The organism is Paraburkholderia sediminicola (assembly GCF_046026675.1).
In the GTDB taxonomy this organism is placed as follows: Bacteria; Pseudomonadota; Gammaproteobacteria; order Burkholderiales; family Burkholderiaceae; genus Paraburkholderia; species Paraburkholderia sediminicola_F.
In genome coordinates this window covers 115,343-173,013 of the sequence record NZ_JAQQEY010000003.1, presented here as the reverse complement: position 1 = coordinate 173,013, position 57,671 = coordinate 115,343, and the positions used below count along the sequence as shown (strand labels likewise).

General features: G+C 60.4%; 49 protein-coding genes and 7 pseudogenes (1 of these 56 cut by a window edge). 12 read left to right on the top strand and 44 right to left on the bottom strand.

Features of this window, described 5'->3' with window-relative positions:
- Positions 1–378 precede the first annotated feature (378 nt).
- Entirely contained in the window at positions 379–696 is a 318-nt protein-coding gene (locus PQQ86_RS38950; protein WP_408279586.1) for a hypothetical protein, read from the bottom strand.
- Positions 697–900: 204 nt separating this feature from the next.
- On the opposite strand from PQQ86_RS38950, the pseudogene PQQ86_RS38945 reads away from it, so the two are divergent.
- Positions 901–1,176: pseudogene (locus PQQ86_RS38945) on the top strand (IS6 family transposase); the annotation flags it as partial.
- A 53-nt stretch (positions 1,177–1,229) separates the two neighbouring features.
- Here the strand turns inward: PQQ86_RS38945 and PQQ86_RS38940 are convergent.
- The 6 genes from PQQ86_RS38940 to PQQ86_RS38915 form a co-directional block, all read right to left on the bottom strand.
- A complete protein-coding gene (locus PQQ86_RS38940) occupies positions 1,230–2,366 on the bottom strand; it encodes a porin (protein ID WP_408279585.1) in 1,137 nt (378 codons plus the stop codon).
- Between the two features lie 151 nt (positions 2,367–2,517).
- Positions 2,518–3,870: an MFS transporter gene (locus PQQ86_RS38935; RefSeq protein WP_408279584.1), complete on the bottom strand. Its 1,353-nt coding sequence runs from the start codon at positions 3,868–3,870 to the stop codon at positions 2,518–2,520.
- Between the two features lie 44 nt (positions 3,871–3,914).
- Positions 3,915–4,910, bottom strand: a complete 996-nt coding sequence (locus tag PQQ86_RS38930) for a 2Fe-2S iron-sulfur cluster-binding protein (RefSeq protein WP_408279583.1) — start codon at positions 4,908–4,910, stop codon at positions 3,915–3,917.
- A 30-nt stretch (positions 4,911–4,940) separates the two neighbouring features.
- Entirely contained in the window at positions 4,941–5,972 is a 1,032-nt protein-coding gene (locus PQQ86_RS38925) for a PdxA family dehydrogenase (protein WP_408279582.1), read from the bottom strand.
- The gene (locus PQQ86_RS38920; protein WP_408279581.1) at positions 5,969–6,439 is read right to left on the bottom strand and encodes an aromatic-ring-hydroxylating dioxygenase subunit beta; all 471 of its coding nucleotides are present in this window, start codon (positions 6,437–6,439) and stop codon (positions 5,969–5,971) included. The genes PQQ86_RS38925 and PQQ86_RS38920 overlap by 4 nt, the downstream gene beginning before the upstream one ends.
- A 3-nt stretch (positions 6,440–6,442) precedes the next feature.
- Positions 6,443–7,717, bottom strand: a complete 1,275-nt coding sequence (locus PQQ86_RS38915; protein WP_408279580.1) for an aromatic ring-hydroxylating dioxygenase subunit alpha — start codon at positions 7,715–7,717, stop codon at positions 6,443–6,445.
- Positions 7,718–7,847: 130 nt separating this feature from the next.
- Here PQQ86_RS38915 and PQQ86_RS38910 point away from each other — a divergent pair, with 130 nt between their 5' ends.
- Positions 7,848–8,678, top strand: a complete 831-nt coding sequence (locus PQQ86_RS38910; RefSeq protein WP_408279579.1) for an IclR family transcriptional regulator domain-containing protein — start codon at positions 7,848–7,850, stop codon at positions 8,676–8,678.
- A 419-nt stretch (positions 8,679–9,097) separates the two neighbouring features.
- Here PQQ86_RS38910 and PQQ86_RS38905 read toward each other — a convergent pair whose 3' ends face one another.
- The 5 genes from PQQ86_RS38905 to PQQ86_RS38885 all read right to left on the bottom strand — a co-directional run bounded on the left by PQQ86_RS38905 (position 9,098) and on the right by PQQ86_RS38885 (position 11,687).
- Positions 9,098–9,577, bottom strand: a complete 480-nt coding sequence (locus tag PQQ86_RS38905) for a phosphate-starvation-inducible PsiE family protein (RefSeq protein ID WP_459252437.1) — start codon at positions 9,575–9,577, stop codon at positions 9,098–9,100.
- 239 nt (positions 9,578–9,816) lie between these two features.
- Positions 9,817–10,383 (bottom strand): Hsp20/alpha crystallin family protein, encoded by a 567-nt coding sequence (locus tag PQQ86_RS38900; protein WP_408279578.1) that lies wholly within the window; start codon positions 10,381–10,383, stop codon positions 9,817–9,819.
- 72 nt (positions 10,384–10,455) lie between these two features.
- A complete protein-coding gene (locus tag PQQ86_RS38895; protein WP_408279577.1) occupies positions 10,456–10,737 on the bottom strand; it encodes a hypothetical protein in 282 nt (93 codons plus the stop codon).
- Positions 10,738–10,817: 80 nt separating this feature from the next.
- Positions 10,818–11,231 (bottom strand): Hsp20/alpha crystallin family protein, encoded by a 414-nt coding sequence (locus tag PQQ86_RS38890; RefSeq protein WP_408279576.1) that lies wholly within the window; start codon positions 11,229–11,231, stop codon positions 10,818–10,820.
- 15 nt (positions 11,232–11,246) lie between these two features.
- Positions 11,247–11,687, bottom strand: a complete 441-nt coding sequence (locus PQQ86_RS38885; RefSeq protein ID WP_408279575.1) for an Hsp20/alpha crystallin family protein — start codon at positions 11,685–11,687, stop codon at positions 11,247–11,249.
- Positions 11,688–11,945: 258 nt separating this feature from the next.
- On the opposite strand from PQQ86_RS38885, the gene PQQ86_RS38880 reads away from it, so the two are divergent.
- On the top strand, positions 11,946–12,329 hold the full coding sequence (locus PQQ86_RS38880; RefSeq protein WP_408279737.1) for a hypothetical protein: 384 nt from the start codon (positions 11,946–11,948) through the stop codon (positions 12,327–12,329).
- A 534-nt stretch (positions 12,330–12,863) separates the two neighbouring features.
- Here PQQ86_RS38880 and PQQ86_RS38875 read toward each other — a convergent pair.
- From PQQ86_RS38875 to PQQ86_RS38865, 3 genes and pseudogenes are all read right to left on the bottom strand, one after another.
- Positions 12,864–12,988 (bottom strand): annotated as a pseudogene (locus PQQ86_RS38875) (IS6 family transposase); the annotation flags it as partial.
- 169 nt (positions 12,989–13,157) lie between these two features.
- Positions 13,158–13,859, bottom strand: a complete 702-nt coding sequence (locus tag PQQ86_RS38870) for a sterol desaturase family protein (RefSeq protein WP_408267042.1) — start codon at positions 13,857–13,859, stop codon at positions 13,158–13,160.
- Between the two features lie 55 nt (positions 13,860–13,914).
- A pseudogene (locus PQQ86_RS38865) lies at positions 13,915–14,640 on the bottom strand (MFS transporter); the annotation flags it as partial.
- A 44-nt stretch (positions 14,641–14,684) separates the two neighbouring features.
- Here PQQ86_RS38865 and PQQ86_RS38860 point away from each other — a divergent pair.
- Positions 14,685–15,416 (top strand): IS6 family transposase, encoded by a 732-nt coding sequence (locus PQQ86_RS38860; RefSeq protein WP_408279574.1) that lies wholly within the window; start codon positions 14,685–14,687, stop codon positions 15,414–15,416.
- 163 nt (positions 15,417–15,579) lie between these two features.
- Here PQQ86_RS38860 and PQQ86_RS38855 read toward each other — a convergent pair whose 3' ends face one another.
- The 5 genes from PQQ86_RS38855 to PQQ86_RS38835 form a co-directional block, all read right to left on the bottom strand.
- A complete protein-coding gene (locus PQQ86_RS38855) occupies positions 15,580–17,121 on the bottom strand; it encodes a methyl-accepting chemotaxis protein (RefSeq protein WP_408279573.1) in 1,542 nt (513 codons plus the stop codon).
- 105 nt (positions 17,122–17,226) lie between these two features.
- On the bottom strand, positions 17,227–18,303 hold the full coding sequence (locus PQQ86_RS38850; RefSeq protein ID WP_408279572.1) for a porin: 1,077 nt from the start codon (positions 18,301–18,303) through the stop codon (positions 17,227–17,229).
- A 209-nt stretch (positions 18,304–18,512) separates the two neighbouring features.
- Positions 18,513–19,127: an SRPBCC family protein gene (locus tag PQQ86_RS38845; RefSeq protein ID WP_408279571.1), complete on the bottom strand. Its 615-nt coding sequence runs from the start codon at positions 19,125–19,127 to the stop codon at positions 18,513–18,515.
- Positions 19,128–19,418: 291 nt separating this feature from the next.
- Positions 19,419–19,817: a PaaI family thioesterase gene (locus PQQ86_RS38840; RefSeq protein WP_408279570.1), complete on the bottom strand. Its 399-nt coding sequence runs from the start codon at positions 19,815–19,817 to the stop codon at positions 19,419–19,421.
- A gap of 66 nt (positions 19,818–19,883) precedes the next feature.
- On the bottom strand, positions 19,884–21,095 hold the full coding sequence (locus PQQ86_RS38835; protein ID WP_408279569.1) for an NADP-dependent isocitrate dehydrogenase: 1,212 nt from the start codon (positions 21,093–21,095) through the stop codon (positions 19,884–19,886).
- 257 nt (positions 21,096–21,352) lie between these two features.
- Here PQQ86_RS38835 and PQQ86_RS38830 point away from each other — a divergent pair, with 257 nt between their 5' ends.
- Positions 21,353–22,348 (top strand): LysR substrate-binding domain-containing protein, encoded by a 996-nt coding sequence (locus PQQ86_RS38830; protein ID WP_408279568.1) that lies wholly within the window; start codon positions 21,353–21,355, stop codon positions 22,346–22,348.
- Positions 22,324–23,901 carry a class I adenylate-forming enzyme family protein gene (locus PQQ86_RS38825; RefSeq protein ID WP_408279567.1) on the top strand — a complete coding sequence of 526 codons (1,578 nt, stop codon included), beginning with the start codon at positions 22,324–22,326 and terminating at the stop codon, positions 23,899–23,901. Before PQQ86_RS38830 ends, PQQ86_RS38825 begins: the two co-directional genes overlap by 25 nt.
- A gap of 58 nt (positions 23,902–23,959) precedes the next feature.
- Here the strand turns inward: PQQ86_RS38825 and PQQ86_RS38820 are convergent, their stop codons facing one another.
- The 12 genes and pseudogenes from PQQ86_RS38820 to PQQ86_RS38765 form a co-directional block, all read right to left on the bottom strand.
- Positions 23,960–24,985, bottom strand: coding sequence for an XdhC family protein (locus PQQ86_RS38820; RefSeq protein WP_408279566.1), 1,026 nt, complete (start codon positions 24,983–24,985; stop codon positions 23,960–23,962).
- A 48-nt stretch (positions 24,986–25,033) separates the two neighbouring features.
- Positions 25,034–25,411 carry a RidA family protein gene (locus PQQ86_RS38815; protein ID WP_408279565.1) on the bottom strand — a complete coding sequence of 126 codons (378 nt, stop codon included), beginning with the start codon at positions 25,409–25,411 and terminating at the stop codon, positions 25,034–25,036.
- Between the two features lie 3 nt (positions 25,412–25,414).
- Entirely contained in the window at positions 25,415–26,815 is a 1,401-nt protein-coding gene (locus PQQ86_RS38810; RefSeq protein WP_408279564.1) for an MFS transporter, read from the bottom strand.
- A 64-nt stretch (positions 26,816–26,879) separates the two neighbouring features.
- On the bottom strand, positions 26,880–27,368 hold the full coding sequence (locus PQQ86_RS38805; protein ID WP_408279563.1) for a (2Fe-2S)-binding protein: 489 nt from the start codon (positions 27,366–27,368) through the stop codon (positions 26,880–26,882).
- Positions 27,369–27,371: 3 nt separating this feature from the next.
- A complete protein-coding gene (locus PQQ86_RS38800) occupies positions 27,372–29,675 on the bottom strand; it encodes a xanthine dehydrogenase family protein molybdopterin-binding subunit (protein ID WP_408279562.1) in 2,304 nt (767 codons plus the stop codon).
- Positions 29,672–30,550 carry an FAD binding domain-containing protein gene (locus tag PQQ86_RS38795; RefSeq protein WP_408279561.1) on the bottom strand — a complete coding sequence of 293 codons (879 nt, stop codon included), beginning with the start codon at positions 30,548–30,550 and terminating at the stop codon, positions 29,672–29,674. Before PQQ86_RS38795 ends, PQQ86_RS38800 begins: the two co-directional genes overlap by 4 nt.
- Positions 30,551–30,667: 117 nt before the next feature.
- Positions 30,668–31,504: an alpha/beta fold hydrolase gene (locus tag PQQ86_RS38790; protein WP_408279560.1), complete on the bottom strand. Its 837-nt coding sequence runs from the start codon at positions 31,502–31,504 to the stop codon at positions 30,668–30,670.
- A 1,103-nt stretch (positions 31,505–32,607) separates the two neighbouring features.
- Positions 32,608–35,541 (bottom strand): annotated as a pseudogene (locus tag PQQ86_RS38785) (Tn3 family transposase).
- 328 nt (positions 35,542–35,869) lie between these two features.
- Positions 35,870–38,614 carry a caspase family protein gene (locus tag PQQ86_RS38780; protein WP_408279736.1) on the bottom strand — a complete coding sequence of 915 codons (2,745 nt, stop codon included), beginning with the start codon at positions 38,612–38,614 and terminating at the stop codon, positions 35,870–35,872.
- A gap of 30 nt (positions 38,615–38,644) precedes the next feature.
- A pseudogene (locus PQQ86_RS38775) lies at positions 38,645–38,845 on the bottom strand (hypothetical protein); the annotation flags it as partial.
- Positions 38,846–38,954: 109 nt separating this feature from the next.
- Positions 38,955–39,863: a hypothetical protein gene (locus tag PQQ86_RS38770; protein WP_408279559.1), complete on the bottom strand. Its 909-nt coding sequence runs from the start codon at positions 39,861–39,863 to the stop codon at positions 38,955–38,957.
- A gap of 47 nt (positions 39,864–39,910) precedes the next feature.
- A complete protein-coding gene (locus PQQ86_RS38765) occupies positions 39,911–41,602 on the bottom strand; it encodes a CHASE2 domain-containing protein (protein ID WP_408279558.1) in 1,692 nt (563 codons plus the stop codon).
- Between the two features lie 963 nt (positions 41,603–42,565).
- Here PQQ86_RS38765 and PQQ86_RS38760 point away from each other — a divergent pair.
- Positions 42,566–42,967, top strand: a complete 402-nt coding sequence (locus PQQ86_RS38760; protein ID WP_408279557.1) for a hypothetical protein — start codon at positions 42,566–42,568, stop codon at positions 42,965–42,967.
- A gap of 167 nt (positions 42,968–43,134) precedes the next feature.
- Here the strand turns inward: PQQ86_RS38760 and PQQ86_RS38755 are convergent, their stop codons facing one another.
- The gene (locus PQQ86_RS38755) at positions 43,135–44,013 is read right to left on the bottom strand and encodes an IclR family transcriptional regulator (RefSeq protein WP_408279556.1); all 879 of its coding nucleotides are present in this window, start codon (positions 44,011–44,013) and stop codon (positions 43,135–43,137) included.
- 146 nt (positions 44,014–44,159) lie between these two features.
- Here PQQ86_RS38755 and PQQ86_RS38750 point away from each other — a divergent pair, with 146 nt between their 5' ends.
- The 3 genes from PQQ86_RS38750 to PQQ86_RS38740 all read left to right on the top strand — a co-directional run bounded on the left by PQQ86_RS38750 (position 44,160) and on the right by PQQ86_RS38740 (position 47,485).
- Positions 44,160–45,257, top strand: coding sequence for a cupin domain-containing protein (locus tag PQQ86_RS38750; RefSeq protein WP_408279555.1), 1,098 nt, complete (start codon positions 44,160–44,162; stop codon positions 45,255–45,257).
- A complete protein-coding gene (locus PQQ86_RS38745; protein WP_408279554.1) occupies positions 45,254–45,976 on the top strand; it encodes a dienelactone hydrolase family protein in 723 nt (240 codons plus the stop codon). The genes PQQ86_RS38750 and PQQ86_RS38745 overlap by 4 nt, the downstream gene beginning before the upstream one ends.
- 591 nt (positions 45,977–46,567) lie before the next feature.
- The gene (locus tag PQQ86_RS38740; protein WP_408279553.1) at positions 46,568–47,485 is read left to right on the top strand and encodes a LysR family transcriptional regulator; all 918 of its coding nucleotides are present in this window, start codon (positions 46,568–46,570) and stop codon (positions 47,483–47,485) included.
- Positions 47,486–47,543: 58 nt separating this feature from the next.
- Here the strand turns inward: PQQ86_RS38740 and PQQ86_RS38735 are convergent.
- A pseudogene (locus PQQ86_RS38735) lies at positions 47,544–48,289 on the bottom strand (methyl-accepting chemotaxis protein); the annotation flags it as partial.
- 279 nt (positions 48,290–48,568) lie between these two features.
- Between PQQ86_RS38735 and PQQ86_RS38730 the strand changes: the two are divergent.
- A complete protein-coding gene (locus PQQ86_RS38730; protein ID WP_408279552.1) occupies positions 48,569–49,303 on the top strand; it encodes an IS6 family transposase in 735 nt (244 codons plus the stop codon).
- A gap of 381 nt (positions 49,304–49,684) precedes the next feature.
- On the opposite strand, the gene PQQ86_RS38725 is transcribed toward PQQ86_RS38730, so the two are convergent.
- The gene (locus PQQ86_RS38725) at positions 49,685–49,834 is read right to left on the bottom strand and encodes a hypothetical protein (protein ID WP_408279551.1); all 150 of its coding nucleotides are present in this window, start codon (positions 49,832–49,834) and stop codon (positions 49,685–49,687) included.
- A gap of 107 nt (positions 49,835–49,941) precedes the next feature.
- Here PQQ86_RS38725 and PQQ86_RS38720 point away from each other — a divergent pair, with 107 nt between their 5' ends.
- Positions 49,942–50,307, top strand: a complete 366-nt coding sequence (locus PQQ86_RS38720; protein ID WP_408279550.1) for a 2Fe-2S iron-sulfur cluster-binding protein — start codon at positions 49,942–49,944, stop codon at positions 50,305–50,307.
- Positions 50,308–50,580: 273 nt separating this feature from the next.
- Here PQQ86_RS38720 and PQQ86_RS38715 read toward each other — a convergent pair whose 3' ends face one another.
- The 9 genes and pseudogenes from PQQ86_RS38715 to PQQ86_RS38675 all read right to left on the bottom strand — a co-directional run.
- Entirely contained in the window at positions 50,581–51,450 is an 870-nt protein-coding gene (locus PQQ86_RS38715; protein WP_408279549.1) for a TniB family NTP-binding protein, read from the bottom strand.
- A 9-nt stretch (positions 51,451–51,459) separates the two neighbouring features.
- Positions 51,460–53,079 carry a TnsB C-terminal domain-containing protein gene (locus PQQ86_RS38710; protein WP_408279548.1) on the bottom strand — a complete coding sequence of 540 codons (1,620 nt, stop codon included), beginning with the start codon at positions 53,077–53,079 and terminating at the stop codon, positions 51,460–51,462.
- Between the two features lie 196 nt (positions 53,080–53,275).
- The gene (locus tag PQQ86_RS38705) at positions 53,276–53,701 is read right to left on the bottom strand and encodes an SET domain-containing protein (protein WP_408279547.1); all 426 of its coding nucleotides are present in this window, start codon (positions 53,699–53,701) and stop codon (positions 53,276–53,278) included.
- Between the two features lie 174 nt (positions 53,702–53,875).
- Complete coding sequence (locus PQQ86_RS38700) at positions 53,876–54,082, bottom strand: hypothetical protein (RefSeq protein ID WP_408279546.1); 207 nt, start codon at positions 54,080–54,082, stop codon at positions 53,876–53,878.
- Between the two features lie 199 nt (positions 54,083–54,281).
- Positions 54,282–54,569: pseudogene (locus PQQ86_RS38695) on the bottom strand (HU family DNA-binding protein); the annotation flags it as partial.
- An 831-nt stretch (positions 54,570–55,400) separates the two neighbouring features.
- Positions 55,401–56,435, bottom strand: a complete 1,035-nt coding sequence (locus PQQ86_RS38690; RefSeq protein WP_408279545.1) for a PDDEXK nuclease domain-containing protein — start codon at positions 56,433–56,435, stop codon at positions 55,401–55,403.
- A 42-nt stretch (positions 56,436–56,477) separates the two neighbouring features.
- A complete protein-coding gene (locus PQQ86_RS38685; protein WP_121112959.1) occupies positions 56,478–56,756 on the bottom strand; it encodes an HU family DNA-binding protein in 279 nt (92 codons plus the stop codon).
- Positions 56,757–56,942: 186 nt separating this feature from the next.
- Complete coding sequence (locus tag PQQ86_RS38680) at positions 56,943–57,146, bottom strand: hypothetical protein (RefSeq protein WP_408279544.1); 204 nt, start codon at positions 57,144–57,146, stop codon at positions 56,943–56,945.
- Positions 57,143–57,671, bottom strand: the 3' portion of a protein-coding gene (locus PQQ86_RS38675) for a DNA-binding protein (RefSeq protein WP_408279543.1). It continues 506 nt past the right edge of the window; only the last 529 of its 1,035 coding nucleotides appear in the window; its start codon lies off the right edge, out of view; the stop codon is at positions 57,143–57,145. Before PQQ86_RS38675 ends, PQQ86_RS38680 begins: the two co-directional genes overlap by 4 nt.

Genomic DNA, 57,671 nt, shown 5'->3' with positions numbered 1-57,671 from the left:
GTCCGACTCGCGAAACATGGTCACACTCGGCGACCATGCTCGCGGCACCTTCAGCAACCGCCGCAATAATGTCGCGGCCAAATTCCTCCATCGCAGCTTGCCAATCTGTGGTGCCTACCAGGAAGTCGCGAGGGTCTTTACTTCGTTGTGCTTTTCGTATCGTCATCACGGATACAGCGATGGCGCGAGCCGTAGCGTAAAGAGACCTATCGCAGATAAACATCAAACGCTTTCCATATTTGAATGAGTCTTTTCCGGCAACTAGTGCAGCTTGGAGAAGTGACGCCCCCGTCACCCGGACCGCACATACGATCCATACAGCCTGATAGCTCGATCAATCGAGACGCGCGCCTCTGAAGTCGGTTTGGCTCCGTTCCCCTACGATTCTTCATGGCAATCGAAATCGTCATATTTGTGGCAGGCCGATTCATCGCTGCCGCGACGGTTATGGATCGGGGCCTCACTATAGAACTCCTCTTGCTCGACTTCACTCAACGAATTCAGCAGGCTCACAGTTCGCTCGTGGACCAACAGCCCGATCATCCCGGCCAAGGTACGACCGTAATGACTTGCTAACCGCTCAAGCTGGCGCTTCGTAGCTATAGGAATTACCGCGGTCAATCTCTCGAAGTTGCCACCAGGTCCGAGATTGCGCGCCCTAAATCGGCGCTGTTTTTCAGCGTTCGATATACCCATAGGCTCCTCAGGCCGTGGATCCAATTTCCTGCAAACCCGTGGCGGTGTTCAGGCACGTTCCCTTGCTACAACTATCGGCAGCACATGACTTTCCTGAAGGTGAACGGAACGGTTACACCGTAACCATCTCGATTGCCCGCTATTAAAGGTTCTGCTGCAGTAGCAGAGGCCGGTATGCTGCGGGACCGTACAGAATGATGTGAAATGAAAGCGCGGAGTCCGGCGGTAGCCAAAGTGCTGAAGCGGTTGCACTGTCCGCTCGAAATAATGTTGGTGTGCGTGCATTGGTAAGTGGCCTGCCCGCTGAGCCTGCGCAATCTCGGGGCGATGATGGCCGCACGCGGGATCGCGGTCGATCATTCGACCGTGCACCGGTGGGCCAACAAGCTTCTGCCGGTGCTTGAAAAGGCGTTCCGCCGCTACAGGCGCCCGGTCGACAAGAGCTGGCGGATGGACGAAACCTATGTGAAGGTCAGGGGCACGCCGGTGCGCTCGCATGCATCGTAGGCTAACGAAGTCCCGCGATGCTGACTTTAGAAACGATGCCGCAATGACAGCTTGACAGCGGTCTGCGTCGGAGTCGACGACTGACCCAAGGTGCTGATGGCCGCGACCGCCGCACGTCCTGTCGAATCGACACCTGACGCGTGCTGCCACACGCCAACCAGATTGATGTCAGTACGCTTGGAGAGCGAGTAGTTCGGACCGAAGTCGATCTGTGCGTATTTTGCCCGGGCCGCTTTCGTGTAGTCGAACGACGCACCGATCAGCAATGCGGGCGTAACGTAATAGCGGCCATTGATCTCATAACTGTTGAAACTCGCGTTTCCGGTGTTCGACGTCGACACAGTCCGCCGGATGTCCTGGAACCGCGCGTTCGTATAAACGAGTCCAATGCTGCCCTGACCAATCTTGTAAGAAGCCGCCGCGCCGAAAATCTGCCACACGTTTGCCGAAGCGAAGCCGTTGAACACGGGGGTTCTGCTCGGACTCACGTAGCCTGCCTGACCAGGCGAAAGCGCGCTGTCGAGTACGGATACCGAAGGATTGTTGATGTTGTCGTACGCGAGCGCAGCGCTCAGCGGACCATTCACGTACTTGAGTCCGAGCGCGTAGACGCGCCCCGATGCGAAATTGCCCGCTACCCCTCCGGGCGCGAACATGCCGCCCGCTTGCAGCCCGTGGAACTTCGGCGATTGATACTTCAGCGCGTTGTTCACGCGAAAGGTCGAGTTGAGATTGTCGAAATCGCCCGGATGCGTACCAAGCCATGCCCACATCGAAGTCGCGGCAATCGCGCCGATGAGCTCGGTCATCGGGTCATATTGGCGGCCGAGCGTCACCGCACCCCACGTGTTGCTGCTGAGGCCGACGAATGCCTGGCGGCCGAACTCACGGCCACCTTGCAGGAGCTTGCCGTTCGACGTGTCGAAGCCGTTTTCCAGCGTAAAGATCGCTTTCAGGCCACCGCCGAGATTTTCGCTGCCGCGCAGGCCCCAGCGGCTGCCGTTCGTCGGTCCGTTGACCATTTGCACATTCGAGTGCCCGGACTGGTTGTTCACATATACGAGTCCGGCATCGACGAAGCCGTACAGCGTGACTGAACTTTGGGCGTGGGCCGCGCCCGCGAGAAGCGGCAGGGTCAACAAGGCGATTCTGGTCTTTTTCATAAAGTCTCCGACATGACGAATCCACGCTTACTCGCGGGAGAGCGAGAAAGCGGAGGACATCGCTGGGTTTTCTAGATGGTTATTTCGACAGGGGTACTTCGATGCACCAGCCGGCAAGCGCAAGGACTCCCGGCTGAAACTGCTCTCCGGCCTAGTGCGTGGCGCCCGCCTCGACAACGACCGGACGGGAACCGTAGATACGGCCCATCACGTACACGCCGATACCGGCGACAAGCACGGGCCATGCCGAGAAACGGAAGATTTCCGCAGGCGTCCAATGCGCCGAATAGAGCATGCCCGCGACCAGCGGCCCCGCGATGCCGCCGAGCCTGCCGATGCCGAGCGCCCAGCCCACCCCTGTCGAGCGCAGGTTGAGCGGGTAGTAGACAGCCGCGAGTGCGATCACGCTTTTCTGTCCGCCGCTGATGCAGAAACCGGCGCAAAAGATCATCACCATCAGCCAGGCGACGCTGCCCGAGAACGCGTCACCCACCAGCCACATGAATACGCAGCCCGCGAGGTACATCACGGTCAGCGTCACATACGGGCCGACGCGGTCCATCGCAAGGCCAAGCGGCACTGCCGACAGCACGCCCGCTATCGTTGGCAGCGCCGTAACCCAGACAATCGTCGCGGGGGAATACTCCAGCCCCGTCAGCATGGTGGGCAACCAGCTCTGCATGAAGTAGAACTCGGCCAGATTCAGGAAGAAAATCAGCCACAGCAGCACCGTGCCCGCCGACGTGCGCCCTCTGACCAGCGCCGCGACGCTCGCATGCGCCTCGCCCTGATCTTCGAGTTGGAACGTGCTGCCGACCGGCACGTCGACACGGGGGAAAAGCCGCCGCAACACGGCACGCATTCGCTCATTGCCTTGCGGGCGCCGTTGCAGGAATGAAAGCGATTCTGGCAGCAGCCATGCGAGCGGCACCGTTAGCGCGAGCGGCGCGAACGCACCGACCAGCATCAGCGATTTCCAGCCGTACGTAGGAATGAGCATACCGGCGATGAGCCCGGCCACGACGAAGCCCAGTGAGAAGCCGCAATACACGAGCAGTACGAAGGTGGCGCGCAGCCGCTTCGGTGCGAATTCACAGGTCAACGCCACAGCGCTCGGCGCGGCTGCACCCAGGCCGATACCCGTCAGAAGGCGCAAACCGATTAGTTCGGTGACGTTGGTCGCGAACACGGTCAGCATGGTGAACACCGCGAACAGCACGGTGCTCATCAACATCATGCGTTTGTGGCCGAAGCGTGCCGACAGCGGCGCGATGGCAAGATAGCCGACCATCAGACCGACCAGCGCAGCGGAAAAAATCGAGCCGAGAATTTCGCGCGACAGATGCCAGTCTCGCGAAAGCACCGGCACGATGTAGCTGATCGCCTGCGTGTCGAAGCCGTCGAGGAACATCAACAGCGCGCACAGCAGTACCACGAGGCACTGCCCTGCGCCGACCTTCTGGCGTTCAATGACCTCGACTACGTCGATGAGGGGGGATGCCACGATATTTGTCTCCTGGTTATTGTGTGGAAAGAGTCAAGCTTTCTTTAAGAGCGGATATCCGTGTGAACGAAAGCGTCGCTAAAAAAATCATCCTCGGGCAGACCCGCTTCAATGAACGTGTCATGCGCGGCGCTCGTCATGGCCGGGTTGCCGCAGGCGTAGGCCTGATATCCGGCGAGCGAGCCGAAGTCTTCGAGCACCGTCTCGTGCACGAAGCCGCAGCGGCCAGTCCAGCCATCGTGCGGCTCGGAGAGCACTGGAACGAACGTCAGCATGCCGCGCGTGTGCCACTTCTGCGCCAGTTCGGCCAGGTACAGGTCTTCGAGGCGGCGCGCGCCCCAATACAAATAGAGAGGACGGTCGAGCTTGCGTTTGATCGCGTCCTCGACGATCGACTTGACCGGTGCGAAGCCCGTTCCGGTCGCCAGCAAGATCGCCGGGCTGGTCGAGTCGTCCTGTAGCGAGAATTCGCCGAACGGCAGTTCGACGCGCAGTTTGTGCCCTTTCTCAAGCCCACGCAGCATGCCGTCGGAAAACTTGCCGCCCGGCACGTGACGCACGTGCAGCTGGACCGTGTCGCTTTCGTGAGGTGGATTTGCCATCGAGTAATTGCGGCGGCTGCCGTCTTCGAGCTCGACCTGCAGATACTGGCCGGCGCGAAACTTCGCGCGCACACCGGCGGGCAGGCGCAGTTGCACAACACTCACGTCGGCAGCGGGCTGCGTGACGCGATACACGGACATGTCGAGCGTCTTGCGTACGACCGGCTCGCGCTTTTCAATCTTGCGCGGCGCGATCGTCATGTCCGAGGACGGCCGCAAGCAGCACAGCAGGACGCGCTCGGCGGGCCCTTGCAGATCGCCCTGCACGGACGAACGGCCGGCGCCGTCGACCACCCCGCCCTCGCAGGTCGAGCACACGCCTTTACGGCACGAATACGGCACGCTGTAACCCGCGCGCTCGGCGGCGTCGAGCAGGGTTTCGCCCGCCTCGCAGCGGAACGCGACATCGCTTTCCGCGATGGAAATCCGGTAATCCAAAATTTGACCTCGGTGATCGGTTAACATGTTTCAGTCGACCCGTGCGGAGAGCACGGTCCCGGTCGTCACAAGACGGATCGCGCTGAGCAGCGGCGCGGCATCGGCGCGCAACGTGCCAGCGATGTCGAAACCGCTGCCGTGTCCGACGCTCGAGAACACCACGCCCGCGCCGATCGACAGCGCCGCGGAATGACGGCCCGCGCGTAGCTTGACGGGAATGTGCCCCTGGTCGTGATACATCGCGACGAACACGTCGACATCGGAATTCGTCAGCAGCAGATCCGCGCCTTGGGGCCCGACTACGGCGATGCCTTCGTCGCGCAACTTCCGCGCGGCGGGTTCGGTGATCTCGATGTCCTCCCGTCCGAACAGCCCACCTTCGCCCGCATGCGGATTGATGCCCATTAGCCCGACCACTGGCCGTTCGACGCCCATCAATTGCAACGCCTCCACGGCGGCTCGCGCGGCGCGTTCGACGTGTCGCTGGTCGAGCCGCGCGAGCGCCGATGCGATGCCTTCGTGCAAGGTCGCATGAACGATGCGCAGGCCGCCGCCGATCAGCAGCAGGTACACGTCATCGGCCAGCATGCCCATTTCCCGGGCGACGAAACCCGGATAACCCGCGAAGCGCACACCGGACGCATTGATCGCCGTCTCTGAATGCGGACATGCGATCACGGCGTCAACGCTGCCCGCCCGCGCCGCGCGAAGCGCAGCGCAGACATAGGCGAGCGTTGCGGTGCCGGCCGCGGCGGTGACTTCGCCCGGCACGAACGCCGCAGCGGCCAGCGATGCGACGTCGACCATGTCGATCACGCCGGCTTCGGCGGTCGGCAAATCGTCCGCTGATACCTTCCGAAGCGTGAGTTCGGGACAGCAGCGCTGCGCATACCAGCGAATGACGAAGGCATCGCCGAACAGCACGACACTTGACGACGGATACGTCGCGGCCATCTCTCGAGCGCGCTGGGCGGCTGCCTTGACCGCGATTTCGGGGCCGATGCCGTTGGGGTCGCCGATCGCCAGCGCGACTCTCATGGCGCGGGACACTGCGTGCGTCATAGCGGCAGCGCCAGCAGTGTGTCGATACGCGAGCTGTCGCACACGACGATCCGTTCGCGCAGCTTCACGCCGCCCTCTGCCACCACGTACACATCGCAGTAACGGCCGGTGGCAAAAAGGCTCGTCGTGCCGTCACGCATGATGCGAGCCACCATGAACGAGGTTTCGCTGTGCGCTTCCTGCTCGTTCGCGCTTACGACGTAAGGTTGCCCGAGGAGATGCCGATAACTGTGGCGCTCGTAGATGTTGGCGTCGCGCAGCGAAGCAACGCGGTCGATCAGCATGCCGCGGGAGGCCGCATAGATCATGCTGCCCGCGAGGCCACGTTTGTAATTGTCGGCGGTGGTGACCTTGTATACGCATGCCTCGGTAAAGAAGTCAGGCCATTGCGCGAGATCGCCGTCGTCGATGCAGCGCGCGTATTCGGCCTGCGCGCGGGCAATCAGTTGCTGGATGTCTTGCGCCATTTTTCAATACCCCATTGCGTTGCGGTAGGCCTTCCAGAAGCCGCGAATCGACGCTTCCGTCACGCGGCTCTCGCTGCTTTCGGCGCTATCGCCGCCCATTTCGAGCACCGAGCGGCTCTCGCTCGCGCCGTCGATGCCGCGTTGCACGAAACCCCCGACGCATCCGTCTTCCATCGACACGTAGCCTGCCGGCCCCACCAGATTCGACTGGCGCAGGCGCATTTCGCGCAATTCCGGGGTGTCGTTTTCGAAGCCGAGGTAGGTCCAGTTCAGTTCGGTCTGCTGCGTACCGCGCGGCAGAATCTGGCGCACCGCGATCGCGTTCTGGATCTGCTGAAGCACAAAACCGGGAAACACCGAAAGAATCTGCAGCGTGACGCCGTCGCCGAATTCGTCCGTGCCTGCCAGCACCGAGGTGTCCTCGAGGTGGTGTTCGCTTTCGGAGCGGATCTTCTGCTCCGAGTAATCGCTGACGGCTTTTGCTTGCGCCGCAGCCTCCGCGGCATGATCGACGGCCGAGTAGCTGACGTGATGCCCGCCGCTGGGGTCGACGATGATGCCGCCGCGCTGCGACAGCCGGTTCAGCTGGAACGTCGTGAAAAACAGATGCAGGATGCTCGCGTGATACGAGTCCTTGACGTTCTCGAAGTAAAGCTTCCAGTTGTTCGGCAGCATCTGCGTGAAACGACCGAGCACGACCGGCGTGCGGTTTTCGAGCACACGCGCGATGCGCTCGACGATTTCCTCACCGAGATATTCATCGAGCGGCGCAACGTCGTCGGAAAAGCTGCCGAACACGAGGCCATGCAGCGTCGCAACGCGCAGCTTGCGCAGGCCGTGGTCGCCCTCGCAGAAGTCGGGCTTCATGCCGCCCTTGCCGTTGATGCCGTCCTTGAACGCGACACCCAGCAGATCGCCTTGCAGGTTGTATGTCCACGCGTGATAAACGCAGCTGAAATCTTTGGCGTTGCCCTGATCTTCAAGGCACACCATCGCGCCGCGATGCGCGCACCGGTTCTCGAACGCATACAGTTCGCCGTCGGTGTCACGCGTTACGACAACAGGCGAATCGCCGACGAAAGTACTGCGGAAGTCACCCGGATTCACCAACTCCGCTTCGAGACACAGGTAGCTCCAGTTCGGGCCGCGGAAAATCGCGTCCTGCTCGTCTGCGTACACGTCTTCATCCTGGAACAACGTGTAGGGAACGCGCGTGAGGCCTTCGGGCGGCCAAATGATGCTGGCGCGCCGTGCCGGCTTGATGGGGATGATGTTCAAGTTGCTCGCTCCATGTATTGCAAGGGCTCCGTTTAATGGTGCCGGTCTTCGTTAAAGACGGTCCGGTGAAAGTTGACAGCCTCGATTTAATGTGTTCGAATATCGTACATTATTCGATATTCGATTTAATATGACATCCGTCAACGAACCTGTCAACGGGCAGGAGGGCGAGTCGTCGCCCGAAGAAGACATCGAGTCAAGCGGCAAGGTGCGAGCGAAGGAAGGCATGGCGGGCCTTGCCAAGGGGCTGGCGATCATCGAGGCGTTCGGAGCGTCAACCACCCGCATGACCGTCTCGGATGCCGCCCATCTTGCGGATCTGAGCAGGCCCACGGCGCGCCGGTGCCTGCTCACACTCGTCGATCTCGGCTATCTGGCGCATGACGGTAAATTTTTTACGCCGCTGCCGCGCATGCTGAGGCTGGGCAGTGCGTACCTCAGCACGTCGTCGCTGACGCAGATCGCGCAACCGCTACTCGCGAATGCACGCGACGAGTTGCAGGAATCGGTATCGCTGGCGGTCATGGACGAGGGTTACTCGGTGTTCATCGCGCGCGCGGAAGCGGTCAGAATCGTCTCGACGGGGGTGAAGCTAGGCGGAAGATTGCCGGCCTATTGCTCGGCGACCGGACGCGTTCTGCTGTCCGGTCTGACGGAAGAGGAAATCCGCCGGCACCTCGCCAGTGTGCCGATGAAACGGTTGACCGATCGCACGCTCGCGAACAGCCAAGCCGTGTTGCGGGCCGTGAAGCGCGCAGCGGAAGACGGCTACGCAATAAGCAACGAGGAACTCGAGATCGGTATGTCGGCTATGGCCGTGCCGGTTAGAAACCGCAGCGGCGGGATCGAGGCCGCAGTTAGCGCGAGCGTGTTTTCGGGACGCGTCGACGTGGCAACCCTGAAGGAGAAGTTTCTTCCTGTTTTGAGAGCCGTTGCGGCGCGCCTGGAGCGCGCGCTTTAAGCGAGGAGCGTCGAGGCCATGGTCCGTTTTACTGCTCAGAAGCAGTTCAGCATTGCGAGATTTCAATGGTCGTCCGTGAATGTCTCAACTGTGCCAAGGCGGTCGTTCAGCGTCGGATCTGATTGCTGCGTGTCGAATGCCTGCGCAGGAAAAAAGCAAAGCACCGAAGTCGACCGTGAGAGACGGTCGGATAAATTGTGCGACGGGCCGCCTTCGCGCTCACATCAGACAGTCGGCCGTTACGCGCTGATTCGCCGCATCCTGGTCTTGCCACACGCCCGCGGACGCGGGTAAAGGTCGACCGGCGCCGCGGCGTGGGTGTCCACTTATGGCAGGCGGCAGGGCCACCCCCGCCCGGCCCGCAGCTCTTTCGATCGAGTCTGGCCACCGTCTCGCGGTGAGAGCGCCGACAGTCAATGTCACTCCGGGAATCCCTCCGCTTCAACCTGATCATCGCGCTGACGCATGAGCCAATAGACCCCACCCAGTGCCAGAAGTGCGACGGCCAGCGCGCCAATCCGGGAAGGATCAGTGTTCGGATCAAGAATGATGAATTTGCGCGCGATCGCGAGCAAAGCGATCAGTACGACCGTTTTCACCTGCACGATATGGTCGCGTCGAAGCATCACGCGAATGATGGAGTGCTTGAACTCCATTGCAATCAGCAACGTCATGATCATGCCGAAGACCGTCTGGAACACAGCATGATCCAGCGGGTTCAGCGCTTCCCACACGAGCAATACGACTACCGCGCGGATGAGTTGCCACAGTGATATGGCGATGATTACGGAAATGACGCCGCTCAGGATATGCGCGACTGCCTGTTCGAAGCGCTCGTAAAAGCCAAGGACGCGCGGCTCCAACCGCAGTGCGTTCATCACTCTGCTGGCCACATTCATGTTCTCATTCATGGTGAACTTCCAGGTTGTTCATGGTTGCTGTCGTAGGCGGGTCATTTCCAGCTATACCTGTGTGGGTCAAGGTTTTCTTCCTCGTTGAAGCGTGTTTGCGAACCTCTTTTGAGCGTGTCGTATGCGCGCCGTTAGCGGTGTCGGTCCCGCAGTGCCGCCGGGTGGCGTGGCGAATGATTGCCACGCCACCCGGGCACGCTACCGATCGACCGTACACGCCGAAGAACTTACTTGATCTCGATCTTCCTGACCGCGGAGCGCGCGGAAGCCGTTTTCGGCAAACGAAGCGTCAGGACGCCCTTGTCAAACTTCGCATCCACCTTGTCGACGTCGACCCCTTCGGGCAGCGGAATCGTGCGAGTGAATGAGCCGTATGACCGTTCCAGCCGGTAGCAGCCGTTTTCCTCGCTCCTCGTGTCCTGCTTCTTCTCGCCACGCAGAACGAGGACGCCGTCTTCGATGGACGTCTGCAAGTTCTCGCGATCCATGCCCGGCAACTCAGCGGTGATGCGCAGCGCGTCGCCGTCGTCGACGACATCGATGCGTGGCTGGAACCGCGACGAACTGAAGTCGCCGAACCATCGGTCAAGACCACCGACGCCTGCGAACGGATCGTGCAGCAACTCGCCCATCACCCGCCACGGGTCCGATGAGAAGAGCCGGGACACATCGGGCCACTCGGCCAGCCAGTGCTTCGACGTTGGTGCACTGGGCGACGATTGCTCGCCGTTTTTTTCGGTTTGCGTTTTGCGCAGGAATTTGAACGGCTTCCATTTGCCTAGATCAGTGTTCATTTCATCCTCCTACAAATTGCAAGATGATTGACGTACGGTGCACGTGGAAAAGTCCGACCTCGCTCAAACGTGCTACACGGCCAAACCCAACGCTTGCACCGATTCACCCCATACACCGCGATTGATCAGTTGAACGGCGTATTGCATCGCTTCGCGCTCAGCTTCCTGCTGACTGCGCCACCGTTCGCCGTAACGCGGCAGGTGCCAGTCGGCCAGCACGTCGCCGTTCATGCAGATCTGCACGATCGCCACATAGCCGTCAGGGGCGGATGCCGGCGTGTGAATGTATCGAACCGGCACGGTACGGATGTTGATCTGATGCCCTTTCCAGGACTCTTGTGTGACGCTTTCCATTGCAAACTCCCAGAAATGCAATGGTGGCGCCCAGCGGCGCGCCACCAGGTTTCCTCATTGTCGTAATGGTGTGCTCCGGGTTACCCGACCCTGACCTCGATGCGACGAGGCTGAGCCTTTTCGCTGCGCGGAATGCGCAGCTTCAGCACGCCGTCCTGCAGGTTCGCTTCGATCTTTGCCGTGTCGAAGTCCGGACTCAGCGTGAAGGCCCGGAAGTAGCTGGGCGCCGGCATTTCGGCATGCCGCAGCCGCAAGCCGTCGGGTGTAGGCACGCGTGCCTCGGCCTCGATCACGAGGTTGCCGTCCTGCACCTTCACATCGAGTCGGTCCTTCGAAACGCCGGGTAGATCGGCCGCAACCGTGATGCCCGTTTGGTCCTCGAAGACATCGACGGCCGGCACGATGGTTGCCCTGCGTTCCACGGACTTCGGCTGCGTGCCCGGCGTCACACTGGTTTGCTGTTCGCGTTCGATAACTTGAGTGGTATCGCTCATGGCTCTCTCCTCAAATCATTGGACCGTAATCGACCGCGGCTTCGACGACTCGTGCTTGCTCACCGTCACGCACAGACAGCCGTCCACATAACGCGCCTGCACCTTGTCAGGGTTAGCGTTCTGCGGTAGTTCGATGAGCCGCCTGAAGGTGCCGGCGAAGCGCTCCCCGGCGTAGACCTTCCGGTCGCTGTCGCCGTCGGGCGTTGCTGACTTGCGCTCGCCGCTGATCGTCAACAGGCCCTTGTCGATCGAAACATCGAGTTCGTCCGGCTTCATGCCGGGCGCGAATGCGACGATCTCGATGGTGTCGTCGGTGACGCCGAGGTTGACTTGCGGGAACGCACCGCGCCTGACGGAGCGGATGCTGGACGGGAAGCCTCCGAAGAGTTCATCGATCTGCCGCTGCAAGCGGTTGAACTCGCTGAAGAGGTCGCTCCCGAAGTAGAGATCACTCATGGTCGTATCCTCCTTTTCAAACACGAAAGGAAGGCGAACGGGCGTACGCGCTCCAGTTCGCCTGCCAAGCCTCTGACAAACAAATCGAAACACGCAGCGCGATAACGCGACTGCCTGAGCGAGATCCAGAATAGGAACGCCCGCGCAAAATTTCAAGGGAATGTGCTGGATCGTCGCAGGGTCACGTCGCGCGATCCTTGAAATCCGCTCTGTCGCCCCTATTCTCGGCGCATTGCGTTTTTTCACAAGGAGGCGAGTATCGATTTCGACGTGGAATGGCTGACGCTGGGCAAACACCGGGTCAGGCTGCGCTCGACGCGAGGTTTTCCGACGGAGACGTTGCGCACGGTCGCCGACGTGGCGCGTCTCGCGATTGAAAACAACATGAGCGCGCGTGCGCGGCTCGTGGAAGTCGTGTTTCGGGATCAGGACAACGCGTATGACGTCGTCGGCACCATCGTGGCGGAAGACCGCCTTTGCGCCGCACAGTTAGAGGTGGCGCTGGCTACCGTGCTCGGCTTGCTGCCCGAGCAGCTGACGCTGATGGTGAACACGGTTGCGCAGGACGAGGTCGAGCTGAATTTTGGTGTCTATGAACGCCTGCTCGCACAAAAACTCGGCTCGGTGCCGCCGATTCAGTGAGCGAAACTCGCGGCGTCCCGACGGCCTTCGCGCTCCTGCGACCATCCGGCGCACCCCCTTGAAATTTCGCGGGGGCGTTCCTATTCTGGGTTTCGCTCAGGCAGTCGCGTTAGCGCGCTGCGCGTTTCGATTTGTTTGCCCGAGGCTTGGCAGGCGAACTGGAGCGCGTACGCCCGTTCGCCTCTTTTCAGCGTCTTGAAGGAGGATACGACCATGAGTGACCTGAGGTCCGGCCGCCGGGCGGATTCTTTCTATGGGTGGAACTTCCAGAAGGAGTCGAGGCAGTGCAGTTGTTCGAGATGGCGAAAGCGCACGAAATTGCGATAGCACCCGGTGCAATCTTTTCATGCAGCTGCGAATTTCGCCGTCACATCCGGCTTAACTATGGCCGTCCGTGGACCCCGGACGTTGAAAAGGCGATGCACACTTTGGGCATGTTGGCGAGGCGAGCAATGGCTCAGCAAGGGGCAGCCCGGCATGCTGGGCGCGAAGGAGCGGAATAAATAGCGCACGTTGGCCTGCGCTTTCAGGCCGACGTTCGAACGGCAGCTCTTCGATTTCGCGCAGGCTTAACTGGAACCTGAAGTACCACCGAACAGCGCAATTGATGGCGACTGCGGAAAGCGATGGCCGTGGTAGTGTGATTTCGTCTTTTCCATCGACACATCTTATGCGCTCAGCCCACCAACGTGACAATGCCGCGGATAGTGCAAACGCTTGAGCGCCTTCGCCACAACCGGATTCAGGTTCTGCTTCATCGATCAGATCGTTCGTTCCCGGGGCTTCAGCATAGCAGGTCCCTTATTGCGAAAAAGCCACTGAAGCTCCTTATGGACGACGCGCCAGCGGCTCGCGTGCGGTGCGCGGCGCATCCCTGCGCGTGCCGAACAGCGTGTCGCAGATGGGAAACGTCAGGTTGAAGTTTTGCGTCGCCATCAGTTCGGGATCGTGGTGCGTGACGTGCAAGCGCCGCACGGTATTGACGAACGGAACGCGGTCGAGCAACGGGCTGTCGGTGACGTGCGACAGTGTGTGCAGCCCCTCGTACATCAGGTAGTACGCCGCCATCGTGAGCAGCGCGATATATCCTGCGTTGCGCGAAAACACATAACCAATGAAGAGTGCGAACGGCACTGCGGCCAGCACAAACGCGACCGGCGCAAACGGCGGAAACAATAAGGCGCGCCAGTGCCGCTGGCCCTTGTATTCGAGCGTGACGTGCGTGAAGAACCTGTGATGGACCGCGCAGTGCCGCTTGTAAATCATGCTGAAGTACTTCGTCGGGCGATGCAGCACGTAGCGATGCGCGGCCCACTCCGCCCAGTTGCCGAACAGAAAGAGCGGAATGACCGCCAGCCATTCGGCAAGCGTGGGAGCATGAAGCCGCGTGAAACAATACGCGATCACTCCACCCGTGAAAAGCAGCGTGAAGCCAAGGTGCATTTCACCGCGATACCAGGGTGGCGTGGCCGCCACATAATCGTCGCGAAACTGGTATGAACGCGCGCGAACGTCCTCGTCGTATTTCATATATGTCTCCTGTATCTGAGCGATGCGGGCGCGCTTTTGCGCCCGCTGGAATGCACTAGGCGGTCTCGCAAGCTGTGCCGTTATCGAGCTTGCCGCGGGTCTCCGGCACGATGAACGCCCCGACCAGGAAAATTACGCTGATCGCCCCGGCGAAGATCGCAAGCGTCATCGGCAACTGGCTGGCGTCTTTTGCCACCAGCGAGACGGCGGTCGGCATCATCCCGCCGATCGCGAACCCGATGTTCCATGACAGCCCCGTGCCAGTGGCGCGAATCGCGGTCGGAAAGCGTTCGTTCAGGAAGATCAGAATCGACGCGTAGCCGGCGCTGCCGAGCGCGCTCAGAATCACCGCGTAGACGCCGACCATCGTGATGCTTTGCGCTGTGGGCAGCAGCAGGAATAGCGCAGGCAGCGCGATCAGGCGAATCAGGCCGATCCAGACGAACGCGCTTTTGCGTCCGATGAAGGTGCTCAGATGTCCCGCCGCGATGGACGCGATGACCACCGCGACGCTGGAGATCATCAGAATCGCGGCCGCGGCGCCGTTCGGTGCGTGACTCACCACCTTGAGGAAGGTCGGCAGGTAGCCGGACGTGAGGTAATAGCCGCTACCGCCGCCGATCGTCAGCAGCAGATTGACTAACAGAATCGAGCGATAGTCGCGTGAAAACAGCGTGCGGATCGGCGAGCGTACGACCTCGACCGGTGCGGCCGTGTTCTGCATTGCGGCCTTGGCGGCCTTCTCGGCGGCCAGCTTCTTCCACAGCGGCGACTCTTCCAGACGGCTCTGTCAGGTTGATGATGAGGCGGCGGTAGAATGAAGTGATGAAGAAAACGAAATCTCTTTATCACGGTCATCGCTTCCCTGCCGTCGTCATCAGCTGCGCGGTTCGCTGGTATTTCCGGTTCAGCCTGAGCCTGCGCGACATCGAGGAGTTGTTGCTCGAGCGTGGTGTCGTGGTCACATACGAAACGATCCGTTGCTGGTGCGACAAATTCGGAGCTGGATTCGCCCATTGCGCCAAAGCGGCGCGGCGCAAGCCGGGCAGCACATGGCATCTGGACGAGATGTTCGTGACGCTGCGCGGCGAGCCGTATCTGTTGTGGCGAGCGGTCGGCGAACATGGTGCCGAACTCGACGTGCTGGTGCAAAAGCAGCGCGACAAGGCTGCGGCAAAGCGCTTCTTCCGAAGAGTGCTGCGTTCAAACCCGGTGCCGCGCAAGATCGTTACCGACCAGCTGCGCAGCTATCCGGCGGCGAAGGCTGACATTCCCGAGCTCGCTCATGTGAAGCACGTTTTCGTCAAGGCGGCTGCACGTGTGAACAACCGTGCCGAGAACAGCCACCAGCCGACCCGCAGGCGCGAACGCCAGATGTGCGGCTTTCGCGATGCGCGTCGCACGCAAGCGTTTCTCTCAAGTTTTGGCCCGATCCGGCAGCACTTCGCGTTGCCCAGGCATCAGATGAACGCGGCACGCCATCGTGCCGTACTCCGGGAACGCTTCGCCGCATGGCATGGTTGGACCGTTACTGGTACAGTCGAGAAAGTTATCTGATAAGGATAACTACTCTTGACGTAGACAAGTAGCCTGCGACCGCCAACTTGACAGAGCCATTGGCAGGCAAGTCCGCACCCGGGCCAAATGCGATCCGCGTCTGGCCGGCCATGGATACGAAGCACGCCGGTGATTGCCCCTCCTGCGGCATGTTGAGGGCGCCTTATTCGAGCTGGAACACCGCCACGGCGGTGCGCAGCTTGCCGCCCTGGTCTTCGAGCGATTGAGCCGCTGCAGCCGCCTCTTCCACCAGCGCCGCGTTCTGCTGCGTCACTTCGTCCATCTGCGAGACCGCGCGCGCCACCTGGTCGATATCGTTGCTCTGCTCCTCGGAGGCTGCCGCAATCTCGCCCATGATGCCGCTGACGCGCTGCACCGCACTAATGATCTCCGTCATCGTGCGGCCCGCCTGGTCAACCAGCGCCGAGCCGGACTGCACTCGCTCCACCGAGGTATCGATCAATACCTTGATTTCCTTGGCCGCCGCCGACGAGCGCTGCGCGAGACTGCGCACCTCTGCCGCCACCACCGCGAAGCCGCGGCCCTCTTCGCCGGCGCGGGCCGCTTCGACCGCGGCATTGAGCGCCAGAATGTTGGTCTGGAAGGCAATCCCCTCGATGATAGTAATGATGTCGGCGATCTTCGCGGAACTCTGATTGATGTCACCCATCGTCCCGACCACCTGCCCGACCACCGCGTTGCCGCGGTTAGCGATCTCCGACGCATTGGCGGCCAGCGAACTTGCCTGGCGAGCGCCTTCGGCGTTGTGCTTCACGGTGCCGGTCAACTGTTCCATGCTCGATGCGGTTTCCTGCAAGGCCGACGCCTGCTCTTCCGTGCGGGACGACAGGTCGAGGTTACCCGCGGCGATCTGGCGCGTGGCTGTCGCGATCGATTCGCTGCCGACGCGCACGGAGCGCACCGTTTCGGTCAGGCTACGCTGCATCTTTGCGATACCCGAGAGCAGGAGACCCATTTCGTCACGCGAGCGCACCTCAACGGGGCGGCGCAGATCACCCGCCGCGATCGCGTCAAAATGCTCAAGCGCTTCGGCCAGCGGTTGGGTAATCGCCCGGCGCAGCGTCACATACGAGAACAGCGCCGCTGCCAGTCCCAGCACGAGCTCACCGAAGCTTACGAAACGGAATGCTCCGAAAGCGCTTTGCGCCGCGCGGTACCCCTCGTGGGCCCCGGTAAACTGAAACTTGCGAAGCCCGTCGTCGGCCGCCGTCATATCGCTATAGGCGGCTTGCACCTGTCTCACGCCGTCTCCGAGCTTCGGTTTGTCGTTCGCCAAGACGCTGGACGCGAACGCATCCATCGACCGATGCAACGCATCGCGTTTGCCCACGACGTCCTGCGCGAGCCGATCTTCGTCCGCGCTGCGCGGAAGATCGAGATACTCCTTCCACCACATGTCCGACCTGACGCGCATCGCGCGTGCCCGTTCGAGCACGGCGGCCACGTCTGGGGTCCCGCTTAGGATGGCTCCCTGATCGAGCGCGAAACGTTCGTGCGCCGCGAAAATCTCGGCGTTGGCGATGGCGACAGCGCTTGGCATCTGAGTGGTCAACGTCTCGTTATAGGCGGCGTTCGAGCGACTCATGCCGAGCAGACCGAGAACACTGGTGACCACCAGCAGCGCTGCGAGAAACGCCATTGTCAGGCCGATCCGTGCTTTTATCGTGATGCCCTTGTTCAGCATACTTGCTCCTGTGACTTATCTGGCGGGCGGTGATTGGATTCGATGTCGTCGTCGCCAAACAGGTGCGCCAGCACGCACCATGCAAGCTGGCGCAAGCCGATAGGCTCAAAAGAAATGGTGCACACCCACGCGAAACGCAGTCTGGTTCGGCCCGCTTGCGGCCGCCAGAAGTGGCATCGCTGCATTGCCCGCGCCGTCCGCACGCTGATACGTGACCTGGGCGTAGATGATTGTGCGATTGGAAAGCGAATACACGTCTCCTACGCCCACTTCGTCATACCGTGTTTCCCCGAGCCACGATACATATCCGCCCATCGTCACGGTATTCGCGAAGTTGGTGTTGTAGTCAGCACCCAGTTCGACCGTGCGCATTCGCACGGAGTCGGCCGCGGTCGCGAGGTTCACCTGCGTGAGCACGCCATGAACCTGGAGCTTGTCCGTCGCCTTGTATAACGCAGAAAGACCCGCGATGTCCTGACGCTGCGCGGTAAAGAGTGCACCGTTGGCAAGTGATTCGCCAAGGAAACTCGTTTCGCCCAGACCAGAGACGAGATTGATCACATGGTTTCGCCAACTGCTATACACCGCGGACACGCGGAACGGCCCCCTGGAATAGACAAGGTCCGCACTGTAGACCCTGCCGGGCTGTGTACTCGAATCGTCGAAGCCGTAAATGCCGCTCGCGTTGAACCCGTCAATCGTCGGCGTCGTGTATTTCACCGAGTTGTTGATCGAATCACCGGTGATGCCCAGATTGTCGAGATTGGCGGGGTGAAAGAGATAAAAACTGTATTGCACACTCCCGTTCGAATTGACCCGCAGCGCATCGGTCGCCAGATCAAGTTGGCGACCGAGCGTGAGCGTCCCGTAATGAGGACTTGATAGCCCGACCCACGCGAACTGGCTGAATGCATTGCTGGCAATCGTCCCCTGACCAGTGTTGGATTTAAAGCCATTTTGCAGGGCAAAGACGGCACTCAACTGATTGCCGAGGTCTTCCGTCCCGCGAAAGCCATAGAAGTCAGGCACAGCAACCGGCCCCACCGTCGCGGTTCCACTGCCTTTTGCGTTCGAGTTGTAGGTGATGCCTTCGTCAATGCTTCCGTATAGCGTGACGCTGCTTTGCGCGTGGGCTCCGGTAGTCAAAGTCGCAAGCAGAAGTGCCAGCAGCGCTTTTCTCATTTGGTTGGTCTCCTCGTTATTTAGATTCGGATTGCGTGTCGGCGTGTTGGCATGTTCGTGTGCAAGGACAGATGAGACATTCCTTTTATTTCGGTTACCTAATTTATTTAATCTGTCGCCCGTCTGCAGGTTGATGATTTACTTATTGCGCGGCGCTGGAAGGTCTCGAAACGCTTCGCAAGACACCGCAACTTCCGCAATCCGGCCGGTCAATGCATCCGGTAGGCCGCGAAGGCGGCGATCACTACGACCAGCCCGATTGCAACAAGCCATATGCGGCCACCGCTCGTCGTCCCCTTTGCAACGGCCTGCCGCGCCGGCGCCGTGTGCGGCCGCGTCTCGACGGGCGGGTGCATTGACGCCGAGTCCGGTTGCGCCTCAGCCGGTCCCGTGATCGCCGCGGTGAAATGACGGAAGAAGTCTTCGGCCATCTTTCTCGCGACGCCATCAATCAAACGCGCCCCTACCTGCGCGAGCCGGCCGCCCACCTGAGCGTGTGCACGATAAACTAGCCGCGTACCGTCGCCCTCGGCCTGAAGATTCACATGCGCGCCTCCCTTGCCAAACCCCGCCGCGCCGCCGGAACCTTCGAAAGTCAGCGAATACGACTCGGGAGCCTGCAGATCCGTCAACGTCAGTTTGCCGTTGAAACGCGCCTTCACGGGGCCGACCGCCGCCGCCATCACCACCTTGTAGTGGTTATCTTCGACACGCTCCAGCGACTCGCATCCCGGCACGCAGACGCGCAGTATTTCTGGATCGTTCAGCGCTTCCCATACGCGTTCACGCGGCAACTGCAAGATTTGTTCGCCCGTCAATTCCATGCTGGTCTCCTTTTGCTACGGACAACGCGCGCGGCTTGCTCGCCAGGGGCGACATCAGCGCTACGGTTGAGCCGTGAGTTGGGTGCCATCTCGCCCGGACCGCGTCCTGTACTTCCATACTGCGTTCGGGAAGCCAGGAGCGTCGTCGAGACGGCTGGTTGGCTGCGTTCGTGCTCGCCACGCATCGATGCGGAACAATGACGCACCGGAAAATTGCTCGCAAGCGATGCTCTTTCATGCGCAGGATGAGTTTCTTTCATGCCCGCCCGGGAAACCGTTGGCGCACATGCGTCAGGTCCTCGAGCGTGCGTACTTGAACGTGCCTTGAGCCGTCGCGATCAGTATCCTGTCGTCTATCCACGCCTCGCCGCGGGCGAAGAAAATCGACCTGCCTTTGCGTTCCAGAAAGCCCTTGGCGGTAGCGGTATGGCCGAGGCCCTTGTCGAGGAAATTCAGCGTCAGCGAGAGCGTGACGCCGTGGACCGGCCGGTCCCGCTCTGCGCTATATAGGCCGGAATAGCCGCATGCGGCATCGAGCAGCGTGGCAATCACGCCGCCCTGCAACACTTCCTGCCGGTTCAGCAGCCTGGGCTTTACCTGCAGCCGGAACTCGGCATAGCCCTCGTGCCACGCGGTGCGCACAACACCCAGCGTTTCAAGGAACGGATTGTCAACCACGTCGCTATCCAAGATAGTTCTCCGAGCGAACCATCGTGTCGAGTGGGGGACCGCTGACGGAGCGTTCGCTGCGCCGCATCATGTGAGCCCGGATTTCAGGTTCGCCGCCGCATGCCGCACGAATGCCTCGGCACTCACCGATGGATAAGCCGCACCAATCAACGACGCCAGATCGCACGTCATCGTGCCTGCCTCGATCAGGTCGACGCAGGTCCGCTCGAGCGCAACTGCAAAATTCATCACATCGGGGGTACCGTCGAGCCGGCCCCGATGCCAGAGCGCTCGCGTCCATGCAAAGATGGTGGCAAGCGGATTCGTCGACGTCGGCTCACCGCGCTGGTGCCGCCGGTAATGGCGTACCGCTGTGCCGTGCGCAGTTTCCGTTTCAACGCACCTTCCGTCGGGCGACATCAGCAGCGAGGTCATCAGCCCTGCCGACCCGTATCCCTGGGCAATGTAATCCGACTGCACGTCGCCATCGTAGTTTTTGCAGGCCCACAGATAGCCGCCAGGGGACTTCAGACTGAATGCGACCATATCGTCGATCAGACGCGGCTCATAGACGAGGGCCGCCTGCGCATACGCCTCGGCAAACTCGCTGAACACTTCGTTGAATATCTCCTTGAACCGCCCGTCGTATTGCTTGAGCACGGTGCCTTTGTGCGAGAAATAGACCGGGTATCCGCGCTGCAAACCGAAGTTGAGGCACGCTCGCGCAAAGCCGCGGATCGAGTCGTCCACGTTGAAGAGGCCGAGCGCCACGCCAGCGCCGCGGAATTCGTGCAGCGTGTGGGTCACCGGCGCGGCGCCGTCAGCCGGCTCATACACGAGCTTCACGAGGCCGGGACCGGTCACGACGAGTTCCTGTGCCCGATACTGCTCGCCAAACGCGTGGCGTGCGACGATGACCGGCTTCGACCAATGCGGCACCAGCCGCGGCACGTTCCGGCAAATCACCGGCTCACGGAAGATCGTGCCGTCGAGCACATTGCGGATCGTGCCGTTCGGCGACGCATAGAGGCGCGTTAGCCCGAACTCCTGCTGGCGCGTGCGATCCGGGGTAATGGTCGAGCATTTCAGCGAAACGCCGTACTCCTTCGCGGCATTGGCGGCGTCGAGGGTAACGCGGTCAGCGGTACGCTCGCGGTTCTGGATTGACAGGTCGAACTGTTTCAATTGCACGTCGACAAATGGCAGGATCAACTGGTCGCGAACCCATTGCCACAGGATGCGCGCCATTTCGTCGCCTTCCATTTCGACTATAGGGTTGTTTACTTTTACCTTGGCCATGGGGAGTCACTGCGGTGGGGAACTCGACAGGGGTGAAGAGTGCATGACCGCTTTGCTCCCGCGCAAACTAAGATTTCTCATGTTCCACATGAAAAAATTTCATTTCCGCCGTGCAGGCGGAGCGCCGATCATCGCGTCTTCGACGATGCGCGGCTCCGCTGCCTTTTCCTTTGGCACGGCACGCCGAAGCCCCGACGTACCCTAAGAAAGACGACTACAATCAGCCACCTAACCACTCTGCCCGTTTCGGACGCCGAATGAGACCGTACATTCCCTCCTTGCAAAGCCTGCTCGCTTTCGAGGCTGCATCGCGGCACCTCAGCTTTACACGTGCCGCCCAGGAGCTCGAACTCACTCAAACCGCTATCAGTCACCAGATCAAGACGCTCGAGGAGCGGCTAGGCATCAAACTGTTTACGCGGCGGCGCAACGTGCTGTCCGTCACGCCGGCGGCACTCGAATATCTGCAATCCGTGCATGAGGCAATCAACCTGCTGTCACTCGCGACGGCCCAGGCGCGGAAGAAAAAGTCGAACACCGTGCTGACCGTCACCTGCCTGCCGACCTATGCGGTGCAATGCCTGATTCCCGCACTGCCGGATTTCCAGCGCGCGTACCCAGATATCACCGTGCATGTCGCAACGAGTGCGACTTTCGACGAGTTCGAACGCAACAGCTACGACGTGGCGATTCGCTACGGCTCCGGACGCTGGGCTTCGGTCCGGGCGGATCGCCTCCACGGCGAGGAATTCTTTCCGGTATGCGCGCCAACCGTGCTACAGGAGGCCGGCGAATTCACGTCGATCGCCGGGGGACTCTCACGCTTCCGGCAGATCCGCACGTATTTCTACTCGATGTATCAGGACGACTGGCCTGCATGGCTCGAAGCCGCGGTTCATGAGCCGGTCGAATTTGCTGGCGAAGCGGTGTTTCACTTGCAACTGACGTCGCTTGCCGCCGCAGTCCATGGCGTGGGCCTCGTGATCGGACGGACTCCGCTCATCGACGCCGATCTCGCAAGCGGCCGGCTCGTCGAGCCATTCAGGCTGCGCGTGCCGTCGAGTTCGGCCTATTACGTCGCTTCGCCGATCGACAAGGCGAAGCTGAAAAAGGTCGAACTGTTCCGTGAATGGGCGCTCGGTGCGCTAGGCGACGGCACAAGCGGTATCGACACTGGTGAAGGGCAAGCAGCGCCCTCTGTGACGTCCCTTGACTGGCGGACAGGCTCATGCGCATCATCCGCAGCGCGGTAGTGAGTCCGCGCTTCCGCAGCGTCGGCGCACTGCTCGATGAGTATCGCCGCCGCACGCCTGACAAGGCGGCCCTCATCGACGTCGAACGAGACCTCACGATTCGTTTCGGCGAACTGGCCATCCTCGTCGATGTCGTGGCCAGCCAGTTGCAGCGGCACGGCGCGTGCAAGGGATCGCGCATCGTCCTCGCAGGCAGCGAGGGGTTGGAAAAGCTGCTGCTATGGCTCGGCATCTGGCGCATCGGCGCCGTGGCTTGTCCGCTCGACATTGCCTTCATCGCCCCAGCCGCCGCGACGCATACCCTGAGGGTGCTCGATCCGTCGCTGATCCTGCTATCCACGCAAGCCGACGCAACCACGCTTCCCCCCACGAATGCGAAGCTCGTGCGGTATGGCTCATGGCCCGCTAATGACCGGCATGAAGCCGCCGACGCGGTGCGCTTCGATGCCGACGAGGCCCGCGGTCCAGAGCCCCTGCCTGAAAGCGGCTCGATAGGCGACGTGGCGTCGATGTGCTGCACGTCGGGCACTACGGGCATGCCGAAAGTCGTGGTCTACGATCACGCCTGCTATTGGCTCAACGGGCTCGACAGCATCGATCTGCTCGGCCTTGACCCCAACGACCGCGCCCTCGAATTTCGCTCATTCGACTGGTACTCCGCCCAGATCCTCAGTTTGATGCCGTTTCTGCAGATTGGCTCGACGCTGTGCGTCGCGCGCCGGTTCTCGCGCAGCCAGTTTTCCGGCTGGCTAGACCGGCACCGCGTCACGGTCTGCGCAGGCGTGCCGACCGTCTTGAACCTGTTGTTGGAGGCTCCCGTCGATTTCAACAGCGCGAGCCTTGCGTCGCTGCGTGTGATGACGTGCAGCACCGCACCACTGTCGCTGGTGCAGTGGAGCAGCTTCGAGGAAAGATACGGCATCCACGTGATCAACCTGTACGGCTCGTCGGAAGCCGGCTGGATGTGCGGCAACCGCGCGCATCGCCGCAAGCTGGGCACGGTCGGTTATCCTGCAGCCCATATCGGGTTTCAGATCGTCGACACGAATGGTGTGCCATGCCTGCCGGAGCAGGAGGGCCAGGTGGTGGTGAACGGGCCGAAGCTCGCACTCGGCGTGCGACGCGCGGATGGCACGCTGGACGCGATCCGCGGTGCCGCGCTGCGTACACGCGACATGGCCACGCAAGACAAAGATGGCTTCGTACGGGTGTCCGGCCGCATGGACGATCTCATCATCCGCGGCGGGGTGAAGATCGTGCCGCGGGAAATCGAGGATGTGGTGTTCACGCATCCCCTGGTAAAGGACGCCGCCGCGCTTGGTGTGCCGGACCCGATCTACGGACAGGAATCCGTCTGCTTCATCGTGCCGCATCCGGGCGTAACGCTCGAAGCCGCCGAAATTCTGACGCATTGCCGCGCGCTTCTGCCGCGTGAGAAGCTCCCCAAGCATATCTATATTGTCGAAGCGCTGCCGCGAAGCGCGCGCGGCAAGATTCTGCGTGACGCGCTGCGCCGCGAGTGGTGGACCGCCGCGCACGCGCAAGACAAGTAGCCACGCGAACTTCGCCGTACCGTACCATCCACGGCAACCCTTGACTCGTTATGCTGGGTCAGGCAGCGTCGGCAAGCACTGGACACACCTGGCTCTCATCCGCCGCGCCTTTCGCCTGTTCGACGCTGAGCGCCGCCGGCAGCATCACGCCATTGCGCGCCGCAGTCATTTCAGCGGCGATCGATACCGCGATTTCCGGCGGCGTCCTGCTGCCGATAAAAATGCCTGCCGGCCCGCGCAAGCGTGCAAGCTGCATATCGTTCACATCGAACAGCTTGAGGCGCTCGCGCCGTTTGTCGCTGTTCGCGCGTGAGCCGATTGCCGCCACATAGAAGGCGTCGGTCTTCAAGGCGTCCATGAGCGCCAGATCGTCGAGCTTCGGGTCGTGCGTGAGTGCGACCACTGCGCTGTGCGCATCGAGCCGCATATTCTGCACAGTGTCGTCCGGCATCGTATGCACGATTGTCACGCCGGGCAGATCCCACTCTTCCAAGTAAGCGTCGCGCGGATCGCACACCGTCACCTGGTAACCCAGACCGCTGGCGATCGCGGCCAGAAAACGCGACAGGTCTCCCGCGCCGATCAGCAACAGGCGATAGCGCGGTCCATGGATGGTCACGAGCGTCTTGCCGTCGAAGCGCAACTGTTCGTCAGCCAACGCGCACCGCAAACGCGTTCGTCCGCTGACAAGATCCAGTTCGCGTGCAATCAGCTCGCCGCCGTCTACCCGCCGGGCCAGATCGGCGAGGGCCGACGAGCCGGATAGCGGTTCGAGCACCAACTGCATGCCGCCGCCGCAGGGCAAGCCGAAACGACGCGCCTCGTCCGCGCTCACGCCGTACGTGACCACCTCCGGACGGTCGCTCCTGAACAACCCCTGACGCGTCCGCTCGATCAGGTCGTCCTCGATGCAGCCGCCCGACACCGACCCGCACACCACACCGTCATCGCGCAATACGAGGGTAGAGCCGACCGGCCGCGGGCTCGATCCCCACGTGCGGGTCACGGTGGCGAGCACCACCAGCCGTCCGGCCCGCAGCCAGTCGATGCTGTGCTCGAGTACCGCAAGGTCGACGCTATCCATCTTTTATCTCCTGCCTGTCCGATTCCGCACCTGCGGCCTCGCCCGACTTCACGCGCCGGTGTGGGCAACCATCTGCAACTCGACGAGAAAGCCGTGATGCAATTCAGGGACCGGCACGACGGCGCGCGCCGGCCGGTGCTCGCCGAAGTACGCTGCGTACAGGCGGTTGAAGTGCGGCCAGTTCTCGATGCCCACAATGTACGCTGTGCATTGGACCACGTCAGTGAGCGCACAGCCCGCGGCGCACAGCACGCGCTCGCAATGTTGCAGTGTGGCGAGCACCTCACGCTCGAAATTGTCCGGACCGTCTGTCGACACGCCGGGACCCGGCAGCATCCCGGACACGAACGTAAAGCCGCCGGCCTGGACAGCCTGTGAGTAATGCCCGCCGGGTGCCGGCGCATCGGGAGTGAAAATGAAATTCATCGCTTAGATATTCTCCGGCAGGGGTTTGCCGCGTGTTTCCGGCAGGAACGGCACCAACACGAGGCCGACGAGATAAATGAATCCGACCGTGACCGCCGCATGCCCGTATCCGCCGAAGCGCGAAATGAGCGTGCCGGCAACGAGCGGACCGGACCATGCGAGAAAGCGCGGTACGTTGAAACAGAATGCGATCGCGGTTCCCCGGATGCGTGTCGGATACAGCTCGGGCAGCCAGGTGGGCATCCACGTGTACTGACCGAGACTGAAGAAGCCCGTCACACACGCTACCGCGAGCAACAGCCCGATGTCATGGGTCCACATGAAGAGAACCGGCGTCAGCAGGAAGGCCATGGCGAAGAACAGGAACGTGACGCGCTTGCGGCCGTATGCGTCGGCCAGAAAGCCGAGGCCGATATAGCCGGCGATCGCTCCGGCGTTATACGCCATACCCGCAAAGCTAGCCCATCTCGACGCGGACAGTCCCGCGTGCAACGCAACCGAACCGATGTAAGGCGGCACCCAGGTCGAAATGCCCCACCAGCCGAGTGTCGTGCTGAGCGACATCAGCACGGCGATAACGGTGCGTCGGCGCAGCTCGGGTACCGCGAACAGGTCGACCAGCGTAAAGCGCGTGAGCGCCTGTTCGTGTTCGTCGAGCGCGACACCTGAACGCTTGCGGGCCAGTGTCTCGCGGCGATCCTTGTCGACGCGTTGCCATTGTTCGGATTCCGGAATTCCTGCACGCATCCACAGCGTGGCCAGACCGGGCAGAACGCCGATCAGATACATGTAGCGCCATGCGTGTTGGCCCACGCCACTCATGAAAAGCCAGACGAGCGAGGCGATGAAAAAGCCCGTGCCGAGGCCGCATTGCATCAGGCCCGCGCCCTTGCCGCGGTGACGGTCTGGCCAGATTTCGGCCGTCATCGCGGTGCCCGTCGCCCATTCCGAACCCATCGCCAGGCCGACGATGAAGCGCAGCGCAGCAAATGACTCCCAGTTCCACGAGAAGGCGCTCAGGCCAGTGGTCAGCGAGTAGGCGAGAATAGCTACCATCATCATGCGCTTGCGGCCGATATAGTCGGTCAGCACCCCACCGATCAGACCGCCGAGACCCCATCCCAGCAGAGTCAACGCGATTACCAGACCTGCATAGAACGGAATTTGCGCATGCATGGCCGGATCGAGCAACTGGCTGAGCGCGCCGCCGACCGTCAGGATGAGCGCATAGGTTTCATAGCCATCGAAAAACCAGCCGAGATTGGAGGCGAGCAGCGCGCTCCATTGCTGCCTGTTGATGGACCGGTACCAGACGACGCCCGGTTCGGCACGGTGCGGCGCCTGGCCAGACACCGGGCGCATTTCAGGTGCACCGCCACCAGGACGCTCTACAGGTTGTTGCATCGACAGTCTCCTTCATTCTTGTTATGCCGCTTTCGCGCCAGATACCGCATGGGACACCCCGCCCTTACGCGAGTGTCTGTTTGCGCATCTGTGCAGCCAGTTTTACTGCCTCGATAATTTCCGGATACGCTGCGCAACGACACAGGTTGCCGGACAGGTAGTGGCGAATTTCCGCTTCGCTGGGATCGGGATTGCGGTCCAGCAACTGGCGACTCATCAGAATGAACCCCGACGTACAGAAACCACACTGAAACGCTCCGCATTCGATAAACGCCTGCTGCACCGGATCGAGTTGCCCCGCGGAATCGAGATGTTCGACGGTGACGACCTCGCCGCCGTCGGCCATGGCCGCGAGAAAGAGGCATCCGGAGACGCTCTCGCCATTCACCAGCACCGTGCAGCAGCCGCACAACCCCTGACCGCAGCTCTCCCGGGCGCCGTACAGTGCGAAACGCTGCCGCAACACTTCGAGGATCGTGTGGTGCGGCTCGATTTCTGCGCTGACGCGCTCGCCGTTCAAGACAAAATGAATCGTAATGGATGTGGCACTCATGTCTTATTCCTCTGGCATCGGCTCGTGCTTCGCCGCGCACAGCGCGCGATACACCGCTTCCGGGGTCAACGGCAACGACTTCAGCCGCACGCCGACCGCGTCTTCGATCGCCTCGGCAATCGCGGAGGCGACGCCGAACGTGGAGCTCTCGCCGACGCCCTTTGCACCGAACGGCCCGTTATGCTGATATGAATCGACCGTCTCGCGGCCGATCGTAGACGGAATGTCGTGGATGCCGGGAATCTTGTACTCGGCAAACGACGCGTTGCGCAACTGGCCAACTTCGTCGAACTCCATGCGCTCGAACATCGTGATGCCCAGTTGCATGATCGCCGCGCCCGATATCTGGGTGTCGACCACCTTCGGGTTGATAGGCGTTCCGCAATCCACGACGTTTTCGAAGCGGATCAGCCTGAAGTGGCCGGTCTCCGTGTCGACTTCCACTTCGACGCCGCAACCGCCCACCATCCAGTTCGGCGTGATGTTCTCCGACTGGCCAGTCTCATGTTCCGGCTTCGTATAGCTCGGAATAAAACTGCCGACGCCGACGATATTGCCCGCCTGCATCCCGTACTTGCGCCGCAGCAGCTCGCCGGCGGCTAGCGGCGCATCGGCCGGCATGCCCAGTTCGTCCGCGAGTCCGCGCAACTTCACAAGCGCGTCCTCGGCCGCGAGCCGCACCGCGTGGCCCATATGGAAAGTCGAGCGCGAACCCAGCGTCGCCATGTCGTATGGCGTGACGTCCGTGTCCGGGCGGATGACCTTGATCTTTTCCGCTGCAATGCCGAGCACATCGCCGGCCATCAGGGCAATCGCGGTGTCCGACGCCTGGCCCATGTCGACGGTGCTCGAATAAACCGTGCAACTGCCGTCGCCCGCGAGGCTTACCATCGCCACCGAGGTGGTCGGCGCCACCAGCGCCTTGAAGCCGATGCCGATGCCGCGTCCGCGGCGCAACGTACCGGCGCCGCGCTCGAATGGTGCGGTCCAGTTCATGCGCGCGGCCACGCGCTCCAGCACGAGATCGAGCGCCGCATCGCGCATCGGCGTGCCGGTGGCGTGCGGGCGGCCTTCGCGCAGGATGTTGCGGCGGCGAAACTCGACCGGGTCGATCTTCAGCGCACGGGCGATCATGTCCGCGTGACTCTCGTACGCCCACACCATCTGCGGAATGCCAAAGCCGCGGAACGCGCCGGCTGGCGGCAGGTTCGTATAGACCGCATACGAATCGATCGATACGTTCTCGATGTCGTACGGCCCTGAGGCCGTAAAACCAGACTTCTGCGTCACGCGCGGGCCGATGTCCGCGTAGGCGCCGCCGTTCCACCAGACGTCGCATTTGCGCCCAGTGATGCGGCCGCCGGCGGACACCGCTGTCTTCATGCGAAAGGTGGTGGCGTGCTTGGTGATCGTGAAGAACTGCTCCTCCATCGTCAGCGCGACTTTAACGGGGCGGCGCGCGAGCAACGCCAACGCCGTCACCAATGCTTCGAGCTTAATATAAAGCTTGGCGCCAAAGCCGCCGCCGAGCAGCGCTGTCCTCACTCGCACGCGATTTTCCGCCCAGCCGAGCAGACGTGCGATCTCGATGCGCACGAACGACGGGCTTTGCGACGCGGTGTGAATGGTGATCGTGCCGTCGCCCGGTTCGGCCAGCGACACCATCGGCTCGAGCGGCGTGTGCATCACCTGCTGCGTGGTGAAGGTGTCCTCGAACACGTGCTCGGCCGCCGCGAACGCCGCTTCGACGTCGCCGCTCCTCAACTGGAAATCGAGGGCCACGTTGGTGCCCTTGCGGCCCACGAGATGCTTCAGGTCCGGGAAAGTGCCGGCAGGCTTCAACATGTCGTGAACCAGCACATCCGAGCTCGCCGCTTCGACTTCGTTGAACACGGCGGGCAGCTCTTCGTATTCCGCGACGATCAAATGCGTCGCTTCCTCGGCTATGTGCGGGTCCGCCGCCAGCACCACCGCGACCGGCTCGCCGACATAGCGCACCTTGTCGAGCGCGAGGATCGGCTGATCGTGAAAGGCCGGCCCGAAGTACGGGTCCGGAATGACGCGCAGGATGTCCTGCGCCGTATAGACGCCGTACACGCCTTCCATGTCGCGCGCAGCGCTGACATCGATAGACACGATGCGGCCATGCGCAAGCGTGCTGCGAAATATCTTGCCATACAGCATGCGGGGCAGGACGAGGTTGTGAATGTACTCGGCGCGGCCCGTGACTTTGGCGCGCGCCTCGAGCCGGTTCAACGACCGGCCTACCTGCCTCGACACCTGCGGCGTGATTTCGGTTGTGGTCATGCGTGATCCCTTCTGGCAGATGCGTCGAGTGCGGTGCGTACCGCGCGTCCGAGATAAACCGTCAGCAAATGCTTCTTATAGCTGGCCGAGCCGTGCGGGTCTCCGACGATATCCAGCTCCGCCGCGCCAGCCTCGCCCGCCCGGCGTAGCGTGGCGTCATCGAGTACCGCGCCTTTGAGAACCGCTTCGGCGCCGCACAGTCGGGTGGGCTTATCAGTGGCGGCGCCGACGATGACACTCGCCGTCCTGACCTGCTGGCCCTGCATGTCGAGCACGACCGCGACGCCGAGCGCAGGCCAGTCGTGAGCCGCACGCGTCGTGACTTTCATGTAGGCCGCCGGCCGGTTCGCCTGCGGCGGCACGATCACTTGCGAAATCAGTTCGTCGCGCGCGAGCACGGTCTCGTAGTAGCCGGTGCAAAGCTGCTCGACCGGGAAGGTCCGCTCGCCTTGTGGGCCCGTCACCGTCACACGTGCGCCGAGCGCGGTCAGCACCGGCGGCAAATCCATATGCGGATCGGCATGACCGAGATTGCCGCCGATGGTCGCCACGTTACGCACGCGCACATTCGACAGCGTGCGCAACGTGCGGGTCAGCAGCGGCCAGCCCTCCTTGACCAAAGACGAATGCTCGAGTGTCGCAAGGCGCGTCAGACCGCCAATCTGCAACTCACCGTTCGTGCCGACGCTCACCTGCGAATAGACCGGTTCGATGCCACGCAGGCTGACTAGCCGGGTGGGCCGCAGCACACCCGCCTTCATCATCAGCATCACGGCGGTACCGCCGCCGACCGGCCGGATGTCCGGGTCCTCGGGGTCGAGCAGCCCGATCGCCTGCTGCAGCGAACTGGGCGTGGCGAGTTCAAAAGGCGCCATTAAAAGCACTCCTGTCTGATTACGCGCGCTGCCGGAGCAGCCACGCTGGAATTGGTCGAAAGCACGCGAGGGCCGGAGCTGACGCTAAAGCGGGATCGCGGGTATCGCGCGGGCATGTCAGGTGCGAGCCGTTCGTTCGAGCAGGCGGAGTAATTCGCCGGCGACCAGATCCGGGGTTTCGAGCGGCGTGAGGTGACGCGCGCCCGTCACGAGGGTGTAGGTCGAACCAGGGATGCCCGCATGCAATGCCTGCGCCATGGGAGGCGGCGCGGCATAGTCTTCCTCGCCGACGATCACGCAGGCGGGCACAGTGACCTGCGGCAGCAGCGCACGTCCGTCGAAGGCGCCCAGCATGCGGCCGGTGGCGGCAAATGACGCCACGTCGTTACGCAAGAAGGTGTCGACGCAGCGCGCGACAACCTCGGGATGCGCCGCGCGGAACGCGTCGCTGAACCAGCGCGTGGTCTGGAAATCGACGAGTGGCGCGAGTCCTTCGCGCTCTGCCTTCTCGGCGCGCACGTTCCAGTCTTGCGGGGCGCTTGGGCCGTACCACGCAGTCGTGTCGATCAGCCCGAGGGCGCGTGTCGCGTCGGGATAGGTCGCCGCGAATTGCAGCGAGACGCAACCGCCCATGGACGCGCCTGCGATCATGACGCCGTTGAAATTCAGCGAGCCGATGACATCGTGGACATCCTGGGCGAAAATTTCGACCGTGTAAGGACCGACCGGTTTGTCCGAGGCGCCGTGGCCACGGCAGTCGATGGTGAGAACCGACGCCTGCGGCGTCAGCTGCTCGACCACCGGACGCCAGAAATCGCGGTCCATGGCCAGCGAATGAAGCAGGACCGCGCGCGGCTGGCGGCCGGCATCTCCGTGAAGGCTATAGGCGATGCGGGTGCCGTCGCGTACCGTAACGTAGGCTGACTCGACATCGCCGCTAGGTAGGGTTTTCATCGCGTGCTTTGCAGTTCCGTGAAATGCGGACACATTGCCCGCTAGCCGGATATTGCTAGCACGCCCCGACCGGGGCAAACGACGATCTTTCATGCGGGACATGAAAACGATTCATCGGCGTCGGAACTGCCGCTGGGGATGTCCTGGTTGCCGCTGAAGCTGGTTTAAAGCCTGGTCGCGCGCGGTCGGCCACGGCCAGGCGGATCGCATCGATCAATGCGCGCGCCGCGGCAGAGGGCGTACGTTCTTCCCGCACCGTTAAACCAATATGGCGCTGACGCAATTCGTTCAACGCGCGTCCCACAACAAGGAATCTGCAGCCGTCGTGCGATGAGCAGGTAGGGCGGCAACGGCCCTCCCACAAGGACACGGCGGCGAGCCTGCCTAAGTAAGCACCATAGCGCCAGCTCACCGATTACGACAAACACTCTCTCACAACGTTTAAGCACGGCGCGCGCCGCAAGCGTAGGCGTAGGCAGCATGCAGGCGCATCTTGCGCTCGAAGGGCGGTTCACGGAGGGCTGCTTCGAGCTCCTTGCCGGCGCAGCTTGAGGTGATTTGAAGCCAACTCCTGCAAGCTGACTTCGAGGCGTGCGCCCTCATCTTCAATAAAGCGTTGCTCACGCATCCCCCTGCGCTTGCATTCGTAGCACACGATGGAGCCCTCCCGCTCTGACATGACAGGAACGGTTCGCAGCTTTATATCCGTACATGGACTGCCGCCTATGAGCAAGAGTGGTTTGCATTTGAAAAGTCTCGACTGCGTCCGTACATTCGGCTTTGGGGTATTCGTCCTTTTCGTGCTAAATCTGGCGGTTTACCCAATTTTTACTTTAAAAATCAAAGGCGTATGCGGTCGTCGATTTTTCCGAAGGTCGGCCCTTAGCGCAAAATCTGGCGGTTTCATCGGGCCGTGCGGCGAACGCGGGATCGAAGTTGACAAGCAAATCCGCACCATGAGCCCGCTGTTCGCGTCCCCGCTTTGCCTCAGCGCGCGGTTTCGGCGACGAGACGTGCGTTGCCCAAGTTGAACTGCCTGATCTCTCTCTGCGAGACAACGAGTTCAGTATCGATGTTCGTCGTCGCTCCTTTTCAGACCCTCTTCACGATCCGGCCATGCGTCGCCAAGGCGCGGCATCCAGTAGCATGCCGCGATAACGCTCGATCGGAAAGCTCAACGTTCCGCGGAAATTGACGTGCGCGAAGTGCGCCGGCCCCAGCCGCCGCAACCAGTCGTCGTCAATCCCCTGCCCTTTGCGTTGCCAGTCATCAAGAGTGGTCTGCATGCGCTGCGTATTCCACGCAATCACCAGGTTCGTCAGCAACGTCAACGAGCCGGATATGGCAATCATTTCGTCGCGGCGCCGTCCGCGCTCAGGCGCGATCTTGCCTGTGTAGATCGCGCGCTGCAGCTGATGAACGGATTCGCCGCGGTTAAGCAACGTATGCATTTCGCACCGAAACTCCACGTTGCTGAAGTAATCGCACAGGAATAGCGTACGCAGCAGCCTGCCAAGGTGGTCCGCCGCGCGGTACACGGGGTCACCCTGCGCCGCGCTGCCGAACCGCTGTAAAACGACACTTGCGCTCACGCGTCCCGAGTGAATCGACGCGACGAGGCGCAGCAGTTCCTCCCAGCCATCACGGATCGCCTTGATGGATATCTCGTAGGCAAGGACCGATGCCAACCCGTCGGGAGCGGCCACTCGTCTCGGCAAATACAGTTTCCGTTCCGAGAGGTTGCGCAGCCGCGGGCAGAGATCGAAACCGAGCAACTTCGACACCGCCATTCCTACATTTGTGTACCCGTGCGTGTCTACCGAAAGTCGCAACACCCCGCCGTCGTCACGGTTCTAGTTGTGACGGATAACGCCCTCGATCGCCACTCCAGCCTGACGCTCGTTCAGCACGATCGGCTGGTTATAGACAATGCTATGCTGATCCAGCACGTGCGTGTACATGCCCACCGCATGAGTGCGACGTCGCGGATCGACCCGCGCATAAAAGAGATGCCGCGAGGTATCCAGACTCATTGAGTCGCTCGATGCCTGCCGCCCGGTGCCCCAGAGTTCCGTAATCGGATGCGTGCGCTGGAATTCCACCACGCGGTCGTTTGCACGTGGTAGCCGACCGGGCATCTCAAGGAGGCGCATTGCCGTCGAAATGTGCGCTGGGTCCAGTTGCGGGATCATCGCGGCGACATTCTTCGCGTCCATTTCCGTGCCGTGAGCGATCAATGCAGCGTACAGCGAGACGAGTTCGTTCGCATCGCGCGCCTTGCGTGACCGGAGCACTTCACTGAAGCCCGTGTGCGCATCCATCTCCATGAGCATGTCGGCGAACTGCACGGTTCCGATCTCCTTGAATATCAGATCCCGCGTGCGTTTCGGCATGCCATCGGTCGGCAATGCTTCAATCGCTGACAGGTGCAGCACGCCGTCGGCGCCGATCGTCACGCGGCCTGCCTCGCGCGCCTCCTCCAGCGCAGCCAGGCCTGCCTTCAGGTGTTCCGTCAGCCGTTCAAGAAACGGCTCTGCGGTTCCCCGCAACCCGAGCGACGACAGATAGCGGTCGCGATCGCTTTCCCATTGCGCGGGTGGAATCAGCAACTGATCGCGCTCCCGGAACGACAGGCTGTGGTTGACCCAGACCGAGCCGCGGCGAAGCCCCTTGCGCAGCCCCGTGATTGCCGATGCTTCCAGTGCCCGCAACGCGCGCACCCGATCTTCACCCTTGATGAGATCGCGCCAGGCGGCGCTGACCGGCACGTCACTGTCGGGCGGCAATTCGGTCGCGCCGCTGTCATGCAGTGTGCCGATAAGTTCGAACTGTCGCAGGCTTGGTTCCGCTTCTCTGCCCACGAAGCCTACCTCGCGTAACGGCCACAGCAGATTGCGGATGCGGTGATGATCGTCAGTGAGCGTTTCGCGTACGCTGGCTGCGTGACTTGCCGGTGGCTTGTCTACGAGGCCCTCAAGAAGCTTGCCAATGTCGTCGAGACGTTCTTGCGCCGTACGCTTGCTGTCCTGAATCAGCGCTTTGATCGCAACCAGTTGCTGCCGGTATTCGACAGCCGACCGTGCCTGCCTGACCGTCGTACGGTCGTAAGCCTGCCGCACGAGGTCCGAGACCCGGCGCCCTGTTTGATAGAGTAGCGCGTCCGTCAACTCGAGCAGCATGACGCGCAGGAAAAAGATCAGCTCGATGGTGCGGGTCGACTCCTTGAGTTCGCGGACCTTCGCAGGACGGCGCGCCTGGATGCGCTGCGCGTACGCACGCTGCTTTTCGATTGGCACGGCGTCGAGTACCCACGTATGCGCACCGAGTTCCTTGAGGAACCGGACCTTCACAAGGGTTTCGGTGAGCGTCGAGGGACTGTGTCGCGCTGGTGGCGTCTTCAACCATTCGAGAACTCTCATGCCAGAAGTCCCATACTGGGCGGAGAGGACAGAATCGGCATGAACCAACTGTGTTTTCGTGACTGTTGCCTTGATAAGGGCGAGCAGACCACGCTCAACATCCGACCAGATCGAACGGCCGAGATCCCGCAGTTTCCGTTCGGCGGGTATCAGGATGCGACGCTCATACAGCCAGCAATGGGCGTGCTGGAGCAACTCGTCAAGGGTAAGGGATTCGATGGCATCCTGTCGCATCCACGCTTCCAGTCCTGCCCAGTGGCTCGGTCCGATCGACGTCAGGCCGAGATATTCGCAGATCCAGACCTGATGCTCGTACAGCGTCTTATAGCGCTGATAAAGTGTGCGAAGGGACGCGATAGTCGGGGTGGGTAGGCCGAGCCGCTCGCCAATGTAGCGCAGTAACTGGCGCGGGAGTGTGCCGACATGATCGAGGGTGTGGCCACTGGCCCGCAGAAAGACCAGTTGGATGGCAACGCCGGCAAGGCGATCGCGCCGAAAGCGATCGTTGATTGCTGCAATGTCGCTGTCAGTCAACGCGAAGTAGCGCTCCACGTCGAATTCCGATAATCGGGCGGGCAGGCGATCCTGTCCCACATAACGAAATTCCAGGCCTGGCATCTCCTGCCTCCCGTCAAGGTGACGCGATCTGCAATCGCGGGCAGGTATGTTATCGCAGACGCTTTTTGGGCCCCCGGATAAAAGTCGGAGCCTCATGGCAGCTCATAAATTATGGTGCTGCCAGAGAAAACCGCCAGATTTAGCACGAAAAGGACGAATACCCCTCTTCGCGGTCGGCGAGTCGTCGGGGCCGACGTTCAAGGCATCTGCTTATACGGGAGTCTTGCGCCCGCGGCTCGGAAAGCCTAGATCAGGTGATCAATACCATTCGATCAGTTCGATCACGGCGTCAAGATCCCGCGTTCCTTCGTTGGTCAGCGGTCATCGGTCATTTGGTTCCCAACACAAAGTCATCGATGCCCCCAGGTGGCGTCATCAGTCGCGGCGTTTGCCTGCCTTGGGTCAGCACGGGTACACGATCCGAGACCCACGCATCCAGGTTCTTGTAGGTAACCCGACCCGTAGCGCGCGGGTCGGCCTGCCACTGCGCGCCAAGCCCCTCAATCAGCGCCTCGGTGAACGCTCCATGCTGGAACTCGGGCTCTTCCCAGGAGGACTGGTCACCCTTGCTACTGGCGAAAACCAGCACCTGGTTCTCGGTGCGGGTCAGCTCCGCTGCCAGCACATCGCCATTGCTGGCCTTGACCGCCGCATTCAGTGTGGCGCCGGTCGCATTACCTGCGTGGCAGGTATCGATGAAGAACACCGCTCTGGTGCCGTCGCCCCTCAGGTTAAAGTCGATCAGCGCGTCCTGAATGGCCTTGTAGGGAACGCCCGTGTCAGTCAGTCTCTTGAGATCCACATCCACGGTGCCGTAGTAGTAGCGCCGGTCAGTGGCCATCGTGAAGCCGTGGCCGGCCAGAAACACCATCCCCACATCTCCCGCTGCCACCTGCGATTTGATCCAGTCCAGCCCGGCCAACACATTGGCACGCGTGGCCTGGGCATCGGTGAGCACCCTGGTTTCCACGTCACGGTAGGCCTTCCCCTGCTGAGCCTTGAGCACGGCGGCGAACGCCTCAGCATCGGCGTCCGCATAACTAAGGTGCGCCACGCTCGGATCGCTGTAGGCGGACACACCCACGGCGAGCACCCAGAGCTTGGGCTTCTGAGCCTTGGCCGTGCCCTGCTTGCCGACGGCGAACACCTTGCTGCCTCCTGCCCACTGCAAGGTCAGTGTCTTCGGCAAACTTGTTGAATTTTTGTTGTCGGCGTAGATTTTCACCTCGCTGTCCTTGGGCGGAAGCACCAGAGTCAGTTCCTGCGAACCATCGGCGTCCACAAGTTGGGCCGCCCGTGGACTGGGCATAATTTCGCCGTTGACCAGCACGCGCAGCCGGGTGACCGGCGCATCATCCGGCGCTCTCACCTGGATACGTATCGGTACGGTTGTGTCGGCAAAGCGCTCCGGTGCTGAGACGATCTCAACCACGGGCGGCAAGATCTTTGCGACCGAAATGGTAGGCTCGCGCCGGCCAGCCGCGGCGTTGGCCTGTGCCACGGCAGTGGCCTCGTTCAAGTTAACGAGAACACGGTCAATGACGTCAGGACGGTTGAACCGGTCGCGGAACTGGCTGGCGGGGAAAAAGTCTGCAGTCTGATCCTTGCCCCGATTGACATGCCACCCAATCAGCTCTTCAGCGCCAGGACTGGCGTGGTAATAGCCAGACGGCGTCCACATCACCCAGCGCCTTTTGTCGGGGTCCGGGTAAAAGGCCAGTTGCTCCGCGCCATCCGAAGCGCGGTGCCACCGTATCGTACCGTCACCATAGGCCGCTACCACCCATCTCCCGTCCTGCGAGACGTTCACCGCGAGTACCCCGCTAAGCGCAGGTTGTTCCCATTGTTCCCTGCCCCTGCGATCATAGGTACGCAAGAAAAACCCCGTTCCTAAAACAAAACCATCGCCGCCCGGCAACAGAGCGAGTCCGTTCGACATCTCGTTTGGCTTTAGCGTAAGTGGTGAGCCGTTGAGCGTCGGGGCAGAATACGAGGTACCGTTCCACCCCGCCACATCCAAACCGGGGGCCGCGATCTGAGCTGGGTTGAGTCCAGTGGTGTCCAACGGCAAAAAGGAACCGTTCAGGCTGTCGAATATAGCGGGAGATTTGCCTCCTTGTTCGTAACAGAATCGTACCCGTGTCCCATCGGCAGACAAGGCAAAGCCGCTTTGGATATTGCGAAAATTCGCCACCGCAGGAGCGTGGAAGATCTGGCGCGTGCCATTCGCGTTGACCACCCCCCAGGACGAGTCCCCGCTAGCAAATGCCAGACGCCCGTCAGGCAGTGCGACGAGATACGTGACGGCCCCCTGCGTAACAGGCCAATCTTGCGCCGGACCCGCACCGCTTCGGCTCCAGCGCCGGATGTATTGCCGCTCCTGTCCGTTAAAAGTTTTCTTCGCATCCCCCCCTGCATAGAGGCTCGCACCGTCGCTCGACCATGCGATGCCAATCAATCCAGCAACGGTCCCCATACTTATCCCCACCGTATTGGGCGCATAGCTGAAGGACAAATCGCGGCCGTCAAGCACGTTAACGGCAATGGTGTCGAGAAAACCCACTGCGATGTGCGAGCCATCCGGCGAAAAGCGCGCGGCGGCAGGTTGCTTGCCGCCGGGCGCGGGGCGTTTGGCAATTAATGTCAGGTGTACCCCATCGAAGCGATACAAGCGCAGCAGGCCGTCAGAGCTGGTCGTCACCAACTGTCCGCCAGCACCGAAATCGACGGAATAGCTTGGAGCGTGATAATCATCGTCTTCGCCGATCAGCCGCCCATCAGCGACGGAGAACACGCGCAGTCCCCTCCTGGCAAGTGTTGCCGCCACGCTGCGCCCATCCGGAGAAAAAGCGAGGTGGATGATGTTGCCGGGTAACCCCGTCAGACGGCGTAGCAACCGACCACTGGCTCGGTCGAAAAGGTAAATAGACATACCGTCGCTAGCTACCTGGTCTAATCCGCGGTTGAACTGCGTAATTCCCCCCAATGCCACCGTCTGGCCATCTGGCGAGAGGGCTACGGCATCGAGCTGGCCCTCGTTGCCGCTACCGATCGGGATGCGCAACGTTGCCACCAGGTGTCCGTCGCGTGCATCCCACACTCGCGACGTCTTATCTTGTGACGCAGTGACCAACCAACGTCCAGCGCCGTCGGTAGCTATGTCTCGAATCACCCCCGTATGTTCACCGGGGTTGATGCGCAATATCGGTTCAGTGGGTGGCTCACCCGCATGGACTGCAAATGACGAAGCGAGAGCAACGCTTGCGATGACTCGCAGAAATTTTAAACATGAAAGAGAGTGCATGACCTACCCAATATTTTTCGTGGACGTTGTTGAATTGCGGGTATTGCAATTTCTCGGCTTCCTCAAATTGGATGAATCAATAAATTGACTAGAACGAATTCCTGAAACCCTATTTCTGTCCACCTCCATATCGCTTAAGCCAATCAGTCGATGCGGGCGTTGCGGGCCTGATCGCTACGGCGCGCTGCATCGCTTCAAATGCCCATCGGCCGTCCCCTTGTCCCTCGAGGTAATACACGTATAGCAACTCAGCCTCAGCTTGATTCAACTTGGCAGTTTTCAATGTAGAAGGTGGAGGCGGCAACTCTGACGGGTCAACCACAAACAGGTTGTCCTCACGCAGTTCTGGTGGCGATCCATCAGCGGGGGTGTTGAACACTGAGAGGCTGTACTGACCCGGTTGAAGATTCAACTCAGGCGTTCGAGCGTTGTTAGCCTCGATATTGGCCACTCTGGCAATGGTTTCTCCGTTGCTGGCGTTTCTTAGCTCCAGCCGGAACGGAGGCGTACCGCCAGTCCACGCAATGTAAAATGACCTTTTCCCAGATGCCACGAGGTTTGAGCGCTCGCTACTAAGAATAGGCAAGCCGAACTTATCGCCACGAGAAAGGGTTGCCACGGAATACGTCGCCCGATCCCCGCCGGAAATATCTTTCCACAGCTCAATTGCCATGTCGGTGAGTCCGACCTTTTCGCACGAAATCTCTGCCGAAGGGTGGGTTGCATCAAGCTGGATATTCTTTCCACCCTGCACTGTGGTAATCAATACCCTCTTCACCTTGGCGTTAGCTGCAAGGAAAGTTATTTTGTCGCAAGGTTGCAATGGCGAAGTCGGGTCGATAGTCTTTTCGCCGCGCTGGATTTTGATGGCCTCGAATGGTGGAGTCGATGTGGCGGGATCGGGCTGGACGAACGCCGCGAAAGGCGCTGCACTACTACCTTCCGATACAAGCAACATGATCACCGACACGAGAAGATTGAGCTGGCGGCTCCTGTTTGAAATGTCAACGTGCTTCAAAATGCCTCCCAACACAAAAATAGACCGTTGCTCACAATCCGCAAAAATCAGTTATGCTTATCATAAGATTTGGTCAGGCGGTTGAGCTCCCGCCGTTCCTTGATAGACTCTATCCATCGCTCAATCTGGATACCGATGATCGGTGCCGAAAAGTCGAGCCAGACGCCGTGTGAAAAGAACAGGAAACTGACGCCTCCGGACACAACAATCACGACTAGAGTCGCAACTGTGGTAGCGATAAGTGGGTTGACCGTTGCTGATATAAAGCTCACCACGAAAATCGTCAAGATTGAAAATAAGACGACATACGTGTTGGGCTCCCTCATGAGCTGGTTCTCGGTCATCGAATCAATCGCGTTGGCCAGCACCAGTGCGCCCGGCATGCGCCCGAGCGGCGTATAGTATTTGTCGCCCGCTTCCTCGAATGTTTGCCCGATGACAACCACTCGACCGTGAACCTGATCCCGCCACTGCTGCATGAACTCGGCGGAGAAATTCAGGAGTGGCAGCGCCGGCAGAATATCCATCTTGTCAGGCGGGTAGCGAAACATAATTCGGTTCCCTACCTCCCCGGCGTCCGGCAATTCGCCTATGGGGGCGCCCGCTGCACTGAACGCCTCACGTATCTGTTCCCAGTAATGCTTTTTCAGGCCAATGGAACTGTCGCCATGCCCGGCTCGTCCGCAGGCTCCACCGGCTTCCGACTGACCGTCTAGAGTCTGCTTTAATTCGCAGGAACGTTGCGCAAGGTCTGATGCAGTCAATCGGCTTGCACTAAGCGCCGGAAACGGCGCGCAAGGAAGCACGCCAGCTGGCTCGACGACATCGCTCCGAATGTTCAGAGCGTTCGCGCGCGTGAGCAGTTGCACCGAGGGCACTACTCGCAATCTCCCTTGAACCGTTGAACCTGACTCTCGTTCGCAAACGACTCTGAACAAATCCCATTCGCGCAAAACTTGATCAGAGTTGACCTCGAAATAAGGAGCCGCAGCGACGATTCGGCCACCAGAGCGGGCAATGAGACGATCTATCGATTTTGATTGCCTCAACTCAGGAAGAAAGGCGTCTGCATCTTGAGCCAATGGCTGGCGTTCTGAGCGAACAACAATCAATTTGCGATCTTGGTAATTCGGCTCGAAATAAGGTTTCGTCAGTAACTCGCTTAGGCTACTCGCAAAGCGGCCATCTTCCTGGCGGTCCAGATCAGAAGGATCGCCACGACCGGATGAGGTCGTCTCGATGGAGCCCCTGTCCTCTACCGCAATGTCGACGACCACTTGCCGCGCACCGAGCTGAAACGCGTGGTCCACAAGCGTGCCCAGTTCCGCTTGCGGCGCGCGATTGGGTTCGCCGCCGCCCCAAGCTGGGTTTCGCCACGTTTCGTCATCAATTCTCACCAGCATCGGACGATTTTCGACAGCCTTGGATTCAGGACAAGTGCCAAGTATCGAGCAGTGGCGAACGTTCAAGCGGTTCACAACATCCAGGCCCCAATTTTGGGCTGCAACTATGGGACCAAACTGATACGTGTGTCCGGCAACGTGAATCACCGCCTCGATTGCACACCCTAAAGCAAAGCCGATGATCCAGCGTCTCACCCACCTGGGAAGTGTGCGCCCTCTTTTCCTGGTGTGTTTCCAGCGCGGTCGTGAGACAGAACGGGCAGCAGTCAATCGTGCCTTGATGTCGCGGCGCTTTGCCTTCCGGACGACATGTTGTTCATTGGTTGGGTCTGTCATCTGATTCCCAGCGCAAAGTCATCGAGGACCAGAGGGGGCATCTCGTCAGTCGCGAAGTTTGCCTGTCGTGCATGGTCACGGGAACGCGATTCGAAATCCATGCGTCCAGGTTCTTTGTAGGTGGCCCAACTGGTAGCTTCGGGGGTACCTGTCACTGGCCGCCGAGTCCCTTCGATCAGCCCCTCGGTGACCGCCCACCTCGGACCTCGGGCTCTTCCAAGGACGAATTGTCGCGCTCGCTACTGACGAGGAGGGTCTGCATCCGAACGCAATGCGTGCACACCATGCATGCACGTTCGATGCCATGCCACGCGGGTAGGACCTGCACGATCAGTGCTGAGTGCCAATTGGCAGAAAATGTTTCAGGAACGAAACGTTAGGCGCAAGTTTTGTCGGCTTCCCGAGTTTCCGGGCAATCACCCGGCATCACGATAGCAATCCAGTCGACTTAATTGACGGAATCTGCGCATGATTGTCAGATTCCACTGGCGTTTGTCGGAAGGGTACCGGCACCGGTGGGGGGGATCGAAGGGGGCGCCGCCGAACGCATCGGTCGCGGCTGCGTGCACCGTCTCGGGAGGCTCGCGCACGAGTTCGAGCGTTGCTTCTCTCCTAGTCTTCACTGCAATGGGCGAGGGAAGCTCCTTCAGAATGCGAATTTCACAGGAAGGCCGCTTCCGGGGCGATTTCAAGTCATTCGCCAGACACGAGGTCTGGCCGGGATTCCGCAATATCAGAAGCTTCGGGTATTAATGAATCCCGGCCGCCCCTCCTGTACTCAAAACCTCGCCAAGGAGATAACAAAGGCACAACTACGACACTTCTACTTTGCTGCCGCTACGACACTTCAGAATGGCCTCGACAAGTGGTACGTGGAAGAGCGTTGCGGATTTCCCGTTCCTTTCACGAATTCGACGCAACAGCTTCGTACCATTTGGTACCTGATCACTGTTGCGTGAATCCATGGCATTTCTACAGCTATCGGATCCGCTGGTGCCGCCGCATCTCAGAAGTCCCACACTGGTGAGCGAAGCTGGCGTTCCGCGATACTGGGCGAACATCTGGTCGATTGTTTCGATGGGTCATCTGGCCGCATCGACCCAGACGGGCAAGCTTCGGTACATTGAAGATCTGTATCAGCATGCGGACCGGTTGCTAGGACCGAGCGGTCTCGATGACGCGCTGGCCGATGCGCTCGAATCGTGGTTTGTCTCGATCAGGAACCGGCCACGCATCACGCGAGCCGACGAGCTGCGCTGGCATGCGAAAGGTACCTTTGGTCGCGGAGACGACGCAGCACCCCTCAGCGAGGTCGACCGTTTCCCTCGCGCGAACGATCTGCATGTGCAGATTTGTGCACGTTGAAACGAACGGTGGCGGAGCTGATCTGGTTCAGCCGTTGCCGCCGCCGCTTCGATAGCGTTTGGTGACTATGGCGGATCATCGAGTCGATAAGCGTCGCGATGAGCGCCTTCAGACGCTTGCCGCAGATCTGGTCGGCGGTATCCCCAAGCGGGACCTCAGCTTGAGTTCTAAGCTTCTTCGGGTGCCCGACCGATGATGCCTGCGTCGTAACCCAGCCGCTCCGATGCGAGCGCGGCGCAATCGAGCAACGATTTGATATGCGTCGACTCTCCTGAAAGCCCCAGATCGTTGTCCCGTCCAAGCGCACCGATCACGACAGTGACCTTACCCTTGTGATCGTAGATAGGGGCGGCGATGGCACTTACGCCGGGTATGCTCAGCCCGGCGATTGCAGCGTAACCGTTTGAGCGTACTTCTCCATAGAGTTCGCGCAGTTGTGCCGGCGTGAACTTTTGCCCGGAAACCGAAAGCGTGTGCTCCTGAAGCTTGGCGGCCCTCTTCACGCTCTCCTCGGGCAAATGGGCTGCGAATACCCGTCCTGTCGCGCTAAGGTGAATAGACAGTTGCGCTCCGACGCGGATGTTCATGTAAATGGGGCTATCGGCTTCCTCCAGCAAACAGACGACCGGACCCATATCGGTCCAGATCGCACCGAAAGTGGTATCTCGCGTGGCGTCCCTCAACTGTGCGATTGCACGGGCCGCTTCCTTGACCGGCGAGCATGCCCATAGTCCGGAGAGTCCTATCGCGATCGAGCTCTTGCCAACTCCGTAGTAGCCACTGGCCGTGTCCTGTTCGACGAGTCCCGCTCGCGTGAGGCTCACCAAATAGCGGTGCACCTTTCCGACGGGCATGCCGCATTTCGCCGCAAGTGATCGCAAGGGAGCGGGCCGTCCAAAAGTCGCAAGTGCTCTGAGAATTTCTGCCCCGATTTCGACCGACTGAATGCCGGGACGCTGGTCGTCGACCTGATCATCCTGCTCGGCTTTCGTTTCTACGTTCATCGCCTTCCTTTCATGGATTGGTGCAAAGGGTATCAGCGGCATCACTTACCTTCAAGGTGCGCCGTCCTCGCTGCGGTGCCGAACCTTCGCGACGTGTGCGCTTGACAAGCGATATTTCGTCTTATATTGTATGATTCATAGTACATTATACGATGTCAAATAAACCCAAAAAGGAGAAGGAGATGGCCATGGAGCTTGATCATGCTGAGGTGCGCGCCCAACTCTCGAGCGATGCATCCGCGCTGAATCTCGTGGAGTTCTGGGAGCAGCGTATGGAGATCGAAGTTGAGGAGCCGCGGGTGGCTGCTGTGCCGCATCACTGGAAGTGGTCGGACATCAGCCCGCGGCTCGCGGTGGCCGCCAGGACCGTGCCGATCGAGGAGTGCGAGCGACGGGCTCTGGTGTTCGCCAATCCCGGGCTATCTGGCAAGCCCTACATTACGCAGACACTGTTTGCTGCCTATTCGCTTTACAACCCGGGGGAGCAGGCGCCGGTGCATCGGCATACGCCGAATGCGAGCCGCTTCGTGCTGGAAGGCAACGGCGGGTTTACGGTGGTGAATGGCGAGAAGATTCAAATGTTGCGCGGCGATCTCGTGCTGACGCCTAACGGCTGCTGGCATGATCACGGAAACGAAGGGACGGAACCGGTCATCTGGGTTGACGTTCTCGACGTTCCGCTGGTCGAGTCACTCAATTCAACGATGTTCGAGTTCGACTACGTCGAAGACAAGCAGCGGAAGACGACCCAGTCGATCGCCGCGCCGTCGGGATATTCCACACAGCTGTACTCGCGCGGGGGTCTCACGCCGAACTTCGTTGACCACCGTAGGGGTCGCGTCGATCACTCCCCGATGTTCGTATATCGATGGAAGGACACGCGGGCAGCGCTCGATGCAATGTCCGGCCTACCTGGCAGTCCATACGACGCGATCACGGTCGAATATACAAACCCGGTTAGCGGTGACCCTGTGATGTCTACCATGTCTTTTAGAAGCACGTTGCTGCGCGCAGGCGAACGCACGCTGCCACAAAGGCGAACCTCTTCCTCAGCGTTTGTCGTGCTGGAAGGCACCGGAAAAACCGAAATCAACGGGAAAACTTTTGAGTGGAAACCCAACGATGTCTTCTGCGCGCCCCCTTGGTCGTGGTATCAGCATGAATCGACCGGCGGCGAGGCGGTGCTCTATTCGGTGACTGACGAGCCCGCCCTCAAGAAACTCGGCTTGATGCGCAAACAGGCGCGTAGCGGTGACGGAACCATCTCTGAACTGGAGGCAGCATGAACACAGCACAATTCCCGTCCGGCTGGCAGACGGTTTCTCAGCAAGAAGACATCGAAGCGTTCTGCGTCGGCCCCGCCCAAGGCGAGAACGATGCGCCGCGAGGCACCGTTCTGTTGCTTCAGGAAATCTTCGGCGTGAACCAGGCGATCCGACACGTTGCGACGCAACTAGCCGAGAAGGGATTCAGGGTGGTGTGCGCAGACGTTTTCGATCATGTCGAGCGCCGGGTCGATCTCGGCTATAGCGAGGCCGACCGAAAACATGGCTTCTCGCTGCTCCAGGCCTTCAATCCGGAAACGGCCCTGGTGCACTGCAACGCCATTTCGGAATGGGCGCGTCACCTGCCCGGCTCCAATGGCAAGCTGGCCGTAGTCGGGTTCTGCATTGGCGGCCTGCTCGCCCTGAAGTACGCCGCCCGTTTCCATTGCGATGCCGCGGTTTCCTTCTACGGGGTGAAGGTTCACGAGAATCTGTCGGAGCTGCGCACTATCGAATGTCCGGTGCAGTATCACGTTGGCAAGGAAGATACCCACATACAGCCGGAGCATGTAAAAGCTGTTGAGGAAGTCGTCAGCAGCATGCCGAACGCAACCGTCTACGCCTACGAAGGCGCGAAACACGGATTCTTCAATCCGCTGCGCGAAGAGGCTTTCAACCGGGAGGCGTTCCTCACGGCAGATCACCGCATGCTCGAACTGTTGACGGAGCGGCTCCAATGATTCCACCGTTCCAGTTCGAATGCCACTCGCCGACAGTCCTGTTCGGTGCCGGCCGCGTCTCTGACTCTTACGCGATCTAGGGGACAGGAGCGGTCTGTGATGCAAGCGCGATAGGGGTCATCACACTATCCACCTGCCATTGGCGGTTTCGCACTGAGGCCGCTAGCGGCCGCCATGTATCTCATGGCCTGGACGATATCCGCCGTCTGATCTTGGAAGGACCAAAGGATCAGGTCTGCCATAGACTGGGGAAGAAATTCAGACCGAGCGCGCCGTGACAGCGCGTTGCGTGGGGGCCGCTTCTATAAAAAGGAAGGAGACACCGTATGTCTGGCCTAACAGTGGGCATTGGCGCATCGATTGACGAGGCACCATTTGGCGGGACGCAGCAACTCATCGGCACGTTGTGCTCGCGCAGCACCTCGAGCAGATTGGCTCCCGGCGATACGGCCAGCATGCGATTGAGCGGACGGACAACCAGTTCCATGAGATTCGTTCTACTCGGAAATCTTGCGTGGACGAATTCTACGAACTGCTCTAACATTGGTAGACGCGATATCGTGAATTATCAACATTTACCTTGTGAATGAGATGACGGAACTGAATGACATCGACCTGAACCTGCTGGTCGTTTTCAACGAACTGCTCATCGAGCGTCGTGTAGCCAGGGTGGCTGATAAGCTTGGTTTGACGCAGCCGTCCGTGAGCAACGCGCTCAGCCGGTTGCGCAAACTTCTTCAGGATGAGCTTTTTATTCGCACGTCGAAGGGCATGGAGCCGACCCTCTACGCGAGTCAGCTTGCAGAGCCAATCGGTTCCGCGTTAAACACGATTCGAAGCTCGTTGAACCAGCAAACTGAGTTTTCCCCCGCCACGAGCACACGAAAATTCACCATTGGCATGGCCGATGTTGGGGAAATCTATTTTTTGCCCAAGCTAATGGACAAGCTGGCGCACGTTGCCTCCGGGGTTTCTGTTAGCACGCTGCGCAACACCGCGGTGAATCTGAGGGACGCGATGGAAGCGGGACAGGTCGATCTTGCAATGGGCTTACTGCCACAACTGAAGGCTGGATTCTTGCAGCGTAGTCTGTTCCAGCAGGCTTATGTATGCATGTTTCGCCAAGGTCATCCGCTGCAAGGGAAAAAAATTTCCGTCAAGCAGTTCACTGAGGCTGACCACGTCGTTGTCGTTTCCCCTGGAACAGGACATGCAAAAGTGGACGACATGATCGAGCGAAAAGGCATTCGCAGAAACGTTCGGCTTACCGTGCCACATTTCGTCGCAGTCGGGCACATCCTTTCGAATACGGATATGATCGCCACGGTTCCGGAGCGTTACGCGATGGAGTGTCTGGCGCCATTCAAGCTCGCGTACGTCAAGCATCCGGTCGAATTGCCAAGTATCGGCATCAACATTTTCTGGCATGCGAAAGTTCACAAAGAGCCGGGCAGCCAATGGCTGCGCAATTTGATTGCCGCTACGTTCTCGGATGCCGGGCGAGGGTAAGGATTGTGTCCGTCACGAAGGTAGCGCCCAGCATTTTCCGACGAGGGTGCGGGGAGGACTACGGGCCGATTGTTTCCGCGACGCCGGTCGTATCAGCAAGCTTGAATGACGAAACGACAATATTTAGTCTGGATGCCTGGTCCTCGAGCGACTGGGCCACTGCTGCCACCTGCTCGACCAGCGCCGCATTCTGCTGCGTCACCAGGTCAATCTGATTGACGGCCTGGTTGACCTGTTCTATGCCACGACTTTGCTCTTCCGATGCAACGGCAATGTCACGGACGATTTCGGAAACACGCCTGATAGCATCTTTGATCCCGCCCATCGCACTGCTAACTTCGATGGCCTGTTGCGAGCCATCCTGAATCGTTGCTACAGATGAGGCAATCAGTTCCTTGATTTCCTTTGCCGCAGACGCAGCTCGCTGAGCCAGACCCCGAACTTCACTGGCCACAACCGCAAAGCCTCTTCCTTGTTCGCCAGCTCGAGCCGCTTCCACAGCGGCATTGAGCGCAAGGATGTTGGTCTGGAACGAAATGCCTCAATCACGCCCGTGATTTCGGAGATCCTGTTCGAGCTACCGCTGATTTTCTCAACCGTGGTAACCATGGCCTGAACGACATCGCTGCCTGCACCAGCGATCTCTGCTGCACTTGTGGCCAGTGCATTCGCCTGGCGCGCATTGTCGGCGTTCTGCTTCACCGACTCGGTCAATTGCATCATTCTGGATGCAGTTTCCTCCAGCGACGCGGCTTGTTCTTCCGTGCGAGCAGAAAGATCAAGGTTTCCCGCGGCAATTTCGCGAGTAGACTTGGCAACTGAATCAGTCGACAAATGCACGGCAGACATGGTCTCTTCCATGCGGCGCATCAACTTGTCGAACACGGCGGCTGAGCGACAGAACTCGCCCATGCGCGGACTCGAAGACCGCATTGATAAGTCAAGCGTTGTCGCAATCGCCTCAAACCTCATAGCCACGCGGTTCAACCCACCGCATACGACACGGTGTAGATGGAAGCCACAGTAGATGGCGACGGCACAGGCGCTGTCACGTTGGGCGGGGTGTTCGCGTAACATGATGCGATGACTAAAACGAAATCGCTTTGTCACGGCCACCGGTTCCCGGCGACAATCATCAGCCATGCGGTGCGGTGGTACTTTCGGTTCCAGCTCAGCCTGCGCGACATTGAAGAGCTGCTGTTCGAGCGCGGCGTGACGGTCAGCTACGAGACGATTCGCCGCTGGTGCGAGAAGTTCGGCGCGGGCTTTGCCCATCGGGTGAAAGCGGCGCGCCGCAAGCCGGGTAGCACGTGGCACATCAATGAGATGTTCGTCACCCTGCGTGGCGAACCGCACCTGCTTTGGCGGGCAGTCGACGAGCACGGCGCCGAACTCGACATCCTGCTGCAAAAGCGGCGCGACAAGGTCGCCGCCAAACGTTTCTTCAAGCGTGTGCTGCGCTCAAACCCGGCGCCACGCAAGATCGTTACCGATCAATTGCGCAGCTATCCGGCAGCGAAAGCCGACATCCCGGAGTTGGTAAACGTGAAGCATGTGTTCGTCAAGGCTGCGGCCCGTGTCAACAATCGTGCAGAGAACAGCCATCAGCCCACGCGGGAGCGCGAGCGGCGTATGCGAGGCTTTCGCGACCCGAAGCGCACGCAGGCTTTCCTGTCGAGCTTTGCTCCGATCCGACAGCACTTCGCACTGAAACGACATCTGCTGCGCGCTTCGCTTTATCCCAAACACCTCGCGGCCCGGTTCGCCGCATGGCGCGAATTTACCAATGTCACCCAAACTCCGTCGAATGCTTTCTGAGCTACTGGGCCTCATCCATCAACACCGACGAAGTCCCGCAAGTTGACAGTGCCCGCTTTTCAGTTGCGGCTGCAAGCCTATGACCAGATCGACCTGCCCAGTCTCCACCGCGTCATTTAGATTCACAGCGGTGTTGCGCAAGGTACTCACGGAAACACCTGGGACAACGCGCGCCAACCTGCCCATCGGCTTGGGCAGAAAATAGATCTCGCCCACATCGGCCATACTAACAGTGAATTTTCGCGAGCTAGACGCCGGAGAAAATTCGCCCTGCCGATTCAATGAAGTTCGAATTGTGTTCCTAAAGCGGAACTGATTGGTTCTGCAAGCTCGGTCGCGTAGACAGTGGGCTCCATTCCTCTCTGCGTACGAATAAACAGTTCATCCTGAAGAATATTTCGCAGCCGACTGAGCGTTACTCACGGATGGCTGAGTCAACCCAAGCTTGTCAGCCACCCTGGCGACGCGACGCTCGATCAGCGGCTCGCTGAAGACCACCAGCAGATTCAGGTCAATTTCGTTCAGTTCCATGATTCCATTCACAACGTGAATGTCAAAGATTCACGACATGGCGTTTACCAATGGTAAAGCCGCTCCTAGAATTCGGCCTATAAGGATTTCCGAGTGAACCGAATCTCATGAATCTTGTTGTCCATCCGCTTGCTCGCACGATCACCGTTTCGCCGGGCGCCAATCTGCTAGAGGTGCTGCGCGAACATAACGTGCCAATTTCTTACAGCTGTACGGCCGGGCGATGTGGCACGTGTCGCTGCAAGGTCACGCGTGGCCATGTTCTCGAATCTGCTTCGAATGAGCAGCCTATCCGGGTGAATGAGGATCAGTATGCTCTGGCGTGCATGAGTACTTTGACGGAGAACTGCGAAATCGAAGTGCCTGAGCCGGACGAAATCGTCGTCCACCCGGCGAAAGTACTGAAGGCCACAGTGGTGTCGATCGAGGAGATGACGCACGACATCAAGCGCATCAGACTCCGACCAAGATAACGCTGGTCGACCATCCATTCAGGTGGCGTCTGGATCGCTGCCAACCTCCCCTCACTCAACCGGGCCAATGTAGAGAGTTGATTCAGCAGTGATGCGGAGACGGGAGGAAATAATATCCACCCCGCTTTTCCAAGGTTCGGCAGTTCCAGCCCCGTGCTTGTTTCCCACAACATGCCCACGCTGATCTGGTAACACGTCGCGACTCGACCTAGCCAGCTGCCAAATGCCTCTTCGAAAAACGGCCTTGGAGCAACAGGCCATGGCTTCACAGGATCAGGCATGTTCGCGAGCGACACGCTCGAGATGCGAGATACCGATAAACTCGTCTCCGTTTTGGATAGAAAGCTCCGCTGCGTCGTTCAGGATTGTCGAAATGGCGCCGGTCAGCCCACCGCTCGCTTCCAGCACGTACTGGACAATCTCGCGCCGTGAAAGATCGGACGGTTTCCTCAGCGGCAGCACCCTTTCGAAGGCGGCGAGAAGCCGCCGAAGGCTATCGCTCTCCCTCCACCGGGGTATCTCGAATGGCCTGTAACGGCTCACCATCTGCGGATCGGTTTGAAGCGCAAGAACTGCGTCGCGCGTGCCCACCAGGACCATGCTGATCTGCAGGTCATTTGCAAGGTATTTCAGCAGATTCAGAGAAGCACGCTGCTCCCGATACGTTCCTGCAAGCAGGTGATGTACCTCATCCACGATCAGCATTTGCGGCGACATCCGTTTCAGGATGTCCCGCGCCAGCCGTTCGAGAGAAGCCAGTCCCGCGGCAGCGTTATGTGGAGCACCGAGTTCGAATAACAGCGCGGAATAAAACCTATGCTGATCTGGAGTCGGGGGCATCTGGACGGAAACAACCGGACACCGCTCTACACCTCGTCTCTCATCAAATTCGTTGGGATGGGCGCGTCTGAACTTCGCCGTAATCTTGGTTTTACCAATGTTCGAATCGCCGTGCAATAAGAGGCATGGCATACGGTCGCGTGGTGGTGTCTCATAGAGCCTCTGAAGCACCTGTAACGCTTCAGTCGCGCGTGGATAATCGATCCAGCGATCACGAAGGAGACCTTTTACACGATCTTCGCTTCCCAACTGCGCCTGCTCTCTGGCAGCCGGATGTAAGTGCGCCAGTCCATCGTGCTTCATGTCGGCCCCTTACCACTGTTCGACGTTGTACGCCGTCACAGGTAAGTCATAATCCACCTGTTCCGCGTCCCGCTGTTCAGGTTGCTGCTCGGCGCCCTGCCGGCCTAGCCTTCCCACAGGAGGAATGCTCTGTGATCTGGAACGCCGACGCTTCCGTGTGGCTCGCGTCGCATTCATGATCACGCTCCGTTGCTCCATGATCGTCTCAAAAATTCCTCTTTCTGAGATCGTTCGCTGTCCTCTCTCCCTGATTGCTTTCAAGGCTGCCCGCTGTTCGAAGAGCGAGATGGGGGGCCGTCGCAAATCCGCGTAACGCACCTCTATGTAGCTCTTCTTTCCCGCACTTACGAATACCCTGGACAGGTCTTCGGGATGGTAACGAACAGTCACAGCACGGCGCGTCTCCCGCCATGCGGCGAACAACGGGTGCCAGTACCGAATCCGAAATATGTTGAGGCCGTCCGCCTGTATTGTTCGTAGCTCGACTGGCAGAAACCTTATCAAAAATTGAAGTTCTGCATCCGGTGCATTCGGCAGATATCGGGCCTCGGCCGAACTGGAAAGCTCGCGCCACTTTTCGGCAGGAGGAAGCTCAGACAAGCCGCGATGAGGGCTTTGGTGATATCGTCTTCCGATTTCGATCGTCATCCATTGTTCGAAGTCCCTTAATGTCAGGCTGGCGGTTTTCTCGGCCTGGCGAGCCTTGCGTCCTTTTGCGGACGATCCCGTCGCTCCTGGCAACCCACGCACGCGCTCCATCAACGTCCGGTTCAACCGTTCAATATGGCCACCAAAATGAGGCTTACCGACTGGACGATACATGAGGTCAATGCCGTATTCACGGCACCCGCTGCGGAGCGCCCTGCTCTTGAACTCAGCTGCGTTATCGAGATGCAGGACACGCGGAATGCCTCGCATGGGCCAGTCTGCTTCTACGCCTATCTTGGCAAGCCACGACGCTTTCGGCAACGCCACCCGCGTGAGAAGCAAGCCAACCGTGGCCGCACCGGGCCGCTCCATTCCTAAGTAGAAGCCCAGCACGCACCTCGATGCAACGTCAAGTGCGAGGGACAGCCAAGGTCGGCCAATGACCTGCCCGTCCAACTCGCTCACCAGCAGTATGTCGGCTTGCGTATGGTCGATCTGGACGATGTCAAGCGGATACCGGACCCCGAACGTGCCGGGTGCAACCATCGATTCTGGAAGTGCAGCTCGTGCCAATGCGTCCTGCTGGCGATATGCTGTCCATCGGCGAGCCACCGTAGACCGACTCGGAGAATCCAGGCCCACAACCGCACATCGACGTTTTATTTCAAGCACCAGATCGGTTGCTGGATGGGCTAGTTGCCGTTGCGCGGGTAACCACTCATGCACGACATCGTCGATGACAGTCTCAACCGCGGCGTCCAGTCGGCCGCCGGGTATGCGACCGCAAGGCGACGGCTGCAAAGTGCTCGTCACAGGATTCGCGAGAAAGCGGCGACGCAAGCGATAGACAGTCGCCCAGTGAACGTTGAGCAATTGCGCCGCTCGTTTCGCCTGCTCCCGGGAAAGCACGCCGTTTCCAAGCGGTCTAAGCAGTGACGCTATCTTCGCTGCCCGAGCTTCAATCTCTTCTGAGGAAGCCATGTCTACCCCCAATACGCAGGAAGGACGCGCTAGCAGCATTAAAGAACATGAAATCGACGCTAGCAACGTTAGTGGACAACGTGTCACTCAGTCGTTGTATCGCTACAACAACGCAAAATCGTTGGATTTTCCACTTTTCGGTCGGTATGTATGACGTTTTACGACAAATTCGGCGCTAGCAGTTTCGTTGACACGGCTAGCGGCAATTGTGAGCACCAACAGCGGCACACCGGCACGCGTATTGCGCCCGGAGTTCCTCGTCCGAAGGATCGGCGATGGCCAGCAGATATTCAATGAACAGTTCCTCGCCCGCCCCGATCGGCCTCAGCGTATGAATGAAAATCCGTCCCTGATCCTCGCTGGTCTCGCAGTTCGGCGCGCACGCGTGGTTGAGCCAGCGTGCACTGTTGCCACCGCGGCTCCCATCGATCACGGTCCCGTCCGACAGTCCGAACAGAAACGTATGTCCATCAACGCCTTCGCGCTGGTGACGGAGCACGGCATTGCGCCATGACGTGATTTCACCTTTGTACTGCAGCACGCGCTCGCCTGCCGCGAGCGGACGAATGGCGAACACGCCCCTGCCGTGAACTGACGATCGCCGGACGATCACGCGCCTCATGGTGTTCCCTCGATTGACATGCGCGCCAGTATAAAAGAGGCCGGATTTCGCATCTACAGCGATCACGCGGCTGACCCGTTTGGGAGTTTCCGCGCAGAGAGTTGCGTGGGTCCGACCGTCGAGCTTTGCGCAGGTCGCCGAACGTTGTTGACCGCACCATGGCGGGGTGCCGGACTAGAACAGTTGGGCGCCGAGTTCGCGCAGGCTGACCCACTTCACCGTGCTCACAAAGGTCCTGCCGGTGGTGTCGAGCGATTCGATCATCGCGCGCTGCCCACGCGCTTCTGCAATCACGCGCACGATGCGCGTCCGGTAGCGCAGTAACGCACCGATCGTTGGGCACGAGATTTCGCGCCCGCTCCGCGACCGTTTCTTTTCCATATGGGTATCTATAGACATGCAGCGAATCGCAGGGCCGCAGCACGTCGCGGCATCTCGCCACCAATGCTACCAGGCGGACTCGCCCAGGTCCAGGCTCTTTGCCCAATCACGTCCACTCCCTGTCGCCGGCCAACGATAGGGGCGATGTGGCCGGAGGGGTACGGCCGGGAAGAACCCGGCCGACGGCTTGTGCCTGGTCTCAGCCGCCGTTCACCGCATGCTTGAATGCCTTGCCCGACGTGAACTTGACGGTTTTCGCCGCAGGGATCTGGATCTCGGCGCCGGTAGCCGGGTTGCGACCGAGCCGCGCGGCACGCGCGCCCGTGGAAAACGAACCAAAGCCGATCAGTTGCACCGTCTTTCCCTTCGTCAGCTCACCGGTGATGGCCGCGATCACCGCGTCAATCGTCTCGCCCGTCGCAACCTTGCCGTCGCCGGTCTTTGCGGCGACTGCATCCACCAGTTCCTGCTTGTTCATTGTTTTTTCCTCGTTGAGTGAATGATGATGCCGTCACCCTACCCGATCGGCACGCTTTCGCGCAAACGGCACGCAGCTGCACGTGCTTCTCGATACCCGCCCCTTGTCGGCGCCTCGTCTTCTGTCGGATCGGATGCCCAGCGATTGGCGTTGCCTAAAGAACTTTGCACGCACGTGCAACATCCGAGGCGCCGCTATTGAAGGTCAATGGCCAGAGTTCCGCGCCGTGACCCGGCATTCCCCGAGGATTGATCGGCGCGGACCGTCGACCCTTTCCCTGCCTTTGCCATGTCTACTGTTGCTGGTGTCCGCACGCTTCGCGGCACAGTCGCACCACCCCAATCCGACGCTCGCGCCCCCGGGCCTCCCGCCGGTGCTCGGCACTGATACGCCAGGCGCCATCCGGCGACGTCATCCGGTTCCTACAAGGGCCAGTGTCCTGAAACGAAGGGTATGATAGCTCTGACTATCATACCCTTCACTTTTGAGCGCATTCCGGCTATATTTTCTTTCGCGTCTGTCCGGAGCCCTGCCACGCAAGGCTCTCCAGCCGGTCCCCGGTCATGGCGCCGACGCGCCCCGATCACTGGCTGGTGCGTTCGCTCCCGTTGCAACGTACTGAACGCTACGGTTTCCGTATCTCCTACTGGCGCCGCGCATGCAGCTGACGTCCGACGAAGTAAAAGTAAGAGCGTTTTCGAAGTAAGAGTAGTAGCGGCGGCGGTCGCGCCCGTATTCGTGCATTGCTTTGCGCGCGACTCTTCGCTGCAAACCGTTCATCGTTCCGGGTTTATATCTCAGCGGTTCCGCGATCAGCGCTGAAGGCAGCACGCTAAAACCTCATTTTTCCGGCTTGGCCCGCAACCGCAGCCGCGCTGCCTCGATGGACTGGTGAAGTTTGGCCTGCAAGGTCTCGCGGGAAGGCAGTACGGTCAGGTATTCAGCGACGTGGATGCCGCTCCTGTCCAGTTCGAGCAGTTCGATCTGCTCCTGTTTCTTGCCGGCGCAAAGGATAATGCCAAGTGGCGGCAGCTCGTCAGGTTCCTGTTCGTGTTTCGCCAGCCAGCGTAGATACAGTTCCATCTGGCTCTTGTATTCAGCCTTGAATGAGCCAAGCTTCAGTTCGATTGCCACGAGCCGCCTGAGCTTGCGGTTGTAGAAAAGCAGATCGATGTAGAAATCATCGTTATCGATCTGCAGCCGCTTCTGGCGGGCCACAAATGTGAAGCCAGCGCCGAGCTCAAGCAGGAATTGCTGCATCTCGCGCAGGATGGCGTCTTCGAGATCCTTTTCGAGGTAGTGATCGTTCAGGCCGAGGAAGTCCAGCACATACGGGTCTTTCAACAGCACGTCCGGCTGTACGCGCCGCTCCTGCCGTATTTGCGCCAGATCATGCCGGATCGCGTCTGCGGATTTCCGCGAAATCGCACTGCGCTCGAAGAGCATCGAATCCATGCGCTCCTGCAATTGCCGGGATGACCAGCGTTCGAGCCGACAGAGCTCAAGGTAAAACTCGCGCTTTAGCGGGTCGTCGACATACATGAGCGTCTTGATGTGCGTCCAGCTCAATTCTCTCCGCACTGCGGAGAGAATCGCCTCGTCCTGGAAAATCTCTGCGGCCCGCAGGCAGTGCCGCAACTGCTGCTCACTCCAGCCGCGGCCGTACTCAGCGGTGAGTGCTCCCGCAAGCGATGCGATCACCCGCCGGCCATACTCCGCACGTGCACCGCCCAGCACCTCTGCCCGGATGCGGTGTCCAATCCGCCAGTACAGCAGCGACAGTTCGGCATTGACGGCCGCCGCCGCGCGCTCACGCGCCGAATCAATCAGTTCCCGGACTTCATTCAGTAGCGGTATGGGCGTGAGTGCACTCATGCTGGCTGGAACTCCCACTTCAGGAAACAGCGCCAGTTCCGGTCACGCGCCATTGACCGCGTCCTTGAACGCCTTGCCCGCCGTGAATTTGACCGTCTTTGCCGCAGCGATCTGCATTTCGGCTCCGGTGGCGGGATTACGGCCAACCCGGGCCGCGCGCGCACCGGTGGCAAACGTACCGAACCCGATCAGCTGCACCGCTTCGCCGTTCGCGACCGCGCCCGTCACTGCGCCGATGATCGCATCGACGGCGGCCGCCACGGCCACCTTGCTGTTGCCGGTTGCTGTCGCGACCGTATCAACGAGTTCCTGTTTGTTCATGATTTTCCTTTCTGTCGAAGAGCGCGCGTCAATCGCCCCACCGGAGTGGGTCAGCCTGACACCTTACCGGACGCCACCCATCCCGGCAAACCAGTCGCCGTAAGGCCGCGCAGGATCTGGCCAGCAAAACTCTCCGCGTCGCGGAGACAATTACCCGACTCGTGCGGACGCCTGGCGTGTCATGTTTCAGAACAGCTGCCCGGTCAGGGCCAGCAGGTTCGTCCATTTCACGTGACTGCGAAAAATCCGCCCGTCGTCGCCGACCGACTCGATGATGGCGCGCTGCCCGCCCGCCTCGGCGACGACCCGCACGGTCCGCTCGCCATATTGCATCAACGCACCGATCGGCGGGCAGACCGCAGGCCTGCGCCTTCCGGGCGCCTTCTTCATGTCGCCGCCCCCTTCGACGCACGTCGCTTGCGACCGGGTGACCCGGCCTTCCGGACCGTGCCTTCTGACTGCGGCGCGCTCCGGCGCGCCCCGGTTTCCGGGCGTGATGCGGGCGCAGTGAGCGGCTGGCGCCGCAGGATCTCGAGTTCCTGCGCGTACGCGCTGTTGGCCGCCCGGATTGCATCGAGGTGTCCCTGCAGCACGCCCGCCTGATGACGCGCGTCGCCCAGCTGCGCCTGCATGGTTTCAGACGCGCGGCGATGATCGGCGTCCTTCTGCTCCGCACGGCGCACGGCTTCGTCCAGCGCTTTCTGCAGTTTCGCTGCAGCACTGCGCTCGCGATCGATCTCCAGCAGGGCACGCCTTTCAGAGGCACGGAACCGTTCCTCCGCGCGTTCCGTTGCGTCCCGCTGCTTCCCGAGATCGCGTGAGAATCCCTCACGCACCTCCCCGAACTCGCGATCGCGCGAGGCCAGCGCCTCCCTCATTCGCTCAAGCTCTGCCTGCAGCGCCTGTCGCTGTGCG

Bases quoted from the DNA above. Each gene is read 5' to 3' on its own strand.
- PQQ86_RS38740 (WP_408279553.1), top strand. From the start codon at position 46,568: ATGACGGAACTGAATGACATCGACCTGAACCTGCTGGTCGTTTTCAAC.
- PQQ86_RS38700 (WP_408279546.1), bottom strand. From the start codon at position 54,082: ATGGAAAAGAAACGGTCGCGGAGCGGGCGCGAAATCTCGTGCCCAACG.
- PQQ86_RS38800 (WP_408279562.1), bottom strand. From the start codon at position 29,675: ATGACCACAACCGAAATCACGCCGCAGGTGTCGAGGCAGGTAGGCCGG.
- PQQ86_RS38900 (WP_408279578.1), bottom strand. From the start codon at position 10,383: ATGAACACTGATCTAGGCAAATGGAAGCCGTTCAAATTCCTGCGCAAA.
- PQQ86_RS38905 (WP_459252437.1), bottom strand. From the start codon at position 9,577: ATGAATGTGGCCAGCAGAGTGATGAACGCACTGCGGTTGGAGCCGCGC.
- PQQ86_RS38715 (WP_408279549.1), bottom strand. From the start codon at position 51,450: ATGAAGCACGATGGACTGGCGCACTTACATCCGGCTGCCAGAGAGCAG.
- PQQ86_RS38815 (WP_408279565.1), bottom strand. From the start codon at position 25,411: ATGAATTTCATTTTCACTCCCGATGCGCCGGCACCCGGCGGGCATTAC.
- PQQ86_RS38860 (WP_408279574.1), top strand. From the start codon at position 14,685: ATGAAGAAAACGAAATCTCTTTATCACGGTCATCGCTTCCCTGCCGTC.
- PQQ86_RS38940 (WP_408279585.1), bottom strand. From the start codon at position 2,366: ATGAAAAAGACCAGAATCGCCTTGTTGACCCTGCCGCTTCTCGCGGGC.
- PQQ86_RS38870 (WP_408267042.1), bottom strand. From the start codon at position 13,859: ATGAAATACGACGAGGACGTTCGCGCGCGTTCATACCAGTTTCGCGAC.
- PQQ86_RS38720 (WP_408279550.1), top strand. From the start codon at position 49,942: ATGAATCTTGTTGTCCATCCGCTTGCTCGCACGATCACCGTTTCGCCG.
- PQQ86_RS38895 (WP_408279577.1), bottom strand. From the start codon at position 10,737: ATGGAAAGCGTCACACAAGAGTCCTGGAAAGGGCATCAGATCAACATC.
- PQQ86_RS38680 (WP_408279544.1), bottom strand. From the start codon at position 57,146: ATGAAGAAGGCGCCCGGAAGGCGCAGGCCTGCGGTCTGCCCGCCGATC.
- PQQ86_RS38790 (WP_408279560.1), bottom strand. From the start codon at position 31,504: ATGAAAACCCTACCTAGCGGCGATGTCGAGTCAGCCTACGTTACGGTA.
- PQQ86_RS38805 (WP_408279563.1), bottom strand. From the start codon at position 27,368: ATGAGTGCCACATCCATTACGATTCATTTTGTCTTGAACGGCGAGCGC.
- PQQ86_RS38745 (WP_408279554.1), top strand. From the start codon at position 45,254: ATGAACACAGCACAATTCCCGTCCGGCTGGCAGACGGTTTCTCAGCAA.
- PQQ86_RS38705 (WP_408279547.1), bottom strand. From the start codon at position 53,701: ATGAGGCGCGTGATCGTCCGGCGATCGTCAGTTCACGGCAGGGGCGTG.
- PQQ86_RS38910 (WP_408279579.1), top strand. From the start codon at position 7,848: ATGACATCCGTCAACGAACCTGTCAACGGGCAGGAGGGCGAGTCGTCG.
- PQQ86_RS38765 (WP_408279558.1), bottom strand. From the start codon at position 41,602: ATGACAGACCCAACCAATGAACAACATGTCGTCCGGAAGGCAAAGCGC.
- PQQ86_RS38920 (WP_408279581.1), bottom strand. From the start codon at position 6,439: ATGGCGCAAGACATCCAGCAACTGATTGCCCGCGCGCAGGCCGAATAC.
- PQQ86_RS38855 (WP_408279573.1), bottom strand. From the start codon at position 17,121: ATGCTGAACAAGGGCATCACGATAAAAGCACGGATCGGCCTGACAATG.
- PQQ86_RS38725 (WP_408279551.1), bottom strand. From the start codon at position 49,834: ATGGAACTGAACGAAATTGACCTGAATCTGCTGGTGGTCTTCAGCGAG.
- PQQ86_RS38690 (WP_408279545.1), bottom strand. From the start codon at position 56,435: ATGAGTGCACTCACGCCCATACCGCTACTGAATGAAGTCCGGGAACTG.
- PQQ86_RS38925 (WP_408279582.1), bottom strand. From the start codon at position 5,972: ATGACGCACGCAGTGTCCCGCGCCATGAGAGTCGCGCTGGCGATCGGC.
- PQQ86_RS38685 (WP_121112959.1), bottom strand. From the start codon at position 56,756: ATGAACAAACAGGAACTCGTTGATACGGTCGCGACAGCAACCGGCAAC.
- PQQ86_RS38950 (WP_408279586.1), bottom strand. From the start codon at position 696: ATGGGTATATCGAACGCTGAAAAACAGCGCCGATTTAGGGCGCGCAAT.
- PQQ86_RS38885 (WP_408279575.1), bottom strand. From the start codon at position 11,687: ATGAGTGATCTCTACTTCGGGAGCGACCTCTTCAGCGAGTTCAACCGC.
- PQQ86_RS38755 (WP_408279556.1), bottom strand. From the start codon at position 44,013: ATGCCGCTGATACCCTTTGCACCAATCCATGAAAGGAAGGCGATGAAC.
- PQQ86_RS38810 (WP_408279564.1), bottom strand. From the start codon at position 26,815: ATGCAACAACCTGTAGAGCGTCCTGGTGGCGGTGCACCTGAAATGCGC.
- PQQ86_RS38710 (WP_408279548.1), bottom strand. From the start codon at position 53,079: ATGGCTTCCTCAGAAGAGATTGAAGCTCGGGCAGCGAAGATAGCGTCA.
- PQQ86_RS38760 (WP_408279557.1), top strand. From the start codon at position 42,566: ATGGCATTTCTACAGCTATCGGATCCGCTGGTGCCGCCGCATCTCAGA.
- PQQ86_RS38835 (WP_408279569.1), bottom strand. From the start codon at position 21,095: ATGGCCAAGGTAAAAGTAAACAACCCTATAGTCGAAATGGAAGGCGAC.
- PQQ86_RS38850 (WP_408279572.1), bottom strand. From the start codon at position 18,303: ATGAGAAAAGCGCTGCTGGCACTTCTGCTTGCGACTTTGACTACCGGA.
- PQQ86_RS38795 (WP_408279561.1), bottom strand. From the start codon at position 30,550: ATGGCGCCTTTTGAACTCGCCACGCCCAGTTCGCTGCAGCAGGCGATC.
- PQQ86_RS38825 (WP_408279567.1), top strand. From the start codon at position 22,324: ATGCGCATCATCCGCAGCGCGGTAGTGAGTCCGCGCTTCCGCAGCGTC.
- PQQ86_RS38820 (WP_408279566.1), bottom strand. From the start codon at position 24,985: ATGGATAGCGTCGACCTTGCGGTACTCGAGCACAGCATCGACTGGCTG.
- PQQ86_RS38750 (WP_408279555.1), top strand. From the start codon at position 44,160: ATGGAGCTTGATCATGCTGAGGTGCGCGCCCAACTCTCGAGCGATGCA.
- PQQ86_RS38730 (WP_408279552.1), top strand. From the start codon at position 48,569: ATGACTAAAACGAAATCGCTTTGTCACGGCCACCGGTTCCCGGCGACA.
- PQQ86_RS38830 (WP_408279568.1), top strand. From the start codon at position 21,353: ATGAGACCGTACATTCCCTCCTTGCAAAGCCTGCTCGCTTTCGAGGCT.
- PQQ86_RS38890 (WP_408279576.1), bottom strand. From the start codon at position 11,231: ATGAGCGATACCACTCAAGTTATCGAACGCGAACAGCAAACCAGTGTG.
- PQQ86_RS38845 (WP_408279571.1), bottom strand. From the start codon at position 19,127: ATGGAATTGACGGGCGAACAAATCTTGCAGTTGCCGCGTGAACGCGTA.